Source organism: Rhizobium sp. PP-F2F-G48, assembly GCF_004342335.1.
GTDB lineage: Bacteria > Pseudomonadota > Alphaproteobacteria > Rhizobiales > Rhizobiaceae > Ferranicluibacter.
This window is the reverse complement of sequence record NZ_SLVH01000011.1, coordinates 114005-171675: the sequence shown is the minus strand read 5'-3', so window position 1 is coordinate 171675 and position 57671 is coordinate 114005. Positions and strand designations below refer to the sequence as shown.

Annotated in this window: 44 protein-coding genes and 1 pseudogene (2 of these 45 running past the window's edge); 13 read left to right on the top strand and 32 right to left on the bottom strand. The window is 63.5% G+C overall.

Annotated features, from left to right (window positions below):
• The 5 genes from C8J36_RS21315 to C8J36_RS21295 all read right to left on the bottom strand — a co-directional run.
• Window positions 1–38, bottom strand: partial view of an ABC transporter permease gene (locus tag C8J36_RS21315; protein WP_132537352.1) — the beginning only. It extends 841 nt beyond the left edge of the window; the window shows 38 of its 879 coding nt (coding positions 1–38); the start codon lies at window positions 36–38; the stop codon falls past the left edge of the window.
• The gene (locus tag C8J36_RS21310) at window positions 38–1123 is read right to left on the bottom strand and encodes an ABC transporter ATP-binding protein (protein WP_132537351.1); all 1086 of its coding nucleotides are present in this window, start codon (window positions 1121–1123) and stop codon (window positions 38–40) included. Before C8J36_RS21310 ends, C8J36_RS21315 begins: the two co-directional genes overlap by 1 nt.
• Window positions 1124–1125: 2 nt before the next feature.
• Window positions 1126–2208: an extracellular solute-binding protein gene (locus C8J36_RS21305; RefSeq protein ID WP_245506680.1), complete on the bottom strand. Its 1083-nt coding sequence runs from the start codon at window positions 2206–2208 to the stop codon at window positions 1126–1128.
• A gap of 138 nt (window positions 2209–2346) precedes the next feature.
• A complete protein-coding gene (locus tag C8J36_RS21300; RefSeq protein WP_132537350.1) occupies window positions 2347–3339 on the bottom strand; it encodes a LysR family transcriptional regulator in 993 nt (330 codons plus the stop codon).
• A gap of 411 nt (window positions 3340–3750) precedes the next feature.
• Window positions 3751–4428 carry a DJ-1/PfpI family protein gene (locus tag C8J36_RS21295; protein ID WP_132537349.1) on the bottom strand — a complete coding sequence of 226 codons (678 nt, stop codon included), beginning with the start codon at window positions 4426–4428 and terminating at the stop codon, window positions 3751–3753.
• A 74-nt stretch (window positions 4429–4502) separates the two neighbouring features.
• Here C8J36_RS21295 and C8J36_RS21290 point away from each other — a divergent pair, with 74 nt between their 5' ends.
• From C8J36_RS21290 to C8J36_RS21265, 5 genes are all read left to right on the top strand, one after another.
• Window positions 4503–5465 (top strand): helix-turn-helix domain-containing protein, encoded by a 963-nt coding sequence (locus tag C8J36_RS21290; protein WP_132537348.1) that lies wholly within the window; start codon window positions 4503–4505, stop codon window positions 5463–5465.
• 292 nt (window positions 5466–5757) lie between these two features.
• Complete coding sequence (locus C8J36_RS21285; protein ID WP_132537347.1) at window positions 5758–6825, top strand: substrate-binding domain-containing protein; 1068 nt, start codon at window positions 5758–5760, stop codon at window positions 6823–6825.
• Window positions 6826–6970: 145 nt separating this feature from the next.
• Window positions 6971–8056, top strand: a complete 1086-nt coding sequence (locus tag C8J36_RS21280) for an ABC transporter permease (RefSeq protein WP_132537346.1) — start codon at window positions 6971–6973, stop codon at window positions 8054–8056.
• Window positions 8053–8496, top strand: coding sequence for a hypothetical protein (locus C8J36_RS25465; protein ID WP_245506679.1), 444 nt, complete (start codon window positions 8053–8055; stop codon window positions 8494–8496). The genes C8J36_RS21280 and C8J36_RS25465 overlap by 4 nt, the downstream gene beginning before the upstream one ends.
• A 6-nt stretch (window positions 8497–8502) precedes the next feature.
• A complete protein-coding gene (locus tag C8J36_RS21265; RefSeq protein ID WP_132537344.1) occupies window positions 8503–10077 on the top strand; it encodes an FGGY-family carbohydrate kinase in 1575 nt (524 codons plus the stop codon).
• Between the two features lie 181 nt (window positions 10078–10258).
• On the opposite strand, the gene C8J36_RS21260 is transcribed toward C8J36_RS21265, so the two are convergent.
• The 12 genes from C8J36_RS21260 to C8J36_RS21205 all read right to left on the bottom strand — a co-directional run bounded on the left by C8J36_RS21260 (window position 10259) and on the right by C8J36_RS21205 (window position 22750).
• Window positions 10259–11482, bottom strand: coding sequence for an ROK family protein (locus C8J36_RS21260; RefSeq protein WP_132537343.1), 1224 nt, complete (start codon window positions 11480–11482; stop codon window positions 10259–10261).
• 429 nt (window positions 11483–11911) lie between these two features.
• Window positions 11912–13174 carry a Zn-dependent hydrolase gene (locus C8J36_RS21255; RefSeq protein WP_132537342.1) on the bottom strand — a complete coding sequence of 421 codons (1263 nt, stop codon included), beginning with the start codon at window positions 13172–13174 and terminating at the stop codon, window positions 11912–11914.
• Window positions 13171–14013 carry a BtpA/SgcQ family protein gene (locus tag C8J36_RS21250; RefSeq protein ID WP_062593984.1) on the bottom strand — a complete coding sequence of 281 codons (843 nt, stop codon included), beginning with the start codon at window positions 14011–14013 and terminating at the stop codon, window positions 13171–13173. The genes C8J36_RS21255 and C8J36_RS21250 overlap by 4 nt, the downstream gene beginning before the upstream one ends.
• A complete protein-coding gene (locus C8J36_RS21245; protein WP_132537341.1) occupies window positions 14010–14924 on the bottom strand; it encodes a ribokinase in 915 nt (304 codons plus the stop codon). The genes C8J36_RS21250 and C8J36_RS21245 overlap by 4 nt, the downstream gene beginning before the upstream one ends.
• Before the next feature lie 3 nt (window positions 14925–14927).
• A complete protein-coding gene (locus C8J36_RS21240) occupies window positions 14928–15704 on the bottom strand; it encodes a glutamine amidotransferase (RefSeq protein WP_132537340.1) in 777 nt (258 codons plus the stop codon).
• A 27-nt stretch (window positions 15705–15731) separates the two neighbouring features.
• The gene (locus C8J36_RS21235; RefSeq protein ID WP_132537370.1) at window positions 15732–16820 is read right to left on the bottom strand and encodes a phosphotriesterase; all 1089 of its coding nucleotides are present in this window, start codon (window positions 16818–16820) and stop codon (window positions 15732–15734) included.
• Between the two features lie 2 nt (window positions 16821–16822).
• Window positions 16823–17866, bottom strand: a complete 1044-nt coding sequence (locus C8J36_RS21230) for an ABC transporter permease (protein WP_132537339.1) — start codon at window positions 17864–17866, stop codon at window positions 16823–16825.
• A complete protein-coding gene (locus tag C8J36_RS21225) occupies window positions 17863–18642 on the bottom strand; it encodes an ATP-binding cassette domain-containing protein (protein ID WP_245506684.1) in 780 nt (259 codons plus the stop codon). Before C8J36_RS21225 ends, C8J36_RS21230 begins: the two co-directional genes overlap by 4 nt.
• Before the next feature lie 164 nt (window positions 18643–18806).
• Window positions 18807–19748, bottom strand: a complete 942-nt coding sequence (locus C8J36_RS21220) for a substrate-binding domain-containing protein (protein ID WP_062593974.1) — start codon at window positions 19746–19748, stop codon at window positions 18807–18809.
• A gap of 208 nt (window positions 19749–19956) precedes the next feature.
• A complete protein-coding gene (locus C8J36_RS21215; protein WP_082476999.1) occupies window positions 19957–20499 on the bottom strand; it encodes an XRE family transcriptional regulator in 543 nt (180 codons plus the stop codon).
• A 241-nt stretch (window positions 20500–20740) separates the two neighbouring features.
• On the bottom strand, window positions 20741–21979 hold the full coding sequence (gene serA, locus C8J36_RS21210) for a phosphoglycerate dehydrogenase (protein WP_132537337.1): 1239 nt from the start codon (window positions 21977–21979) through the stop codon (window positions 20741–20743).
• A 213-nt stretch (window positions 21980–22192) separates the two neighbouring features.
• On the bottom strand, window positions 22193–22750 hold the full coding sequence (locus tag C8J36_RS21205) for a hypothetical protein (protein ID WP_132537336.1): 558 nt from the start codon (window positions 22748–22750) through the stop codon (window positions 22193–22195).
• A gap of 365 nt (window positions 22751–23115) precedes the next feature.
• On the opposite strand from C8J36_RS21205, the gene C8J36_RS21200 reads away from it, so the two are divergent.
• Complete coding sequence (locus C8J36_RS21200) at window positions 23116–26661, top strand: PAS domain-containing protein (RefSeq protein ID WP_132537335.1); 3546 nt, start codon at window positions 23116–23118, stop codon at window positions 26659–26661.
• On the top strand, window positions 26661–27044 hold the full coding sequence (locus C8J36_RS21195) for a response regulator (protein WP_245506678.1): 384 nt from the start codon (window positions 26661–26663) through the stop codon (window positions 27042–27044). Before C8J36_RS21200 ends, C8J36_RS21195 begins: the two co-directional genes overlap by 1 nt.
• A gap of 571 nt (window positions 27045–27615) precedes the next feature.
• Here the strand turns inward: C8J36_RS21195 and C8J36_RS25735 are convergent.
• A pseudogene (locus C8J36_RS25735) lies at window positions 27616–27702 on the bottom strand (transcriptional regulator); the annotation flags it as partial.
• A gap of 195 nt (window positions 27703–27897) precedes the next feature.
• Between C8J36_RS25735 and C8J36_RS21185 the strand changes: the two are divergent.
• The 3 genes from C8J36_RS21185 (at window position 27898) to C8J36_RS21175 (ending at window position 32232) form a co-directional block, all read left to right on the top strand.
• Window positions 27898–28809, top strand: a complete 912-nt coding sequence (locus C8J36_RS21185) for an EamA family transporter (RefSeq protein ID WP_132537332.1) — start codon at window positions 27898–27900, stop codon at window positions 28807–28809.
• Between the two features lie 142 nt (window positions 28810–28951).
• Window positions 28952–30763, top strand: coding sequence for a methyl-accepting chemotaxis protein (locus C8J36_RS21180; protein ID WP_132537331.1), 1812 nt, complete (start codon window positions 28952–28954; stop codon window positions 30761–30763).
• 332 nt (window positions 30764–31095) lie between these two features.
• Window positions 31096–32232: a GGDEF domain-containing protein gene (locus tag C8J36_RS21175; protein WP_165915133.1), complete on the top strand. Its 1137-nt coding sequence runs from the start codon at window positions 31096–31098 to the stop codon at window positions 32230–32232.
• Window positions 32233–32288: 56 nt separating this feature from the next.
• Here the strand turns inward: C8J36_RS21175 and C8J36_RS21170 are convergent, their stop codons facing one another.
• Window positions 32289–33362: a PAS domain-containing protein gene (locus C8J36_RS21170; RefSeq protein ID WP_132537329.1), complete on the bottom strand. Its 1074-nt coding sequence runs from the start codon at window positions 33360–33362 to the stop codon at window positions 32289–32291.
• Between the two features lie 359 nt (window positions 33363–33721).
• Here C8J36_RS21170 and C8J36_RS21165 point away from each other — a divergent pair, with 359 nt between their 5' ends.
• Entirely contained in the window at window positions 33722–35665 is a 1944-nt protein-coding gene (locus tag C8J36_RS21165; RefSeq protein ID WP_132537328.1) for a methyl-accepting chemotaxis protein, read from the top strand.
• Between the two features lie 311 nt (window positions 35666–35976).
• Here C8J36_RS21165 and C8J36_RS21160 read toward each other — a convergent pair whose 3' ends face one another.
• The 7 genes from C8J36_RS21160 to C8J36_RS21130 form a co-directional block, all read right to left on the bottom strand.
• Complete coding sequence (locus C8J36_RS21160) at window positions 35977–37935, bottom strand: HAMP domain-containing methyl-accepting chemotaxis protein (protein ID WP_132537327.1); 1959 nt, start codon at window positions 37933–37935, stop codon at window positions 35977–35979.
• Window positions 37936–38335: 400 nt separating this feature from the next.
• Window positions 38336–40264 (bottom strand): methyl-accepting chemotaxis protein, encoded by a 1929-nt coding sequence (locus C8J36_RS21155; protein WP_132537326.1) that lies wholly within the window; start codon window positions 40262–40264, stop codon window positions 38336–38338.
• 449 nt (window positions 40265–40713) lie between these two features.
• Window positions 40714–40911 carry a hypothetical protein gene (locus C8J36_RS21150; protein ID WP_132537325.1) on the bottom strand — a complete coding sequence of 66 codons (198 nt, stop codon included), beginning with the start codon at window positions 40909–40911 and terminating at the stop codon, window positions 40714–40716.
• A gap of 256 nt (window positions 40912–41167) precedes the next feature.
• Window positions 41168–41575 carry a methylmalonyl-CoA epimerase gene (gene mce, locus C8J36_RS21145; RefSeq protein WP_132537324.1) on the bottom strand — a complete coding sequence of 136 codons (408 nt, stop codon included), beginning with the start codon at window positions 41573–41575 and terminating at the stop codon, window positions 41168–41170.
• An 8-nt stretch (window positions 41576–41583) separates the two neighbouring features.
• Complete coding sequence (scpA, locus tag C8J36_RS21140) at window positions 41584–43725, bottom strand: methylmalonyl-CoA mutase (RefSeq protein WP_132537323.1); 2142 nt, start codon at window positions 43723–43725, stop codon at window positions 41584–41586.
• Window positions 43725–45728, bottom strand: coding sequence for an acetyl/propionyl/methylcrotonyl-CoA carboxylase subunit alpha (locus C8J36_RS21135; RefSeq protein ID WP_132537322.1), 2004 nt, complete (start codon window positions 45726–45728; stop codon window positions 43725–43727). The genes scpA and C8J36_RS21135 overlap by 1 nt, the downstream gene beginning before the upstream one ends.
• Window positions 45729–45861: 133 nt before the next feature.
• On the bottom strand, window positions 45862–47394 hold the full coding sequence (locus C8J36_RS21130; protein WP_062593938.1) for an acyl-CoA carboxylase subunit beta: 1533 nt from the start codon (window positions 47392–47394) through the stop codon (window positions 45862–45864).
• Window positions 47395–47518: 124 nt separating this feature from the next.
• Between C8J36_RS21130 and C8J36_RS21125 the strand changes: the two genes are divergently transcribed.
• Window positions 47519–48937 (top strand): XRE family transcriptional regulator, encoded by a 1419-nt coding sequence (locus C8J36_RS21125; protein WP_132537321.1) that lies wholly within the window; start codon window positions 47519–47521, stop codon window positions 48935–48937.
• Window positions 48938–48991: 54 nt separating this feature from the next.
• Here C8J36_RS21125 and C8J36_RS21120 read toward each other — a convergent pair whose 3' ends face one another.
• From C8J36_RS21120 to C8J36_RS21100, 5 genes are all read right to left on the bottom strand, one after another.
• Window positions 48992–49921, bottom strand: coding sequence for an alpha/beta hydrolase (locus C8J36_RS21120; RefSeq protein WP_132537320.1), 930 nt, complete (start codon window positions 49919–49921; stop codon window positions 48992–48994).
• Between the two features lie 68 nt (window positions 49922–49989).
• Window positions 49990–51627, bottom strand: a complete 1638-nt coding sequence (locus C8J36_RS21115; RefSeq protein WP_132537319.1) for a GMC family oxidoreductase — start codon at window positions 51625–51627, stop codon at window positions 49990–49992.
• A gap of 153 nt (window positions 51628–51780) precedes the next feature.
• Complete coding sequence (locus C8J36_RS21110; RefSeq protein WP_132537318.1) at window positions 51781–53697, bottom strand: propionate--CoA ligase; 1917 nt, start codon at window positions 53695–53697, stop codon at window positions 51781–51783.
• An 83-nt stretch (window positions 53698–53780) separates the two neighbouring features.
• Entirely contained in the window at window positions 53781–54572 is a 792-nt protein-coding gene (locus tag C8J36_RS21105) for an SDR family oxidoreductase (RefSeq protein ID WP_132537317.1), read from the bottom strand.
• Window positions 54573–54616: 44 nt separating this feature from the next.
• On the bottom strand, window positions 54617–55603 hold the full coding sequence (locus C8J36_RS21100) for an MDR family oxidoreductase (RefSeq protein WP_132537316.1): 987 nt from the start codon (window positions 55601–55603) through the stop codon (window positions 54617–54619).
• A gap of 444 nt (window positions 55604–56047) precedes the next feature.
• Between C8J36_RS21100 and C8J36_RS21095 the strand changes: the two genes are divergently transcribed.
• Window positions 56048–56659, top strand: a complete 612-nt coding sequence (locus tag C8J36_RS21095; protein ID WP_245506677.1) for a TetR/AcrR family transcriptional regulator — start codon at window positions 56048–56050, stop codon at window positions 56657–56659.
• Window positions 56660–56694: 35 nt separating this feature from the next.
• Here C8J36_RS21095 and C8J36_RS21090 read toward each other — a convergent pair whose 3' ends face one another.
• Window positions 56695–57671, bottom strand: the 3' portion of a protein-coding gene (locus C8J36_RS21090) for an ROK family protein (RefSeq protein ID WP_132537315.1). Its footprint extends 178 nt past the window's final position; the window shows 977 of its 1155 coding nt (coding positions 179–1155); its start codon lies beyond the right edge, outside the window — the gene reads right to left on this strand; the stop codon is at window positions 56695–56697.

Sequence of the window (57671 nt, the reverse complement as noted above, 5' to 3'; positions counted from 1 at the left end):
GGGAGGGCAAGCTGTGCCCGATGAAAAACCGGAGCCATCAGCCGATCCTCGTGATGAAGGCGCGGTCTCTATCGACGATCAGCCCCACCGTCGTTCCGGGCGTCAGCGGGTTATCCGCGAGGAACTGCAGAATGAAGCCGTTGACCTCGGCCTCGACAAGGTAACGATCCCCCTTGAACACCACATGCCGGATCACCGCGCTCAGGCCGTCCGTGCCGATGCGGACGTGCTCCGGCCGGATGGCGAGAACCGCCCTGTCTCCTTTCGCCAATCCCTCCACCGCCGGGCACTCGACGATGCCGATGGCCGTGTCGATTGCAGCCGATCCGTTGGCCCCCTCGCCAGCGACGATGTCGCCCGGAAGGAGGGTCGCCGCTCCGATGAAGTCGGCAACGAAGGCGTTGGCAGGGCGGGCGTAGATTGTCAGCGGTGGTGCCTTCTGAACGATGCGTCCCTTGTTCATGACGACGACGATGTCGGAGAGCGCAAAGGCCTCCTCCTGATCGTGGGTGACATAGACGAAGGCGATACCGAGACGCCGCTGCAGATCCTTCAGCTCGATCTGCAGGTGTCCGCGCATCTTCTTGTCCAAGGCGGAAAGGGGTTCGTCCAACAGAAGAAGATGCGGTTCGGCGATGATCGCGCGCGCCACCGCGATCCGCTGCTGCTGGCCACCCGAGAGCTGGTGGGGATATCGGTCTCCGAACGCGGTCATGTGCACGGCATCCAGCGCTCGTTTGACGCGGGCTGCGACGTCGATATTGCTCTGGCGCCGCAGGGTCAGCGAGAAGGCGACATTGTCGAGCACCGTCAGATGCGGAAACAAGGCATAGCTCTGGAACACCGTATTTACCGGCCGGCGCTCCGGCGGAACCCCGGACAGCGACCGCCCGTCGAGCACGATCGACCCCGCGTCCGGCGTTTCGAAACCGGCAATCATTCGCAAGATGGTCGTCTTGCCGCAGCCGGAGGGACCAAGGAAGGTCGTGAACGCCCTTTCCGGAATATCGAGATCGATGCCATCGACCACGCATTGCCCGCCATAGGTCTTGGTTAAGCCGCGGGCGGACAGCAGCAATCCCGATCCGGCGTAATCTGGCGCCCGTTCAGGCGTGGCCACCATGATCAGCTTGCCTTGACTTCGTTCCAGATCTTCAACCACTCGGGATAATTCTCCGGGGCGACCGGCCACATGAACGACTTCATCACCTCCATGTCGTCGACGAAGATCGCTTCCTGCTGCTCCTTCGACAAATCGTCGCGGATGACCGAGGACGTGGTCGCGTAATTGCCGATCTTGGCGATCTGCGTGGCATATTCCGGCCCGAGCAGATAATCGATGAACTTGTAGCCGATCTCGCTCTTTTCGGCCGACAAGGTGGCCGGCATGGCAAAGCAGTCGCACCAGCCCATGATGCCGGCCTTCGGCTTGGCCATCCCCATCGGCAGTTTGTCTTTCAGCGTATCGTAGGGAACCCGCCACGAAAACGCGCAGGAAACCTCGCCTGTGGCAAACAGATTGGTGAGATCGCCGATCGTCTGCCAATAGGTGCGTAACAGCGGCTTCTGCGCGACCAGCAGCTTCTTGGCCTCCGCCAATTCCCTGGTTTCCATGAGAAAGACCTTGTCGCGCGGCACGCCGGCCACCAGACCTGCGATGGCGATGGATTCCAGCGCATAGTCGCGCATGGCAAGCTGGCCCTTGTAGGTCTCGTTGAACAAGGTCGTGTAGTCGGGCTCGCTTTCGAACTTGTCCTTGCGGTAGACGATCGGGTTCAGACCCCAGAGATAGGGAACCGCGAACGGCTTGCCGGAGGCGTCGAGAACCTTTGGCGTCGTCTTGAAGACATCGTACATCTTGGCGGCGTTGGGGATCTTCGCCATGTCGATTTCTTCGAGCAATCCAGCCTTGATGTAGCGCCAGCTTCCGTTCAGCGATGGGTTGATCATGTCCCAGTCGGAGGCCGAGCCGGTTTTCAGGGCCGCAAACTGCGCATCCTCACTGGAAAGAAAGGACAGCTTTACCTTGACGCCGGTCTGCGCCTCGAAAGCGGCGACGTATTCGGGGTGCCCGTTGGAGTCCCAGGTCGCCCAGACCATCTCGGAAACGGCAGCTCTCGCGCTGCCGAGAGAACCGAACATCCCTGCCGCCGCGCCGGCGGCGATCCCTGCAAGCACGTCATGTCGGCTAACTTGTGAACCTGTCATGATGCCCTCATATGGTTGCGAGTGAACTGCAGCCAATGTCGCCCGCCGTGACAGAAAAGCCTATAACGCGACCCAAATAGACTATATTGCACGGCGCAAAACCCGGGTCCGCTCGCGTCCGATCCCGCGTCACTGGCGTTAAACAAAGACGGGCGCTTCGGACCGCAGGAAGGTCATCGGCATCGATCCCGTCGGATCGAAGACGCGAACGCCGGCCGCAACCGACTTGATGGTTTGTCGCAGCCAGACGTGATCGGGCGACTGGTGCTTGCACTCGTGCCAGAGCATGTAGAACTGCATCTGACCGAGTTCGCGCGGTGCCTCCAGAACGACGAGCGGAAAGGATTGTGCGATCTGCTCGGCAAAAATTCGACCGGTGGTGAAGACGAGGTCCGATTGCGTCAGCACATAGGGCGTGATCGCATATTCCGGTACGGAGACGGCGATGTTGCGCTTGAGCCCGAGCTCGATCAGCCGTCCGTCGATCGGGCTGAGATGGGCGCGCTTGTCGGACGTCGGAGAAAGATGTTTTTCCTTCAGGAACTCGCCCATCGCCATCGGTTCGCGGAGACTTGCCAGTCGATGGCTCGGGCGAACGACGCAGACGATGTCGGTGCTCAACAAGGGCGACATCCGCAAATTTTCCGGCGGATGCGGCCAGTTTCCGATGACCGCATCGATGGACCCATCCGCGAGCTGGCTGATCAGATCGTCATAGCTCGGCATATGCGACGCATCGACACTGACATTGGGCGCCTTTTGTGCAATGTTTCCGACCAGCCGGGGCAGAAACACGGCTCCGAGGCAGTTGTCTGCGACGATGCGAAAGTTTCGTGTCGCAGTGTCGGGGTCGAAGGTGGCGTAAGGCGAAAGATGCGCGTCGATCGTGCCGAGAATATCGCGCAATGTATCCTTCAAAGCGAGACCGCGCTCTGTGGGCACCAGCGCGCCTCCGGACCGGACCAGAAGCGGATCGTCCAGCATTTCCCGCAGCCGTTTCAACGTCAGGCTAACCGTCGGCTGCGCTTGCCCCAAAATATCGGCTGTCTTCGAAACGCTGCATTCCGTCAGCAAGGTCAGAAGCGTCCGCATCAGACGCACATCCATCATCCCATTCGCCTGTCGCGTCATGACCAGCCTTCTCCTTTCGAACGCTGCACCAACGGTGGAGAAGAAGCATAATTCATGCCACCCCGTGAGACGACACGTCACGATGGGCGTCAGAGCTTTGCGGCTTGCTGGATGAGCTCTCCATGACAGAAGCGGGATGACAGCAGCGGGCGAACCCAGTGGCTTCACAATCCCGGGCGTCGCGCCGCTTTGACGGGTCGGTCCGATCGCGCATGGGTTCAACGATCTGTTGAATGACGGCGTTTTCCGCCGTGAGCCCGCTGCGTGAAAGCGAGAATGGAGAAGATCGGCACCACGGAAGAGGCTTTGCCAGCCAGAACCCGCGACGGATCCGCGGCCTCGACCAGTGACCTTATGAATCCGACGCTGCCAAAGCTTCGGAAAACGCCACCGAAAACCAAGCCACCGAACTCAACTGTCCGGGCCTATCGCGGACAGGAGCGCCTCTCGCTCCCGCCGCGCTCCCGCCATGCGGGCCTTGGCGGCTGCCAGCACGTTCGGCGAGGCAGTTTCGGGATGGCCTGCGCCGAAGGGAGGCTCGGGCGCGTATTCCAGCGCCAGCTGGATCGTTTCGGCTTCCTCTTGCCCGATAAGCTCTGCAACGACGGCAAGCCCGAAGTCGATGCCCGAGGTGACGCCGCCGGCCGTGATGAGCGATCCGTCCCGCACGACCCGCTCCTTGACGGGCACCGCACCGAAGCTCGCGAGGAAATCATGGGCGTTCCAGTGCGTGGTGGCACGGCGGCCCCGGAGAAGACCGGCGCGGCCAAGGACGAGCGAACCGGTGCAGACCGACGTCACGAAGCGCGCCTTGGCGGCCTTGTCCCGCACGAAGGCCAACGTCTCGTCGTCGGTGAGCAGCGCGTTGACGCCCGCGCCGCCGGGCACGCACAGGACGTCGAAATCCGGCGCGTCGGCAAAGCGCATGTCGGGCTGAAGCCAGAGACCGGTCGAGGCTCGCACAGGTTCGAGATCCTTCCAGACGAGATGGACCTTCGCGCCCGTGGCGGAGGCGAAGACCTCATAGGGCCCGGTCAGGTCCAGCTGCTGGACGGCGGGAAAGCAGAGAATTCCAAAGTGAAGCGTCATGAGCCCGTTCCCTTATTGACGGAGCGACCATACTGCAGCACAGATTGGCCTTTGCGCCAATCATCGCTCATATCATGCCAAATGACCCGCCGCATTCCATCGAGATCCTCGCCTTCGCGAACGCCCAGATTTTGGACGTGACGGGGCCGGCGCAGGTCTTCGCCACGGCGAACGACCTTACGCCGGCCGGGGCGCTCAAGCCCTATGCGATCGACATCGTCTCGGCCGATGGGGAGGTCGTGACCAGTTCCGGCATCGTCCTGCGATCCAAGGCGCTTCCGGACGAGGGCGGCGGGGGAACGCTGATCGTCTCCGGCGGCCACGGCGTGAACGCCGCATGCCGCGATGAAGCGCTTCTGACCTGGGTTCGACGACGCGCGGCCCGCGCATCGCGTACCGCATCCGTCTGCAGCGGTGCCTTTCTGCTCGCGGAGGCCGGACTTCTCGATGGCCGCAGGGCCGTGACGCATTGGGGCCGGTGCGCCGAGTTCGCCGCCCGCTTTCCCGCGGTTCGCCTGGATCCCGATCCGATCTTCGTGCGCGACGGATCGGTCTGGACTTCGGCCGGGGTGACGGCCGGCATCGATCTGGCCTTGGCCATGGTGGAGGCGGACCACGGCCGGCCGCTCGCGCTGGCCGTCGCGCGCCAGCTCGTCGTGTTCCTCAAGCGTCCGGGCGGGCAGGCGCAGTTCAGTGCCGCACTCGCCCTCCAGCAGTCGGACGGCACCTTCGAGCGTCTGCACGGCTGGATCGCCGGCCATCTCGAACATGATCTGTCGCTCGGCGTGCTGGCCGACCAGGCGGGCATGAGCCTTCGCACCTTCTCGAGGCGCTATCGTCAAAGCACCGGCCGCACACCCGCCGACGGCGTCGAAACCATCCGCTTCGAGCGCGCGCGCCAGCTTCTGGAGGAGGGCGCGAGCGTGACGCGAGCCGCGGCGCGCTGCGGCTTCGGATCGACCGAGACCCTACGGCGCGTTTTCCTCCAGCGGCTCGGTGTCGGCCCCAGTGCTTACAGGGCCCGATTTCATGGGTGATGGTGCCTTTTCCGTGGATCATCCCCGTTGCGGCAGCCGTATTGGCCGTCATCGCTCTGTTCATCTCGCTCGGCCTGTCGTCTATCCAAATCGCGGTTTTGAGAGCGCACCTGTCCCCTGCAGTGTTGCAATCGTCGGCCTCATTCCCTCTTTCTCCATCCGTTATGTTCAAATATATGCAAAAGCCAATATTGATAATGTTGACATCATCCATAATGGAGGTCATCACTGTCGATATCGGCTGATCAATCTTCGGAGGAGGCAAGACAGTCGATCTATCGGGAGGACTCATATGAAAAAATTTATCCGGTTCACGTCTGTGGACGGCGCTGCACTGACCGCACGCCTGACAGCAGCAGCGGCTCTTCTCAGCGCCGGCCTGGCATTTCTGCCGGCCAGCGCTCAGGCCGAGGACATTTTGATCGGCGTTATCACCAAGACGGAGGCCAATCCGTTTTTTGCGAAGATTCGTGAAGGGGCGACAAGCAAGGCAGCCGAAATTGGCGGTGTCAAAATCCAGAGCTTCGCTGGGAAGTTTGACGGAGACAACGACAGCCAAGTCGCCGCCATCGAAAATCTGATTTCGGCAGGGGCCAAAGGCATCCTGATCGTCGCGAGTGATACGAAGGCACTCGTTACAGCTGTCGAGCAGGCCCGCAAGGCCGGCATCCTGGTCATTGCGCTTGATACCCCCTTGGAGCCTGCCGACGCCGCCGATGCAACCTTCGCGACAGACAATTTCAAGGCGGGCGAGTTGATTGGAGCGTGGGCCGCAAAGACGGTCCCGGATCCCTCGAAGGCAAAAATCGCCTTTCTGGATGCGCTTGAAAATCAGCCCACCGTCGATGTGGCGCGTGATCAAGGCTTCATGAAGGGTTTCGGCTTGGATCCCAAGGACGTCACGCGTTACCTCGATGAAGAGGACGAGCGCATCGTCGGGCACCAATGGGGCCAGGGTTCTGAAGAAGGGGGGCGAACCGGGATGGAGACACTTCTCCAGAAGGACAACGATATCTCCGTCGTCTATACGATCAACGAACCGACGGCGGCAGGCGCTTACGAAGCGCTGAAGGCGGCTGGAAAAGAAGGCTCCGTGCTCATCACGTCTGTTGACGGAGGTTGCCCGGGCGTCAAGAACGTGAAGGCAGGCGTGATCGGCGCAACGTCGATGCAGTATCCGCTGAAAATGGCGTCACTCGGTGTGGAGGCCATTGTCGACTACATGAAGACCGGGACAAAACCTGTCGCCAGCCCTGGCCTGCCATTCTTCAACACCGGTGTGACTCTCGTAACCGACAAGCCGGTGGCCGGCGTCGAGTCGATCACGTCCGACGAGGCGTTGAAAGCGTGCTGGGGCTAACGTGCTCTGATCCGCCATTGACGGGCGTCTGTCGAAAAGACAACGCCAGTACAATGATACCCCAAGACGGGGACACGGTCCTGCGTCGCGAGATCGCGGCCGTGTCCTCGAATACCGATATGCACGACTGAGACAGGGCAACCCCATGAACAATCCGCGTGACGAGGCGCCGGTTCGCGCCACCGACTTTGAAGGCGGTTTGGCCCCTGCCGAAAGCTCGGTTGCTGTCTTCGAGACCCGCGAGGCGAGCCCGATCCGAAGGTTCCAGCGGTTCTTGCACGCCAATCCCACAATGGTTCCCTTCATCGTTCTCATTGCGAGCGTGGCCGTCTTTTCCATGATTGTAGGAGGCCGCTTTTTTCAGCCCTTCAACCTGTCCCTCATCCTGCAGCAAGTCACCATTATCGGCATTATCGGCATTGCCCAGACATTGGTCATCCTGACGGCCGGTATCGATCTGTCGGTTGGGGCGATCATGGTCCTCACATCGACTCTCATGGGACGCCTGGCAATCGCTGCTGGCCTTCCCGCTGAACTTGCGTTCGTGATCGGGATAGCCGCCGGGCTGGGATGCGGCCTGATCAACGGCTTCCTCGTTACCTATGTCCGTCTACCACCATTCATCGTGACGCTGGGCAGCTGGAGCGTCTTCGGTGCATTGAACCTATGGTACTCCGGGAGCCAGACAATCCGCGCCCAAGAGGTCGCGGAAGCTGCGCCTATCCTTCAGTGGATGGGGGCCGCACTGCAGTTCGGGGGCGCGCGCATCACGATGGGGACGCTGCTGATGCTCGCGCTGGGTATCGGCGTCTGGTACATGCTCAATCGGACGGCTTTCGGTCGCCATGTCTATGCGACGGGAGACGACCCGGACGCTGCAAGACTGGCAGGTATCGACACTCGCCGCGTTTTGCTTGCGATCTATGGATGCGCGGGGCTGATTTCGGCAATCGGTGCCTGGGCCCTGATCGGACGTGTCGGCGCCATCAGCCCGACGTCGGGCTCGACAGCCAATCTCGACTCCATCACCGCAACGGTCATCGGCGGGACATCCTTGTTTGGCGGACGCGGAACGATTGTCGGTACACTGATCGGAGCCGTCATCGTCGGCGTTTTCCGCAATGGTCTCGCCCTGGCCGGCCTTGATGCTCTCTGGCAGGAGTTTTCGGTTGGCATTCTGATCGTGGCTGCCGTCGGTATCGACCAGTGGATCCGGAGGGTCTCGGCATGAGCCAGCATGCGGCTCTGGAAGCCCGCGGGCTGACCAAACATTTCGGAAACGTCGTGGCACTGGAGGGTGCCGACTTCGAACTTCGCGCCGGTGAAATCCGGATGAAGGGAGGCAGACGTCACCATGCCCGACGCTGTCGCGATTATGACCGGGGCGACCACCGTCGCCGCCGTCGAACGTTCAGGACAATCAAGGAGCGGAAGGGTGCCGTAACGGGCACCGCCGGATTTCAGACGGAAGCCACATCTGGAAGGATTGATGCGAGCCGCCATACACGGGACACCAGCAATGCTGCAAACGCGAGATTTATCCCTTGGATCTGCAATGGCGAGCGCGATCCGCGCCTTGCCCATCGATGCGGTCCAGAAAGCCAATTCTCGACATCCTGGCATGCGACCGGCAGTCCAGCGGGTGATCGGATTCAGCGCCGCAAAGGCTGACGAAAAATGACGGACACTTTTCTGATTGGCTTGGACTACGGCTCGGAATCGGCCCGCGGCGTTCTCATCGACACGGCAAGCGGACAGCAGATCGGCAGTCATACCCATCGCTATCGCCATGGGATCATGACCCAGCAATTGCCGGGCGGCGGCGCTCTCCCCAGGGGCTGGGCATTGCAGAATGCAGCCGACTATCTCGAAGCCGCCCAGCACATTCTCTCCAAACTCGGGAGCGGGAGAAACATCGATAGTATCGGACTTGGCTTTACGGCCAGTTCTCCCCTGCCGACAACGTTGACCGGTCAGCCACTCTCCGAACTCTACCCAGACGATCCTCACGCCTATGTGAAATTATGGAAGCACGCCGCCGCGCAAAAATTTGCAGACGACATCAATGTGAGGGGTGGTTCCTACCTTGATAATTTCGGCGGTAAGGTCTCTGGCGAGTGGCTTCTTGCGAAGGCCGTTCAAATCGCCGATGAAGCGCCGAAGCTTTGGTCGGAGACGGCACGTTTCATCGAAGCTGGCGATTGGCTCGTCTGGCAATTGTCGGGTCAGGAACGGCGGAGCTTGGGCTTTGCCGCCTATAAGGCTCAATATTCCGAGTCCGATGGATACCCGAAAGGCATTACCGACGGCTTGGAACAGCGGCTCGCACCACCCCATCCCGTCGGCTCTCCGGCGGGAGATCTGACCAAGGCGTGGCGCATCGAGACGGGAATCCAAGGCAAGGCGACCGTTGCCGTTGCCGTCATTGACTCACATGTCGCTCTCCCGGCAACCGGCACTGTTCGGACGGGAAGCCTCGTTGGAGCCCTCGGGACCTCCGCCGCTTATCTGTTCCTGAGCGAGCGTTTCCACGCTCTGCCCAGGGGTATTGAGGGCGTCGCCTATAATGGCTCGATCCGGGGCCTCTGGTGCTATGAATCAGGACAGGCAAGTTTCGGAGATACGCTTGCCTGGTTCGTCAGAAATTTCCCACGGGCCGGCAGTGCGGACGAAAGCTTCAAGCTTTACAATTTCGAGGCCGCCATGCTCGCGCCGGGGGAAAATCGACTCGTCGCGCTCGACTGGTGGAATGGCAATCGTGTCCCACTCGCGGATTCGAGGCTCAGCGGAGTCCTGATGGGGCTCTCGATGGATACGACCTCGGTCGGAATCTATCGCGCGCTCATGGAATCGCTTTGTTTCGGCGCGAGGTCGATTTGCGACCTGTTTACCGCCGGCGACATCGCCGTCGAGCGTGTGCTGATGACCAGTGGCTTGGCTCAGAACAACCCGCTTCTTCTCCAGATCATGGCAGACGTCATGAACAGACCGATAGACGTGCCGGAAATCGGCAATCCCACGGCTGTCGGCGCAGCCATCCATGGCGCCTTCGCCGCCGGGGTCGTGTCGTCTTATGAGGAAGGGGCGGCGCGGTTCGGTGCAAAAAGCTACCGCCATTACAGTCCCGAACGACGGCATGTCAGGGTTTATGAGACCCTGTTTCAGCTCTACCGTGAAATGAGCAATTCTGTGCGCGCCCGTGCTGCGATGCATACTTTGAGCGGAATGCCGACAGCCGAAAACCCCGCTTGAAGGCTTTGTCGGCTTGGCGTCAGCACAGGGACAGGCAAGAGCGATGCTGCACTGCAAACGGCCGCAGAGACGCCGCGCCGCGCTGGGCATGACGCGCGTCGAGAAAGCCGATGCTGGAGCATGAAAAGCCAGCGACTGTCACCGTCTGATCGATCTCCGGTCCGCTAGAGAACAGCTCCGTTCAAACGACACGTGCCGTTTCGCTCCGCTTTACGAAACGCTCGATTAACGCGTCGACGTTTCCCCTGCTGAAGATGTCATCGAGGACGAGATGGGCAGCACCGAACAACGCGCTGTCGCGTTGAGGATCGGACAGAACAATCTGAAGCTCCCGGATGGCAAGCGGCAGGCAGCGTTGATAGACAAGTTCCCGGACGCCGGAGAGAAGATACTCCCCGGCTTTCGCGAGTGTACCGCCAATCACGATGAGACTTGGATTGAGGATGCTGACGACATCCGACGCCACTTCGCCAATCGTCTGTCCGGCCCGCCGAACCAACATGATGGCCTCCGGTCGATTGTTTTCAACGAACTGCACGACGTGGCGTGCGTTTTCGGCAGGGAATCCCCTGGCCGTCAAGTCGCGGGCGATCGCCCAGCCACCCGCTCGCGCTTCCACACAGCCCAGCTTTCCGCAACGGCACAAGGGCGGGTCGTCAGACGTAAATTGAATGTGACCGATGTCGCCGGCTGCACCTTGAGCGCCTCGAAATATCTTGCCGCCCGTGACGATTCCGCTGCCGATGCCTGTTCCCGCCTTGATGAAGAACATGTCTTCCACATGCGGAAAGTTTTGGCGGTGTTCACAGATCGTCATGAGGTTCACGTCGTTTTCGACGAAGACCGGCGCCTCATAGTGCCGTCCGAGCCAGCCTCGGATGTCAAACTCATCCCATTTCGGGAGAACAGACGGGCCGACGACACAGCCGCGTTTGTGATCGACGGGGGTCGGGAGGCTCAAGCTGATGGCGAAGAGCAACCGATCAGCAACGTCGGCTCGAGACAGTAAGTCCGAAAAAGCGTGGTGAATGCGCTCGAGCGTTCCGTCGGGATCGGCTTGCGATGAAACCTCGATCGTCAGCTGCGATACGATCGCGGGCTGCAGATCCATTGCGGCAATGTGAATATGGGTTTCACCAATGTTCGCAACCAGGATCACGCCGGCATTTTCTCCGATTGCCAGCACCCGCGTCGGTCGCCCGCCACTCGGCAGAGTTCGTTCGGTCTCTCTCACAAGGCCGGCCGCCAGAAGTGCGTTGAGACGCTGGGTGACCGTCACCCTCGACAACCCGGAAGCATCCAGCAGCGTCGCCCGTGACGAGGCAGCGCCCGTTGCAATCAGGGACAGGAGCTCTGCAGAATTGGCGAGCAAGGTGGCGTCAGACAGAATACTGGATTTCTTCATGAAATGCGCCTCCAGCCGCCGTTCTTAATCGCTATGCCGATGTTGATAAAGACAAATCTCGGCGGGACGGCGCAGCGTAATGTAAAAAACTATCCCTCTATGCCGATCTCTCCCAGCCGGCTTGCCTAGCCATCAGGACGTCTCGGACGCTGTCTCAGTCCTTTCCTACCCAAGCGAGCCCTCTCTGGTTCTGGCACCGAGACGGAAGCGTCGCTCGCACCAGCAATCGGACGACGAGCTTGTTCAAAGATCGGGAACAAAGGCGGCCGGGCGCTTGCGATGAAGGCCGATGCTTCACACAAGGACGATGTCGTTGCATCAACCTCGCATGGTGGATGCGTTCGACCTGCCTTGGATTGGTCCGGTGTAGAGGCCCTCATGGTCCGGGAGGGCGCCGGCCGGCGCGTCGGTGTGACGCCCGAGCGGACGTTACGTTTCTCCCGCACTCTCGTCGCACACGATGCCGCGCAACGTTTCGAACAGCATTCTCGCGCCTGCAATCGAGTGGGCCGGCTCGACATGTTCGGCTTCGTTATGGCTCAAGCCATCCCGGCAGGGCACGAAGATCATCGCGGCCGGCGCGACACGGGAGATGTAGAGGGCATCGTGGAAGGCGCCCGAGATCATATGCCGGAACGGCAGGCCAAGACGGTGCGCTGCCTGTTCGGATTGCCGGACGATGCTCTCGGAAAAGATCGTCGGCGGGACGTCGAACGGTCTGTGGGTCTCGAGCATGCAGCCGTTCATGTCCGATGCAGACTGGAAATGGGCGATGGTAAGGGCTTCGATCCGGGCGAGCCGTTCGGCATCGGGATGGCGAAGGTCGATCGTGAGGCTGAGCGCGCCGGGGATGGCGTTGACCGACCCGGGTTCGACCGAGAGGCGGCCGACGGTAAAGCGCGCCTCCGGGTCCTCCGGCATGATGCTGGCATAGAGTGCGCCGAGTGCCGTCGTCGTTGCGAGCAGGGGGTCGCGGCGATGTGCGAGAGGCGTGGTGCCCGCATGAGCCGCCTGGCCGGTCACCCGGATCTCCAGCCAGCGGGTGCCCTGGACACCCGTCACGATGCCGATCGGAATTCCCTCGCGCTCCAATGTCGGCGCCTGCTCGATATGCAGTTCGAGATAGCCGGAAACGGGCGTTCCCAGGGCCCGGGTTTCCGCCTGTGGCAATGCGGCAAGCGTCTCGGCGAGAGCGTCGCGAAGCGAGGTGCCTTCCGCGTCCTGGATCTCCCGCCATTCGTCAAGGATATGTCCGCGTGCAAAAGCCATGGAGCCCATGACGCCCGGCGTGAAGCGGCTGCCTTCCTCGTTCGTCCAGGCGACGACTTCGACCGGCCTGTCGGTCACGATGGCGTAGTCCTCCAGCGTTTCGAGAACCTCGAAGGCCGCGAGCGTGCCGAGCGCGCCGTCGAAGCGGCCGCCGGTCGGCTGGCTGTCGAGATGGCTTCCGATCAGAAACGGAGGCAGGTCGTCGCGCGTTCCGTCGCGGCGAATGAAGAGGTTTGCGAGCGAGTCCTGGTAGAGGCGGAACCCGCGCTTCATCGCGAGGTCCGCAAGCAGCGCCCGTGCCTGCCGATCCTCGACGCTCAACGCCTGCCGGTTGACACCGCCAGCCGGCGTTGCGCCAATGGCTGCGAAGTCGTCGAGCCGTCGCAGAAGACGCGCACCGTCTATGTCGATCGACCCTGTCATCCTTTCAGGCCGTCGATGAAGGCGGTGACGCGCGCTTTCTCGACGCGGTTCCACCAGACGCCGTCATATTTCAGCGAACTCGCGACGATGACGCCATCGACGATGTCGAGAATATCGCGCGCATTGTCCGGCGTGACCCCGCTGCCGACCAGTGTCGGAAGGCCGCCCGCTTCCTTGATCATCTTGATATAGCCGAGATCGGCCGCGTGACCGGTGCGCTGTCCGGTGGCGATGATGGCGTCGGCGTCGAAGAAGACGAGGTCCTTCACCTGCTCCTCGACGGGCCTGTCGGAAACAATGGCGTGCGCCCCATGCTTCACATGCGCATCGGCAAAGATGCGGATGCCCTGCGCCCTCAGCCTTGCGCGGTAGCGCATGGCCCGCGCTGCCTCGCCTTCGATGAAGCCTTCATTGGCGACATAGGCATTGGCCCATTGATTGACCCGCACGAAGCCGGCGCCCGCGGCACTCGCGATCGCAAGGGCTGGTATCGCGGCATTGGCAAGGACGTTGATGCCGATCGGGCGCCCCAGTTCGCGGCGGATGCGATCGGAGATCACCGACATGTATGCGGAGGTTTCCGGGCCGATATCGTCGGGCTTGGAGAAGGGAATGTCCCCGTGGTTCTCGATGATCACGCCGTCACAACCACCGTCCAGATAGGCGCGGGCATCGTCCAGGCCTTGCTGATAGACATCCTCGACAGCCTCGCCCTTGTAGCGCGGCGCACCGGGAAGCGCGGCGAGGTGGACGACGCCGATGACGGCCTTGCTCTTGCCGAACACAGCGGTGATCGCATCGCCGGTGCCCGGTCCAACGGGTTTCGCAACCTCTGTCATATCTCTTCCAATCCTGTTGTTTTCAGTCTGCCGGCAAGGTCGGCTGCCGAGGGGCAGGATGCCATCGTGCCTTGCCGGGTCACGGCGAATGCCGCGGCCTGCACCCCCATCCTCAGGGCAGCAAGCGGCGACAGGCCGATCGAGACGTAACCGGCAAACACGCCAGAGAGCACGTCTCCCGCGCCGCTCGAATCGACCACTTTGACCGCGGGTGCCGCCATGACGATCGGCTCGGACGGCCCCTGCGGAAGAAAAAGACATCCGCGAGCGCCGAGCGTGATGACGGCGGACCGCGCGCCACGTTCCCGCAGGACAGCGGCGGCCTCCTGCGCTGTCGCCTTGCCGGAGATCGACAGGGCTTCGCCCTCGTTGACGATGACGACATCGACGCAGGCAAGATCGACCGCGGCACCGACCGCAAGCGGGCTGGCGTTGAAAATCGTGTGGGCTCCAGCCGCCCGCGCCATGGCAAGACAGGCGTTCGTCGCATCGGGAGACAGATTGCCCTGCAGCACGACGACGTCGGACGGTCCGACCTCGGTTGCAAGCGCGGTCTGGCGGATGGGGTCGAACGCCTGCGCGCAGGCCACGCCGCTCAGGACGATGTTTTCGCCGGCCGCATCCACGGCAATCGTCGAGCAGTCGCTCGGACGATCGAACGTCGTCGCGCGAAGCGCGGCAATCTCGCCGGCCAGCATCTCGCTGATGCGGCGCCCGTCCCCGTCGCGTCCGATCGCGGTCCAGAGCGCGACATTTGCCCCGGTGCGCGCCGCCGCCACGGCCTGGTTCGCACCCTTGCCGCCGAGGCCCTGCGAATGGCTGCTCGCGTTCAGCGTCTCCCCGGCGACGGCAAATCGGGGGAGACGGAATGTCGTGTCGATACAGGCATTGCCGACGACATGCACGGTCATGGTTCAGGCCTTGGATGTCGCCCAGGACAGCATCTGTTCGAACAATGTCTTGTAGCCCGGCCAGGCGATGAAGGAAGACGGAAGCCAATGCGGGCCGACATCCGATGTCCAGGCGACGGTGCGCCCCTTGCCGTAGGTGCCGGTGACGAGCAGCGGCTGGGAACCGTAATCGGTCGAAACGGTGGCGAGAACCTCGGCTCCCTCCTTCACCGTCACTTCGTTGTATCCGAGCAGGATCGGCCAGTCGGACCCCAGACCTTTCAGGATCGGGTGGCCGGCATCGCCCGTCACGACCGGCGCGAAGCCCTCGGGAACCTCGACACGGTCGTCCACGGACAGGCAATCGACCGGCAATACCTCTTCCACGGGGGTCTTGCGATAGCGGGCGCCGCCATTGATGCCCTGGAAGCTGTAATAGCCGCCGAACATCAGCAGCGCGCCACCTTCGCGGACATAGTCGCGCAGCAGGCGCAGGCGGTTCGGCGTCGTCTTCGAGTGGATCCAGGTATCCGGATGCAGCAACAGCGTGTTCGCGCCGATATCCGACAGGATGATCGCGTCATAGGCCTGCAGCGCTTCCAGCGACTGCGGAAAATCCCGCTGCGCCTCGTGCGCCGGCATGAACTGCACGTCGAACGGGCCCTCTTTCAAGGCGGCGAGCAGCTCGTCGGCGCCGGTGTGATAGGTCACGGTCGGAAACTGGTCGAAGCCCTTGATATGGGTCGCGGTGGACACCCAGGATTCGCCTGCGAGAAGAACTTTGGACTTGGTGGTGGACATGGACACTCCTGAAAGTTGGGTGGACGCTCAGCGCGCGCTGGCGAAGACGGATCTGGGGTTGTCGATCAGCATACGGTCGATGGCGGCCTGTTCGACGCCGTGGCGCTTCAGCCGCGGCAGGAAGTGCTTGAGGATGAAGCCGTAGCCGAAGCCGCCATAGCGGGTCAGCATGATCTTGAGAAAGACATCCTGCGACAGGAGGATGCGGTCGGCGTGGCCCAGATCGATCAGCGACCGGATGGCGCGCGCGTTCTGCTCGTCGGAGGGCGACTGCGCATCCTGGTCGGCATAGTAGAAGTCCATGCCGATCATGTCGTATTCGAGAAAGGCGCCGCGTTCGGCCAGCGCCTTCTGGTAGGCAAGGTCCTCGTGGCTCGGGTTCATGTGGCACAGCACCGTGTGCCTGAGATCGGCCCCCTCGTCTTCCACGATGTCGAGAACCGCATGGGCAAGGCGCTCCCAGCCGGGCAGGTGGATGGAGAGCGGCACGCCGGTGATCTTCGAGGCCCGTGCTGCGCCGCGCAGCGACTTCCGCTCCTCCGGCGTGAAATCCTTGCTGACGCCGATCTCGCCGATGATGCCGGCCATGACGTCGGGCTGCGTCTCGCCACCGCCGACATCGTCGACGATGAAGCGGGCGACATCGTCCACATCCATGGCCTTCAGCCATTCGGGATGGCTGAACTCGAGGTAGAAACCGGTGCCCATGACGATCTTCAGGCCGGACATGCGGGCGATGCGCGCGAGCTTTGCCGGCTCCCGGCCGATGCCGATATTGGTGGTATCGACGACCGTGTGCCCCCCGAGCGCCTGGAAGCGCTTGAGTTCCGAGAGAGCGAGGTCGCTGTCGTCCAGCGAGACATTGTCGCGGTTCATGTAGGGGTTCATCCGCAGTTCGCCGATGATCTCCATGCTGACCGGCTGCGTGCCGATCGCCTGGGCTTCCGGATGGCACGGACAGCGCCAGGACTTCGCGCCGTCGAGCAGTATGTGCTCGTGCATCAGCGTGACGCCCATCTCGCTGACGGGGATCGGTCCGAGCACGGTCATCACCGTTCCCGAGGCGACGCCGATCTCCGCACGCTCGCGGGGTGCCGACGCGAACAGGTGGTCCATGGTCATCGCCCTTTCACCGCGCCGCGGAACAGGCGGAAATTGAGCCAGACGGCGATCAGGATGATGGTGCCGGTGACGATCGGCGTCAGGAACGGCGACATATGCGCCAGGATGAGGCCGTTGGCGATGACGGCGACGGTGAGCGCCCCGAGAACCGTTCCGATGATGGTACCGCGGCCACCGAAGAGGCTGGTACCGCCGAGCACGACCGCGGCGATGACCTCGAGTTCGAAGCCTTGTCCGGCATTGGACGAGCCGGAGCCGAGGCGGGCGGTGACGATGATGCCAGCCAGGGCTGCGGCACTGCTGGAGAGGATGTAGACGAACAGCGTCGTGAAGCGCGTGTCGATGCCCGCCCGGCGCACGGCTTCCGCGTTGGCGCCGATGCCGGTGACATAGCGGCCGAAAGGCGTGCGGTTGAAGACGACATAGGCGATGACGAGAACGACCAGCGCGATCAGAGCCGGCACGGGCACGCCGAGGAACCAGGCGCGGCCGATGAGGGTGAAGGTGCTGGCGGGATCGACGGGGATCGAGTAGCCGCCCGTGATCAGGAGAGCCAGCCCGCGAATGATCGACAGACCCGCCAGGGTGACGATGAACGACGGTATCTTCTCATAGGCGATGAAGAAGCCGTGGATCGCGCCGATCGCCGCGCCGAGCGCGAGCATCAGGACGATGACCACCGGCCAGGGCAGGCCCGCCTGCAAAGCCGTCGCCGAAAGGGTCGCCACCAGCGCCAGCACGGAGCCGACCGAAAGGTCGATGCCGCCGGTGGTGATCACGAAGGTCATCGCGGCGGCCACGATCAAAAGTGGCGCGCACTGCCGGATGATGTTCAGGATGTTCGGCGCCGAGAGGAACGCGCCGGTGATGACGGAGAAGACGACGCAGACGACGACGAAGAACAGGGCGATGGAGACGACGCTGCCGTTTTCGAGCAGCTTGTCCCAGAGACCGGATTTGCGATGGCGCGGGCCGGCGCCATGCGCACCGACAGGAGCGGAACCGGCCGAAGAGGAGGCGGGAGGAGGCGAGGGGGTCATGCGGAAGCTCCCGTTTCAGGTTCGCGATCGAGCCCATGCCGTGCCGAGCGCGCGGAGAACTTGCGGCCGACGATGAGGTTGACGACCTCCTCGATGCTGGTATCCTCGATCCGCCGCTCGGCCACGTTGCGGCCCTCGTACATGACCTGGATCCGGTCGCAGACGAGGAACAGATCCTGCAGGCGGTGGGTAATGAGGATGACGCTGACGCCGCGCGCGCTGACCGTGCGGATCAGTTCCAGCACCGCCTCGACCTCGGCCACGGCCAGGGCGGCCGTCGGTTCGTCCATGATGAGCACCTTCGGCTCGAAGGAGGCGGCGCGGCCGATGGCGATCGACTGGCGCTGGCCGCCCGAGAGGTTCTCGACCTTCAGGCGCGTGTCGGCGATGACGATGCCGAGGCGATCGAGCATGGCGCGGGTCTCAGCGTGCATGGTCCTGGTGTCGAGAAAGGGCACGCCAAGCACGCGGCGGCGCGGCTCGCGCCCGAGAAAGAGGTTGCCGGCCACATCGACCGTGTCGCAGAGCGAAAGGTCCTGATAGACCATTTCCACATGCGCGGCGCGCGCATCCGCCGGAGACGAGAAGGAGACGCGCTCGCCGTCGATTTCGATCGTCCCGCTGTCGGGGATGACCGCACCGGAGAGAACCTTGCTCAGCGTCGATTTTCCCGCTCCATTGTCACCGACGAGGCCGAGAACCTCGCCCGGCTTGAGTGTGAGCGTCACATTGTCGAGCGTCTGGATGGGATTGTAGCGTTTGGAAATGCCCGTCATCCGGACGCGGTAGGGGTGACCGTCGGTCATGATGGAATGTCCTTAAAGAGAGGGCGGGAACCGCAGCCGGCCTGGGAGACCTGCTGCGGCCGCGCACCCAAGCATCCAGGTATCCCGGCATCCGACGACGGGTCGGTGCACGGGCGCCCGGCGGAAACACTGCCTTACTTGAACATGTCCTTGAACTGAGCGACGTTGTCCTTGGTGACGATGGTCACGGGGACATTGATGACGGGCTCGATGGTCTCGCCCTTCTTCAGCTTGACCAGGGCCTCGACGGCGGCCTTGCCTTCGCCGGCCGGATCCTGCTGGACGACGGCGGTGACCCAGCCTTCCTCGATGCCCTTGACGGCCTGGGCGGTCAGGTCCCAACCGAAGACCTTGACGTCCTTCTGGCGGCCCTGGCTTTCCACGGCGGAAACGGCGCCGATCAGCTGGGGTTCGCCCGTGGCGTAGATCGCCGTCATGTCGGGATTGGCCGTCATCAGGTTTTCCGCGGCACCGAGCGCGACGTCCTGCTGGTTCTGCCCATCGACGGTGTCGAGGAAGGTCACGCCGTCTCCGCCTGCAACCGCCGCCTTCTTGAAGCCGTCCAGACGCTGGTTCTGGATGAAGGAATTGAGTGCGCCGACGATGCCGGTCTTGGCCGTTCCCGACATGTCGGACTTGACGTAGTCAGCGAAGAACTTGCCGATATCTTCGCCGGCCTTGGCATTGTCCACGCCGATGAAGGAGACGTTGTCGCCGCCGGGGATCTGCGCATCGATGGCGATGACCGGGATGCCGGCCGTCTTGGCGGCCGTGATGGCGGGCTTCACGCCGTTGACGTCGATCGCGACGAGGATGATGCCGTCGACCTTCTGCGTGATATAGGTCTCGATCGCGTCGTTCTGCGCGGCCGGCACGTTGTTGGCGTTGAAGATGACGAGGTCGGCACCGGCAGCCTTTGCCGCCTTCTGCGCGCCGTCATTGATCTGGTTGAAGAACAGGGCCTGCTGGTTGATGGTGACGAGAGCGAAGGTCTCCGCGCTGGCGGATGCCGTACCGAAGACGAATGTCAGTGCGATGGCCGCAGCGCTGCTGCTCAGAATTCTCGAAAGGCGCATTCGGGTTCCCCTTGTTTTCGGGAAGGCCCGATGGACCTCCCTCTCGTTAAGCGCACCCTTATAATTCAAGAGACTTGAATTTTTGTCAACAGACTTGAATGGAAATTTTCGAGCGGCGATTGTCCGGTGCGAGATCGGGACAAACTCTGGATCCTTTTTGGGTCGTTTGTCCATTCGGGAACCGGATTCCACGTCCCCCTGACAGCCTCTAGAACGTGGCGGGCGTGTTCACCCAGAAGATGCTCGCCCGTTCCGTGCCCGTGTTGCGGTAATGGTGCGGAAGCTCCGAGTTGAAGACGAACGCATCCCCGGCCGCGAGGCGAAAGCTTTTGCCGTCGACGATCAACTCGATCTCGCCGGCCAGAAGATACCCGACCTCTTCGCCCGCATGCTGAATGGGCCCGGCGCTTTCGCCGGCCTCTTCGATGTGGTGAATATTGCACTGGAGAAGGTGGCCGGCGGAGTAGGGAATGATCCTCTCCAGGGAAATTCCTTCCCCCCGGCGCAGGGGATCGAGGGCGATCATCGGACGCGTTCCCGCCCGGAAGATGATCCCTTCCTCGCCATCGGATTCTTCGAACATCCAGCCGATATTCGTGTCGAGCGCACCGACGAGGCGATGCAGCATCGGAAGCGACGGTGATGCCTTTCCGTTCTCGATCTTCGACAGCAGGCTCTCCGAGCAGTTCGCCGCCAGTGCCAGCGCCTTCAAGGTCATCCCGCGCGTCTGCCGCGACAGCCGCAACCGCATGCCCAGCCGGGAGGGGTTCGCAAGAGGCACGTCGGGGAGATCAGGCTTTGCGGCGGTCACATTCAATCCTTCGAGCAGATCAGGCAGGTTTGCAAAGTCTCAAAATCCACGGATCATCGTCCTTCGCTTCCAAGGTGTAACATCCAGCTTTAATCAGGATCAAGTTCCTTGAAAGCGCATCCGTCTCGCGCGCCGCACAGCGTCTGTCCGTCTTGACCACGATCCGCCCGTGCGGGATGGCTCAGTAGAGCAGCCGCGTCCTGATCGTTCCCGGTATCGCGCGCAGCACCTGAAGGATTTCGTCGGCGGCCTGGGTCAGGCTCTCGACTTCGATGACGACGTAACCGGTGTCGCCATGGGTCTGCAGGAATTCGGCGGTGATGTTCACACCGCGCGACGAGAAGATCTCGTTCAACCGGATGAGCATGCCGGGGCGGTTTTCGTGGACATGAATGAAGCGCGTGCCGTTCGGGCGCTCGGGCAGCTGGACCTGCGGAAAATTGACGGCGCCCATGGTCGAGCCGATGTCGGAATACTCGACCAGCTTTCTGGCGACTTCCCCGCCGATCCGCTCCTGGGCCTCTTCGGTCGAGCCGCCGACATGCGGTGTCAGAATGACATTGTCCAAGCCCTGCAGCGGGCTTTCGAAACGGTCGTTGTTGGAGGCCGGTTCCTTGGGAAACACATCGACCGCAGCGCCGGCCAGATGGCCGTCCTTCAGGACCTTTGCAAGCGCATCGATATCGACCACGGTCCCGCGGGAATTGTTGATGAAGATGGCGCCCTTCTTCATGCGGCGCAGTTCGGTTTCGGTGATCATATTGTGCGTCGATGCCGTTTCCGGAACGTGCATCGTCACGTAGTCCGAAATTTCGAGGAGCTCGCCGAGCGACGCCATCGATTCAGAGTTCCCGCGGCGCAGCCTGTCGGAGAGATCGAAATAGCGGACGACCATGCCCATGCTTTCGGCAAGGGCACTCAGCTGCGAGCCGATATTGCCGTAGCCGACGATGCCGAGGGTCTTGCCGCGGACTTCATGGCTGCCGACGGCGGATTTCTGCCATCCGCCCTGATGCGCGGAAACGGACCGCGGAAAGATCTGCCGGGTCAGCATGATGATCTCGCCGATCACCAGTTCGGCCACCGAGCGTGTGTTCGAATACGGCGCGTTGAAGACCGGAATGCCGCGGTGACGGGCCGCGTCCAGATCCACCTGGTTGGTGCCGACGGAGAAACAGCCGACGGCGATGAGCTTGCGGGCGGAATCGAAGATCTCTTCCCTCAGTTGCGTTCGAGACCGGATGCCGATGATATGGGCATCGGCGATATGGGCTTTGAGATCCTTGTCGTCGAGCGCCTTCGGCAGATGCACGAGGTTTGTGTATCCGCAGGACAGGAAGTAATCCACCGCGCTCTGGCTGATGCCTTCAAGCAGGAGCACGGAAATGCGGTCACGCGCGAGAGAGAGCTGAATAGGCATGGATGAACCTTCGTTTTCCGTAGGGGAACAGGTGATGTCGTTTGCCGGTCTTTGCGGCGCATTTCAACGATGCTTTGCGACCATCCGATAAAAACTGCAAGCAACAATAGGCTGCCGACGCGCATGGCCGGAGAGGGGCAGGCCGATCGGCAGTCTGGTCAGGCGGGCATGAGAGGCGCGGATTGACGGCCAGGATGCGAGCCTCCCCGACACCTACGGCGCCAGCGAGATCCAGACGTCGAGCGCGCACAAAGGGAGATAGAGCGCGGTGATGGCGGCATAATGGTTTCGCTTCCGCGAGAGAAACGCGAGAACGGGCAAGACGATCATCGGGATATCCGTGACAGCCCAAGCCGATTCGATCGGGCTCTGGAAACCAAAGACGTTCACGACGAGGCCGAACAGGAAAAATGCCGTCAACGACAGCAGCGCGAAACGACCGTCCTCCTCGAAATAGACGCGCAGCCCCCGCGCTTCGTCCTCACCGCGACTGGGCAGCAGAAGTGCGGCGGTGAGAAACAGCATCAGGGTCATCAGGACCAGGAAGAGGAATTCGCCGAACCGAAACGTCTGGCGAAGCGCCGACAACTGATTGATGGCCCACCAATACTGCAATTGCGTGAGAAACAGGATGCCGCTCCAGGCGAGGGGCACCCAGTCCAACTGCGATGACCTGCGGATGCGGAAAACGGTGACGAGCCCGGTCAGAAGCCGGGTGACGGACAGTCCGAGGACCATGGAGATGACGGTTGCGACAATCGGAAAGTTCATCGGCGTGCCATTCTGGGTATCAACCTGCCGAACCGGGACCGGCTCGGCGTGCTTATAGCATCCCTGTTCTGCGGACGCGGGTATATGGTTAGCTTATACGCACTAAATAAAACAGGGGCGCCTCCGCGCGGCACGGACATCCTTACGGAAACGGAGCCGAAAGCACCCGAGCCGATAAAAACACGCATCCCTGTCTGGACTGCTTGACAGCAATGTCGGAATGCTTTCAGCAAGGAGCAGAGGGGGGCTGATCCGTTTGTCTAAGCTTACGGTTAGATCGTCGAGGTATCGCTTTGCCTGAGAGCCAAGAACCTGAGGCGTGGTCCTCCGCATCGCTGTTTTCCGGTCCTGGAGACGTGCGGGCTTTGGGCCGCGTTCTCGACTGGGCTGCGACCCCGCTCGGGCCTGTTCAGGGCTGGTCGCAGAGCTTGCGATCGACGGTGCGCACGCTTCTATCGTCCCAATATCCGATGGTGCTCACCTGGGGCGAGGATTTCACCCAGATCTACAATGACGCCTATTCCAAGCTGATCGGCGATCGTCATCCGTCCGGTTTCGGGGGCGACATCCGCATCACGCTTGCCGAGGCGTGGGCAACGCTCGGACCGATGATCGCGCGGGTCATGGCCACGGGCATCGCCAACTGGACGCCGGCCCTGCCGCTGGAGATGCACCGCTCGGGCTATCGGGAAGAAGCCTATTTCTCGGTCAGCCATGCGCCGGCGGAGGACGATCGCGGCCGGATCGTCGGCATGCTCGCCGTCTGCTCGGAGGTCACGGACCAGATCGTCGGCGAGCGCCGCCTTCGCCTGCTCCGCGAACTCGCCGCCCGCGCCGGCGACGCCGAGGAAACCGCGCAGGCGGCAAGCGACCTCGTGGCGGCGCTTGCCGAAGATCGCCTCGACGTGCCCTTCGCCTGCCTCTATCTGCGCGATCAAGACGGTCACGCACTGGCGGCATCGCAGGGTCTGTCGTCGCCCGAGACGGCAGCGGATCTCGACTGGCGAACGGGGGATGCGGTCGACCCGTCTCCGCTCGACCGTGCCATGCAGGGCGAGACCTCGCTGGTCCACGCCGTCGATCGTCTGACGACAGCGCGTGGCGGCGCCTTCGACGATCCCGTAGAGACGGCGATATGCCTGCCGATCGTCGGCGCGCACGGCGCGGTGCTCGGCACGCTTGTTGCCGGCATCTCGCCCAACCGGGCGCTCGACGATGTCTATCGCTCCTTCTTCGAACTTCTGGCGACGCAGGTATCCGTTGCCGTCCGCAATGCGCGGGCGCGCGAGGACGAGCGCCGCCGGGCAGCCGATCTCGCGGAACTCGACCGGGCGAAAACGACGTTCTTCTCCAATGTCTCGCACGAGTTCCGCACGCCCCTGACGTTGCTGCTCGGTCCGCTCGAGCGGGCCGTCTCCGATCTGCCGGAGCGGCTGCCCGATCATCGCGACGAGCTCGACATCGCCTATCGTAACGGCTTGCGTCTCCTGCGGCTGGTCAACACCTTGCTCGACTTCTCCCGCGTCGAGGCGAAACGGGTGGAAGCGCATCTCGTGGCCTGCGACCTCGCCTGGCTGACGGCCGATCTCGCATCGATCTTCCGCTCGGCCATCGAGCGGGCAGGGCTGGAACTGCGCGTCGAGACAGAGCCTCTGCCGCAGCCGGTCCTTGTCGATCCGGACATGTACGAGAAGATCGTGCTCAATCTCCTGTCCAACGCGTTCAAGTTCACACTGGCCGGCACGATTACCGTGCGGCTTGAGGATCTTGGCGGAGCGGCGGTGTCTCTGAGCGTCGAGGATACCGGGGTCGGCATTCCCGCGGCCGAGCGGGATCGCGTCTTCGAGCGCTTTCACCGGGTCGAGGCGCAGGGCGCGCGAAGCCACGAAGGCTCGGGCATCGGCCTTGCCCTGGTCAAGCAGCTGGTGGAGCTTCACGCCGGGACGATCTCGGCGGAAAGCGAAGGGCCCGGCCGGGGAACGCGGTTCACGGTGATCCTTCCCTATGGCAGCGCGACGCCGGCCCAGGACGAAAACGGCGAAGATGCGCCGCGCGCCGCAAGGTCGCAGAGCCGCGCCTTCGTGGAGGAGGCGCTCCGCTGGTTGCCGGACGCGGAGGATGCGGATGTCGCCGAGCCTCGCTCCGGGGATCGGCGGCGCGTTCTCGTCGTGGACGACAACAGGGACATGCGCGCCTATATCCAGCGTCTCCTGCGCAACCAGTACAGCGTCTCCCTTGCCGCGAACGGCGAGGAGGCGCTGTCCGCCATCGGGACCTTTCGGCCCGATCTCGTTCTCTGCGACATCATGATGCCGAAGATGGACGGGTTCTCCCTGCTTCGCCACCTGCGGACGCAGGATGCGACCGCGGCCTTGCCGATCATCTTCCTCTCCGCGCGGGCCGGCGAGGAGGCGCGTGTGGAGAGCCTCAATGCCGGGGCCGACGACCATATCGTCAAGCCCTTCGGGTCGCAGGAATTGCTCGCCCGCATCGACGGCGCGCTGCGGCTTGCGGCCCTGCGCGGCGAAGCCGCGGCACGCCAACGCATTCTCGAAGCCGAGCTTGCGGCCGAACAGGCGGCCAGCGCGCTCGCGCGCAGCGAGCAGCACCTGCAGACGTTGACCGATGCGCTTCCGGTTCTCATTGCGCATGTCGGAAAGGATCTGCGCTACCGCTTCGTCAACCACACCTATGAGACATGGTTCGGGCAGGATCGGAGCGCTGTGATCGGCCGGCCGGTCATCGACGTGGTCGGGGAAACCGCCTTTGCCAAGATCCGGCCGAGGCTCGACGCCGTGCTTGCGGGCGAACGGCTGTGCTTTGAGGATACAGTTCATTATCCGGGGCTTGGAACGCGCCACGTGCGGGCCGATTACATCCCGGAACGGGGCGCAGACGGGCAGGTCGAAGGGTTTTACGGCCTCGTGCAGGATGTCACCGAGGCGCAGAGCCAGGCGCGGCGGCTGGCCGACAGCGAGCGGCGGATGCGCACCGTGCTCGATGCCGTGTCGGATGGCTTCTTCGCGGTCAATGTCGATGGGCAGGTGACCCTCTTCAATCGGGCCGCCGAGGAGGCCCTCGGCCTGTCGCGCGAGGCAGTGCTCGGGCAACCGCTGGCGCATGTGGTGCCCGAACTTCTCCAGCCACCCTACGACGCCTTTGTCGAGGCGGCGATGACGCAGCGCGTGACGTGCGTTTTCGAGCTGACGGACTTTCCGCATATCGATCAGGTGATCGAGATGCGCCTCGCCCCCAAGGAGGGCGGCGGCATCGCGGCCTCCTTCTCCGACATTACGGAGCGCAAGCTTTCCGAGCGACACCGCGAACTCCTCGTCAACGAGCTCAATCATCGGGTCAAGAATACGCTGGCTGTCGTCCAGTCGATCGCCATCCAGTCCTTCAAGGACGATCGCGTTCCCGCCGAGGCCAAAACGGCGTTTCAGGGGCGCCTGCTCGCTTTGTCGCAAGCCCACAATCTCCTGACCCGGGAAAGCTGGGAATCGGCGCCCTTGCGGCAGGTCATCGAGAATGCCGTTCAGCCCTTCGGCGGTCCTGGCCGCTTCCTCCTGCAGGGTCCCAACCTGCGGGTGGGGCCGAAGGCGGCCGTCAGCCTGTCGCTCGCCTTCCATGAGCTTTGCACCAATGCCGCAAAATATGGGGCGCTGCAGGGCGCGGAAGGTCGTGTGCGGATCAGCTGGTTCAAGGAGGGCGGGCATGAACCGACCTTCCGGCTCGTCTGGACGGAGGAGGGCGGGCCGCCGGTGACGGTGCCGAACCGCACAGGCTTCGGCTCGCGCCTCGTGGAGAGGGGCCTGGCGGCCGAACTGCGCGGAACGGTGGCGCTTCAATACCGCGCGGACGGTGTCGTCTGCGAGATCACGACCCCTCTTGCCAGTATACAAGGTCGCTGATGACGCTTGCCGGAAAACGCGTTCTCGTGGTCGAGGACGAAATGCTCGTTGCGATGACGCTCGAGGATACCTTGATCGATCTCGGCCTCGTGGTGGTCGGAGTTGCCATGCATCTGGAAGAAGCGCTGGAACGCGCATCGCACGAGCGGCTCGACGTCGCCGTGCTCGACATCAATCTCAACGGCGAACGGTCCTATCCCGTTGCGGACATGCTGCAGGCGCGGGGCATCCCCTTTATCTTCGCGTCCGGCTACGGACATACCGATCGGGGTACCGCCTTTCCCGACACGCCAACCCTTGCCAAGCCCTATCATCCGGACGAACTGGCCCAGGCCCTGACGCAGACCCTGGCGCAGACCGTGGCGCCGGACCGGCGCTCATAGCGGCGTGGTCCTGTTCCGTCCGGGGATGAGCGATGAGATCCGAGAAGCCCCGGTCGCCGGCAAGGGTGATCGTCAGCGTCCGGCTATTGGGCGTCCGCACCACCCAGCCGAGCGCGAGAGTGCGCGTGAGCAGCGCTGCGCCGAGCCGACCTGCAAGATGCGGCCGGCGCTCGCTCCAGTCGAGGCACATGCGGCAGAGCGGGCGTTTCGATCCGGCGATGCCGGCAAAGTCTATGCCGGCAAGGTCGATGCCGAAATCGCAGAGGAAGCGGTGACCCTCGTCCGAGACGACGCCGACGCCCTCCGACCGGTGCAGGAAGCCTCGCCGTTCGAAGGCGGCGGTCAATGCGACGGCAAGGCGGCCTGCCATATGGTCGTAGCATGTCCTTGCCTGCCGCATCGCCTCGTCGCGGGGGCCATGGCGCTTGGCCGGAGAGGCAGGCGCGACAGGCGAGAGCGCCATCATTGCCTCCATGGCCTGCGCGACGGCAGGAGAGCCGAGCCGGAAATAGCGGTGACGCCCCTGTCGCTCCGCGGCAATCAGGCGGCCGTCGAGAAGCTTTGCCAGATGGCCGCTTGCCGTCTGCGGCGTGATACCGGCCTGCGAGGCGAGTTCGCCCGCCGTCAAGGCTTCGCCGCCGAGGAGGGCGGCGAGCATGCTGGCGCGGGTGGGGTCGCCCATGAGATGGGCGGACTGCGCGATCATGTTGCCGGTGGGAAGGTCGATCATGCGGCGAAGACTACCCCGTCGAGGTCTGCCTGTCAGGCCCGAAAGCTTCGGCGAGGGCCGAAGCGTCTGCGGCGAAAAAGCTGTAAGGGTGCGCTTCATCGATAGCAACGATCCGGACCCCGCATGACCGAACAGCCGCCCCGCCTTGCCGTCAGCCTCCTGATGCTGCTGGCACTCGCAACGCTCTGGGGAGGCTCCTATAGCCTCATCAAGATCGGCGTTGCCACGATCCCGCCGATCACGCTGATTGCCGCGCGCACGATCATTGCCGGCAGCCTGCTGCTGGTCGTTCTTCGTCTGCGCGGGCTGAGGCTGCCGACGGATCGGCGCAATACCTGTCGCTTCATCATCCAGGCGGCTCTCAATTCCGTCCTGCCCTTCACGCTGATTGCCTGGGCGGAGCAGCATGTCGATGCGGGCCTCGCGGTCATTCTGAATTCGCTGACGCCGGTCTTTGCCTTTCTGATCAACGCGCTCATCACCCGTCATGAAGCCGTGACCGGAGCGAAACTGTTCGGCGTCGCCTTGGGCATCGTCGGCATCTGCCTCGTGGTCGGCCCCTCGGTTCTCGGCGGCTTCGGCAGCGGCGTCGTCGCGCAGCTCGCCATCATCCTTGCCGCGGTCGCCTATGGCGGTGCCGTGACCTTCGGCCGGACCTTTCGCGATCTCGACCCGATGATGCCGGCCGCGGGCTCGCTGATCTGGGGCGGCGCGATCCTGCTGCCCGTCAGCCTGCTGGTCGATCAGCCATGGACGCTTGCGCCCGCCATGTCCTCGATTACAGCCCTCCTCGTCTTGTCCGTCTTCTCGACGGCGCTTGCCTTCGTGCTCTATTTCACGCTGCTGCAAAGGCTGGGCTCGGTTGGCACCACGGCACAAGCTTACCTTCGCGTGCCCATCGGTGTCGGCATCGGCGTACTCTTTCTCGGGGAAACGCCGAGCCCGAACGCAGTGCTCGGCCTCGTTTTCGTGGTGGCAAGCGTTATCGCCATGACGCTGCCTGCACATTTTTTCTTCAGGAAAAGAAAGAGTTGACCCAAGGAGCTCTGTTGCTGCGAGGTCCGGAAGAAGTAACGGTACGGTTTTGGTAACGTTCGGGTGAGCGCTCACAAAGAACTCACGATTTCTCAATCATACGCTGTCATCCTCTCGTCAAAATGACTTTGGGGGACGGCACGTGAAGTATTTGAGAATGTCGACGCGACTCTATGCACTGGTTTTTGCAGCCGTCGTCCTGATGGCGGGAGCCATGACCTTTTCGCTGTTCCAGTCGCATGATGCGCTGATCGCCGAGAGAAAAGCGATGCTTGCGGCGATGGACGAGAACGCAGTCGCGATCTTCGCCTATTACAACAAGCTCGAGACCAGCGGGACGATGACGCGGGAAGCGGCGCAGGCCGCTTCGATCGATGCCGTCAAGGCCATGCGTTATCAGGGGACGGGCTATCTCTGGATCAACGATATGGCCCCGCGCATGATCATGCATCCGATCAAGCCGGAGCTGAACGGCAAGGACCTCTCGGGCAATACGGACCCGAACGGCAAGCATCTGTTTGTCGAATTCGTCAATGTCGTGAAGGCGCAAGGGCAGGGCTATGTCGATTACTACTGGCCGAAGCCCGGCGTGGACGAACCCGTTCTGAAGTATTCGCATGTTGCAGGCTTTGCGCCCTGGGGCTGGGTGGTGGGCACCGGCGTCTATGCCGACGATCTCGCAGCCCTTTTCCAGCAGGGCTTGATCAAGGTCGCCGCGACGACCGGCGTATCCGCGCTTCTGATCCTGGCGCTCGCGTTCAGCGTCGTGCGCAGCGTGGTCGGCCCGGTCGAGCGCCTGAAGGCGTCGATGCAGGCGATCTCCGAGGAAAACGTCTCGGAGCCCGTGCCGGAGATGGACCGCAAGGATGAAATCGGCGAGATGGCGGTGGTGCTCGATGTCCTGCGCGACAGCGTGGCCAACAGCGTTGCCGCGCGCATCCGCGAATCGGCGCAGCAGGAGCAGCTCGATCGCGAGCGGGATGTCGCAGGTGCGCGGGATCGCGCGCGAACCGATATGCAGACGGAGGCGATGGCAACGCTTGGCGTTGCGCTCGAGGCGCTGGCCCGCGGCGACCTGACGAAGGAGATCGTTGATATCGCACCGGAATATGCGAAACTTCAGGACGACTTCAATCAGGCGGTGGCCGCGCTCGGCGGCGTGATCCGCTCGATCGCCCTCTCCACCAACATCGTGCACGAGAATGCCGACCAGATCTGCGATGCGGCCAACAATCTCTCGCGACGGACCGAACAGCAGGCCGCGGCGCTCGAAGAAACGGCCGCAGCCCTCGACGAGATCACCTCGACCGTCCGCAACGCCTCCGACGGCGCTGTCGAGGCGCGCGACATGGTCAACGCCACCAAGACGAGCGCCGTGAAATCCGGCGACATCGTCCGCGACGCGGTGACCGCGATGGAGCGGATCGAGGCATCCTCGACCCAGATCGGCCAGATCATCGGTGTCATCGACGAGATCGCGTTCCAGACGAACCTTCTGGCTCTGAATGCCGGCGTCGAGGCCGCACGGGCCGGAGAGGCGGGACGCGGCTTTGCCGTCGTTGCGCAGGAAGTGCGCGAACTTGCCCAGCGCTCGGCAAAGGCTGCCAAGGAAATCAAGAGCCTGATCCACAGTTCCGCCAACGAGGTGGAGGCCGGCGTGTCGCTGGTCCGCTCGACGGGCCGGGCGCTGGGGGAGATCGAGACGCTGGTGAACAAGGTCAACGACCGCGTGGCCGCTATCGCCACGGCCGCGCGCGAGCAGGCGACCGGGCTTCAGGAGGTGAACACCGCCGTCAACAGCATGGACCAGATGACGCAGCAGAATGCGGCCATGGTCGAGGAAACGACGGCCGCGAGCCAGACGCTCGTGCAGGAAAGCCTCGCCCTGAAGACCCTGCTGCAGAACTTCCGGCTCGACAAGGAGCAGCAGCAGCGAACGCGCTTTGCGGCGTGAGGCACAGGCCGGCCCGTCCTCGCGGCGGGAGCGGGGCAGCATCAGGCGATGGCGCGAAGGCGCCGTCGCTTTTCCAGATGCGCGCTTAAGCTGTATTCCGGGCCGTATGCCGAGCGACGGATGCTGTCTGCCGTTCGGCATTGAGGCCTCCCGGATATGCGAAAAGCCCGGCGCGGTGCGGTCCAGCTCCTGCCGTTCAAAGGTTTGCGCTTAGAATACCTTAAGGTGTATATGTTAGAGTGACCTGGTGAAATGTTTGGCTGATGAAAAGTCCCATGCGAGAGAACGCTTCATTAGAAAGTCTCGATAACCACGTTATCCGGACTTGGCCGTTGGCGTTCCCAGCCGAGGCGGAGGTGCTGTTCAGGCGTCAGAACGTCGAGCAGCAGTACAAGCTCGTGTTCATCGGCTGGCTGATCGGCCTTTTTCTCTACGACCTCTTCATTATCAGCGACTATGTCCTGACGGGGGCCTATTTCCAAACTTATGTCGTCATCCGCCTGTTGTTCGTCACGCCGGTCTGTCTGGTCCTGCTCTGGGGCATCTGGCGGAAGAGCCCGTATTACGATCTCCTGGTCAGCCTGATCCCGGCGACGATGGTGGTCGGCCTGTCCACGGGCCTCATGCTGTCGGAGGGGGATTACCGGCCGCATTACGTCTTCGGCAACATCCTGCTGATGGTCTGCGGCTGCGTCGTCGGTCGGCCGCGCACCCAGTTCGTCGCCGTCATCGTTGCCCTTCAGTTCATCGGCTATCTCGCCGTGCTGCAGGTAACGGACATCTTTCCGGCGGAGAGCAAGCCGGTCAGCATCCTCTTCTACATCAGCGGCGCGGTCGTCTCGATCCTCACCGCCTATGCCGCGGAGAAATCCGTCCGCCAGTCTTTCCTGCTCGACCAGCGCATCAAATATCTGAACGCGGCGCTGAACATCCAGGCCTTGACGGACCCGCTGACGGGCCTGGCGAACCGGCGCTCCTTCGAACAGGCGACCGGCCGGCACTGGGCGAACAAGACGGCGGCACGCAAGCCGGTCGCGATCATTCTGCTCGACGTCGATCGGTTCAAGATCTTCAACGACAGCTACGGCCATTCGGCGGGCGATCTCTGCCTGAAGCGGATCGCGGGGCGGGTCGTCGCCGGGCTCGCCGGCACGGATGGGCTCGCCGTCCGCTTCGGAGGCGAGGAGATCCTGCTGTTCCTGCCGAATACCGATCTTGTCAGTGCGCGCTGCATCGCCGAGGCGATCCGCTGCGCGATTCTGGACGAGGCTGTCCCGCACCCGGCGCTCGGGCCGGATGCCGTGGTTTCCGCAAGCTTCGGCGTGGCCTCCGCGACGGTGGAAAGCTGCGAGGTTGCGGAGCTGATCATAGCGGCGGACGCGGCGCTTTATGCAGCCAAGGCAAACGGCCGCAACCAGGTCTGGCCGCAGCCGGGAGCAAGCGCATCCGTCGAGGCGAAAAGAGCCTGACCCGCGCCGCGTGACCGTCGAGGTCTCGTGCTCGCGAATGCGCGCAAACGCATGACTCACGCCTCGTTGTGATGAACGGTGATGGTCGTCGATGTCGTGTCGTTCGGCCCGAATTCGATGCCGTTGGCAAGCAGTGCGGTCGATATCGCGTGATACGTCGTCGATCGCATGGCGCGCTCACCCTCCTCGACCCGCCGGATCGAGGAGACGGAAATCCGCGCCTCGGTGGCCAGATCCTCGTGGGTCCATCCCAGCAGCAGCCGCGCTGCCCTGATCTGACGGCGCGTCAGGTTCAGGGGCGGCGTCGTGCGGTCCGCGCTGATGGTCACCGGTGCGGAAAGCGGGCGCACCATGCCGATCCATTCCGTCACCGTTCCATCCAGCTCGGCAATGGGGGCAGCGATCAGCTGGATCTCGGTCACCGTGCCGTCCGCGCAGAGCAGGGAGGTTTCGAGGTCGAAATTCGCCTGCTGGTCGAAAACCTCCTCCCAATGACGCTGTGCCGCAAGGCGGCCTTCGGGAGGGAGCCTGTCGAGCCAGCCCAGGCCCGAGGCATCGGCAACGCTTTGCCCTGAAAACTTCGACCAGGCCTGCCGAAACAGGAGACGACCGCTGAGATCGAGACCCCACTCGACGCCGCCGATCAGGGAGAGAAGTTTCTGATGCCGGGCCCAGCTTCGATCGACGATCCGTTTCAGTTCCCGGCGCTCCGTCACGTCCCGGAGAACCCCGATCGCGCGCATCGACGCGCCATGCTCGTCGAAGATCACCTCGGCGCGATGATTGATCCACCGGATCGTTCCGTCGGCGCGAATGATGCGAAAATCGATATCCATCGGATGACCGTGCATCAGGCCGGCCTCGACCAGATCATGCTGCTCGCGGTCCTCGGGATGGATCATGTGCAGGAGGTCGATCGGCATGCCGGCCTCCGCGCTCAGCATCCGATAGATACCGGCCGAGCAGGTCGTCGCACCCGTCGCAAAGTCCTTCGTCCAGAAGCCGACTTCGCCCTGGTCTTCGATCAGCTTCAGAAAATGGACGGAAGACACGCCCTGGAACTTGCGACGCTCAAGACGCTCGCCATTTGAAGTTGCACCGTGGAGATGCATGAGGCGCCTGGTCGGCATGTGTTTCCTTTCGTCGAGAGCCTACGACATCAGCATGTGACACCGGCTCCTCCAACGATGGCACCATCACCCTATAAAATGAGAGCCTTTGGGTCAATTCCGCGCCGTCAGTTCGCCCAGGGCTGACAGGTTTCGGCTCATTTCGCGCGCAGATGGCAAATTTTGCCATCTTTAATTTAGAAAACAGGAATTTATACACCTTAGCATCAGAGATCGTTGGAAGTCGGGCCCGCTTTCCCTCCCAGAAGATGCGGCTCGCTTCCGATAAAGGTCTGTTTCAGCCGGATGCGACGCGTTTCGCGGGAGCGTCTTATTGTCGCGGACCCATCGTCTTTTGCTAACCGATAGAAAGCTCCGATATGTCCTTCCTCACGAACGCCAGTATTCGCACCAAGATCCTTGCGCTTGTCATCCCGATCAGTTTTCTCGGTATCGCCAGCCTTGGGTTCGTCTCTTATCAGCTGAAGCAGACCGACACGACCTATTCGAATTTCATCGACAACGAGAGTTCTGCCGCGCTTTGGAGCGCAAGGTCTTCTTCCAGCTTCGGGGCAGCGATCGGCAATGCCTTCATGCTGCTGGCCTATGAAACCGGCGCGCCGCGCGGAGCGGAGCTCAAGAAAGCCTATCGGAACTACATCGACATCACGATCAAGCGCTTCGATACCGCTGTTGTCAAGAACCCGGAACTGGCCGACGGCATCAAAGGCTTTCGCGAGCGCTTCACCGATATCATCGCGAAGGCCGACCGTATGATCGCCCTTCACGATGAAGGACAGATCGATCAGGCGAGAACCGTGCTCGATGACGTCGGGCCACTGGCATCCGCCTGGCAATCCGACATCAAGGAATGGATCGACGCGAATGTGCATGAGCTGGGCAACGAGAGCAATGCGCTGTCAGCCGACACGAATTTCACCATCCTCGCATCCCTGCTCACGATCGGCATCACGTTCACCCTGGCGATCCTTCTCGCTCTGTTGGTCTCGACGCGGGGGATCACGACACCCATCGCGATCCTGCGCGAACGCATGAAGTCACTGGCAGCCGGCAATACCGAGGATCGCATCGAAGGCCTCGACCGGAAGGACGAAATCGGCGCCATGGGCGCGGCCGTGCAGGTCTTCCGCGACAATGCCATCGCCCGGATCCGCCTCGAACAGGAGACGGAAGCCAACCGGACCCTGTCGGAGAAGGAGCGGATCGAGCGGGAGCTCGAAAGGACGAGAGAGGCGGAGGAGGTCCGGTTTGCCGTCGAGAACCTTGCGGCCGGCCTTGCGAAACTTGCCGAGGGCGACGTGTCCTATCGCATCCAGCATCCGTTCAACGCCGCTCTCGACAGCGTTCGCGGCGACTTCAACGGCTCGGCCGAAATGCTGCATTCGGCGCTGACCAAGGTCTCGGACAATGCACGCGGCATCGATGCCGGCGCCAATGAGATCAAGTCGGCCGCCGACGAACTCGCCAAGCGGACGGAGCAGCAGGCGGCAGCGGTCGAGGAAACCGCGGCGGCGCTCGAGGAGATCACGACCGTGGTCAAGGATTCGACCCGGCGTGCCCAGGAGGCCGGCACGCTCGTCAGCCGCACGAAAGCGGGAGCCGAGCAATCCGGCAATGTGGTGCGCCGCGCCGTCCACGCCATGGAGGAAATCGCCAAATCGGCGGGCGAGATCTCCAACATCATCGGTGTGATCGACGAGATCGCGTTCCAGACCAATCTGCTGGCGCTGAACGCCGGCGTCGAAGCGGCCCGCGCCGGAGACGCAGGCAAGGGCTTTGCGGTCGTCGCACAGGAGGTGCGCGAACTGGCGCAGCGTTCGGCAACGGCGGCAAAGGAGATCAAGGCCCTGATCCACACGTCGAACGAACAGGTCCATGAAGGCGTCCAGCTGGTCGGGGATACCGGCAAGGCTCTGGAGACGATCGTCTCGGAGGTGCAGGAGATCAACCGGCACGTTTCCGCGATCGTGGACAGCGCCCAGGAACAGTCCTCCGGGCTCCAGCAGATCAACACGGCGGTGAACCTCATGGATCAGGACACGCAGAAGAACGCAGCGATGGTCGAGGAGACAACGGCGGCGAGCCATGGTCTCGCCCGCGAGGTCGCCTCGTTGAACGCGATGCTCGGGCAGTTCAGGCTTTCCCCGTCGCACGCGCGGGCACACGTCACGGCACCGCGTGAGATCGACGACCGGGACGTCTCCCACGGGTCGCCCGTGAAGGCGCTGGGCCGCAAGATCGCCTCCGCCTTCTCCGGCAATGCCGCGGTCGATATCTCGAAGGGGGCCTGGCAGGACTTTTAAACGTCGGCCCGGCTGCCTCCGTCGGGACCTCGCGTGACCTGCTTTTCGCAGCGATCGCAGCGACCGACGGAGGGCAAGCCATCGACGTGATGGTGGCCGCAAGCGTCTTCGACATGACAAAGAAAAACCTGGGATCCCGCTGCGCGGCGTCCCAGGTTCTTTTGGCTTCAAACGTCCCGACGTCGACGGTTCTGGCGACGAACGGACACTTTAGATTTCAGGCGTCTAAGCGGGCTAGACCCTCGTGCGGCGTCAGGCGCCTTCGTCAAGACGGGGCCTGACGTTACGGGGCCCGGTCGCTCCCGGCGCGGTCAGAACTCCTCCCAGCTGTCGTTGACGGCGGCATTTCCGACAAAGGCCGCGGCTGTCCTGGGTGCCGGTCGGGGTGCCGCCTTGCGGACAGGGGAGGTCGCCGTCCGGTGGACCGGGGAACCACCCATCGCGGCGGCCGTCTGGCGCAGGATCGCGGCGTTAGAAGGCGCGCCGCCCAGGGTAAACTGCCCGATCAGCTGGCGCAGCTTGCCGCTTTCATTGGCAAGCGTCGCGCCGGCCGCACTGGTCTCCTCGACCATGGCGGCGTTCTGCTGGGTCACCTGATCCATTTGGTTGACGGCGGTGTTGACCTCGCCGAGGCCGACGGACTGCTCGCGCGCCGAGGTGGCGATGGCGTCCATGTGCTGGTTGACGGTGACGATGTAGCCTTCGATCGTTCTCAAGGCGGTTCCCGTCTCGCTCACCAGCTTGACGCCGTTCTGGACCTCGATCGATGAGTTGCGGATCAGTTCCTTGATCTCCTTGGCGGCCTTTGCCGAGCGTTGCGCCAGTTCGCGGACTTCCTGGGCGACGACGGCGAAGCCCTTGCCGGCTTCCCCGGCCCGCGCGGCTTCCACGCCGGCATTCAGCGCGAGAAGATTGGTCTGGAAGGCGATCTCGTCGATGACGCCGATGATGTTGGAGACCTCGTTCGAGGAGGCCTCGATCTTGCCCATGGCCTCCACGGCTTTCGAAACGACCTTGCCGGACTCGCTCGCGCTGGCATTGGCCTGCACGGCGACGCTGCGGGCTTCATCGGCACGCTTGGACGAGTTCGAGACGTTGGCCGTGATCTGGTCGAGCGCGGCGGCGGTTTCCTCGAGCGACGCCGCCTGCTGTTCCGTGCGCTTCGACAGATCGTCCGCGCCGCGGCTGATTTCCTGGCTGCCGCTGTCGATCGAACCCGTCGCCTGGGCGACGGCCTGAAGCGTTTCGGCCAGCTGCGCCACCGCACCGTTCAGATCATGGCGCAGCGCTTCGAAATCGGGTGCGAAGGGTTCGCTCAATGTGAAGGAGAGGTCACCGGCAGCAAGCTGCTTCAGGCCGGCTGCCAGCCCCGCCGTCGCCGCGTTGAGGCGAAGCTGGGCGGCGGCCTCCGCTTCCGCCGTCAGGCGGACGCGGTCTCGTTCCGCCTGCAGCCGGTTCTCCTCGGCATCGGCTTCGAGCTGTTTGTTGGCGATGGCAGCCTGCCGGAAGATATCCACGGCGCCCGCCATCGCGCCGATCTCGTCGGTCCGGTCCGCGAAAGGGACCTCGCTTTTCGTGTCGCCATCCGCAAGACGTCGCATCGCGCCGGTAATGCGCGCGATCGGCTTGGCGATCCCGGCGATGACGAAGGCGATGGCGCACACCCCGAAGATCACGCCGAGCGCGGCGAGAATATACGCAAGATTGATGGAGTCTTCGATCAGATGCTGGTTCTCGACCCCGTCGGCTGCCGCCCCAGTCTCGTTCGTCGCCACGACCTTGTCGATCACGGTGTCTATGCCGAGCGCTGCACCCTTCATCGCGGGCGAGGCGATCAGCAGCTTTGCGTCTTCATCCTTGTTGGCGCGGGAGAGGGCGACGAGTTGCGTGCCGGACGTGATGTATGTTTCCAGACTGCCCTTGAGGGCAGCGAGATCGGCGATTTCGCTCGGCTCTTTCACGAGGAGCGCGTAGCTTTCGATCGCCTTCTGCACGCTGTCGAGCGAAGAGGCGATCTTCTGTTCGGCCGCGCTCTGCTCGTCGTCACTGGTCGCGAGAACGTGGTCGCGATAGGCGATGCGGAGATCGCCCAAGGCGATATCGATGTCTTTCGAACGGGAGACGCTGGGCATCCAGTCATCGACGATGGCATCGTTATTGCCGTCGATGGAGGTCATCGAATGAATGGATGTTCCCGCAAGGATCGCGGTCATGGCAAACAGCCCGATGACCGTGCCGATGAGAGCTGTACTCAGTTTTGGACGTTTCATGGGACGCATTTCTCACGTTAGAATGTTGCCAAGAGAGCGGCCCGTGAGCTGGCGCAGCACCTTCCCACGGCCGGTAAGAGGCCGGGAACATTCTGACCACAAGTTGCGTTAAAAATGCGTGATACACGATACTTGCATGCAAGCGACCGGCGTCAGCTTCGGCGATGCGGAAGGCGTGCGGCTCCGGCCATTTCCTCCCGCATCGTTCTGGCGTTTCTCCGATTGCGGAAACGCTCTACGCCGTTGAATTCATACACGTCCAGATGCGCAATCGATCGGCATTTTGCCGGACGTGCACGGAAAGCGCGTCGGGAGCGTCTGCGGCGCTCCCGAACGTTTCAGCGCTTTTTTCTGTGTTTTTTATGATCGCAGGTCCGGCGAACACATCTCTGTGATCGTCTTAAAACTCCTCCCAGCTTTCCTTCACCGCGGCATTGCCGACGAAGGCCTTGGCGACTTTCCCCGACAGTTTTCTGGCCGGCGAGGCGATGGGTTGGTGGGACGGGGTGGCAGTCATGACGGATGCGGTCTGGCGGAGCGCGCCGGCAAGCCGGAACTGCGAGATGAGCTGACGCAGGCGCGAACTTTCGGTCGCCAGCGTCGCGCCGGCCGCGCTGGTCTCCTCGACCATGGCCGCGTTCTGCTGGGTCACCTGGTCCATCTGGTTGACGGCCGTGTTGACCTCGGCAAGGCCGACGGACTGCTCGCGGGCGGAGGTCGCGATCGAGTCCATGTGCTGGTTGACGGTGACGATATAGCCTTCGATGGTCTTCAGCGCGTCGCCGGTTTCGCTGACCAGCCGGACGCCGTTCTGCACCTCGACGGAGGAATTGCGGATCAGTTCCTTGATGTCCTTGGCGGCCTTGGCCGAGCGCTGGGCGAGTTCGCGCACCTCCTGTGCGACGACGGCAAAGCCCTTGCCGGCTTCCCCGGCGCGCGCGGCCTCGACGCCGGCATTCAGCGCCAGAAGGTTGGTCTGGAAGGCGATCTCGTCGATCACCCCGATGATGGACGAGATCTGGTTGGAGGATTCCTCGATCTTCTGCATGGCATCCACCGCATGCGCGACGACGCGGCCGGACTGCGCGGCACTATCATTGGCGATCGCGGCGACCTTGCGGGCCTCGTCCGCGCGCTTAGAAGAGTTGCTGACATTGACGGTGATCTGGTCGAGGGCGGCGGCCGTTTCTTCCAGGGCTGCGGCCTGCTGCTCGGTGCGCTTCGACAGGTCGTCGGCGCCGGCACTCACCTCGCGGCTGCCATTGTCGATCGCGCCAGTGGCATCGGTGATCGCACGCAGGGTTTCGGACAACTGGCTGACGGCGCCGTTGAAATCGGTACGAAGCGTCTCGAAATCCGTGGCAAAGGGCTCGGCGAGGTGAAAGGTCAGATCTCCGGACGCCAGATGCTTCAAGCCTTCGGCCAGGCCATTGGTGGCCTGCGCCATGTCCCGGGAGCGCAGGAGATCCGCCTGTGCCTGGCGCTGCCGCTCGTCTTCCGACAGGTTCCGGTTCGCAGCCGCTTCGGCTTCGAGCCGGATGCGGTCGATGGCATTCTGACGAAACACTGCCACGGCATCCGCCATCTGGCCGACCTCGTCCCGTCGACCGAGACCCGCGACGGCTTCCTCCGTCTGACCGTCGGCAAGCGACAGCATGCGGGAGCGAAGCCTGTCGATCGGGCCGGTGATACCCCGGCCGGTGACGAAGAGAGCGGCCATGATCATGGCTGCAAACAGAGCGGACAACGACACCAGGAAGAGTGTGATGGTGGTGTGCGTGTTCTCGGTCATCTTCGCCGTCTGCTCGCTCACATGAGCCACCATCTTCGCAACGGTGGCGCGGGCGCTCTCGCGAAATTCGTTCATCACGGGATCGGCCTTCGCCAGGATCGCGCGCGCTTCGTCGTTGCGGTTGGCTTTGCCGAGTTCCATGGCCTGACCCGTCAGCGCGAGAATGACGCGCGCATTGCTTTCGAAACGCGCCGTTTCCGCTGCCATCTCCGGCATCAGCGTCTTGATCGACTGCAGGCGTGCGTTGACCCGCTCCGTGTTCTCGTCATAGCCCTTGGTAACGCTCGCCAGATACGGATCGGCGGCATCGTAGGCCATCGACTGATAGGCGGCATAGACAGCCCCCAGCATTCCGGTGTTCAGGCGGGAGAGTTCGATCGCGGCGACGCCATCCTTGGAGATGAAGGCGTTATAGTCCTCGTCGGCCTTGTTGTAGCTTGACGAGATGGCGAGAACGCTCACGATACCCGCAGCACAGATCGGCACGATCAGCGACAGGATCTTGGTTCTGATTTTGGCATTTTTCAAGAAAGACATGAAAAGTCCTCGGAGATAGGGGTGAAGGCCGGTTTACGTACGGTTGCATGCGGTATGCGACAAAGAGAGGCTCAGGGTCTCTCCGGCGGGGGTGCCGGCTTTCTGCGGCAGAAGGTTTCAAGGTCGGAGCGAGACGCGTCATCCTCATCATCCGGGAGCCGGGTCCGGCGATCTGGCGTCGAACGTGTCATTCCAAAATCTCGACATGACTCTCTTCGCGGGGACGCGTCATTCGCGTCCGTCCGCTGGGTGATATCCGGGAGCAAAGTCATTTTGCCTGAGGCTGGGAATGGGACACGGAGATCATCTCCGTCGGTTGCCAGACGCTGAAAGGCCCTTTGCGGCCGCCGGCCGGCATCCTGCACGTCAGCGTCGATCCAAGGCCCGCCATCGGACGGGCACTTCGTTCTGAAATCGATTTCATCAAGAGAAACAATACGGGTTGCTCTCTAGACGTCTGTTGAAGGTCGCTTTGCAGCATCCGAGATCGTCTGGAACGACTTCGTATAGTCGAGGATGACGCCGAGTTTTGCTTCGAGCTCGCTGAGGAGGTCCGGCAAGTCGGAATTCTGAATGAGCGTTGCCAGTTCATCCATCGGGTCTTGCGGATTGCGCTGCGGAATGGGCAGAAACACAACTTTGTTCATGACGATGCCTCCGATTGAATGGGCGTGTCCAACGGAGATCAGGGTGGAGGCCACCGCGACGTTTTCCGCTGCTATGCCTCATCATCGGATCATTTCATTGCCTTTTCGATAAGCAAACTCTTAAGGAGCAAGCCCGAATTGATCTGGCGGAACGAAAGTCGTTCATTTGCAAAGACAAGTTGTGCGGGTGTGGAAATAGGGAACGTCAATCGTTCATTCCAAGGGGCAGAACCCCGACTGAGGCTGAGAGGCGGCCTCAGGGCTTGGCGAGTTCCAGCTCGACCAGGGTTCCGAACATGTCCCTGGGGTGGAGGAACAGGACCGGGAGACCATGGGCGCCGATGGTGGGCTCGCCGGTCCCGAGCACGCGGATGCCGTTTTCGATCACCCTGTCCCGTGCCTCGCCGATGTCGGGGACTTCGAAGCAGAGATGATGGATGCCGCCTGCGGGGTTCTTCGCAAGAAACGCCGCGATGGGCGAATTCTCGCCTAGGGGATGGAGAAGCTCGATCTTGGTATTGGGAAGCTGGATGAACACGACGGTCACGCCGTGTTCGGGAAGTGCCTGCGGTGCGGAGATGGTCGCGCCGAGCTTTTCATAAACGGCGATGGCCGCCGTCAGATCCGGCACGGCGATGGCGACGTGGTTTAGAGAGCCCAGCATGTTCGACCTCACTGATTGCGCAATTTGCCCTGCATGAGATCGATCACGGCGCGGGCCGCTTCGAGCACGTTCGTGCCGGGACCGAACACGGCGGAGACGCCGTTTTCAAGCAGGAAGTCGTAGTCCTGGCGGGGAATGACGCCGCCGACGACGACGATGACGTTGGCCGCGCCGCGCGCCTTGAGGGCCGCGACGAGCTGCGGCGCAAGCGTCTTGTGGCCGGCCGCAAGCGACGACATGCCGACGACGTGGACCTTGTGTCGGACGGCCATCTCGGCGGCTTCGTCCGGCGTCTGGAACAAAGGTGCGGCGAGAACGTCGAAACCGATATCGCCGAAGGCCGAGGCGATGATCTTGGCGCCGCGATCGTGACCGTCCTGTCCGAGTTTCGCCACCATGATCTTCGGCTTGACGCTCAGCGTCTGCGCCAGTTCGCCGAGCCGGCCGACGAGTGTCGCATATTCCGGATCGTTCTCGTAGGCCGCGCCGTAGACGTCGGTCACCACCTCGGGAACGACCGTATGGTCTCCGAAGACGACCCGCATGGCATCGGTGATCTCGCCGATCGTCGCGCGGGCCCGTGCGGCGTCCACGGCCGCGGCCAGCAGGTTTCCCTCGCCGCTGCGGGCGATGCCTGTCAGGACCGCGAGCGCCGCGGCCACCGCCTCCGAATTGCGCCGGCGCTTCGTATCCTCGATGCGCCGGACCTGGGCCGCGCGAACGGCGGCATTGTCGATGTCCAGAATGTCGATCGGATCCTCATTTTCGAGCCGGTATTTGTTGACGCCGACGATGACGGTCTCGCCGCGATCGACGGTCGCCTGCCGGCGCGTCGCGGCCTCCTCGATCCGTCTCTTCGGCATGCCGGTTGCAACGGCCTTCGTCATGCCGCCCAGGGCCTCGACCTCTTCCATCAGGGCCCAGGCCTTGTCTGCGAGTTCCTTGGTCAGGCTTTCCACGTAATAGGAGCCGGCGAGGGGATCGACTACGTTCGTCACGCCCGTCTCGTGCTGCAGGATGAGCTGGGTGTTGCGTGCGATGCGCGCGGCAAACTCCGTCGGCAGGGCGATCGCCTCGTCCAGCGCATTGGTGTGCAGGGACTGCGTGCCGCCAAGGACGGCCGACATCGCCTCGTAGGCCGTGCGGATGATGTTGTTGTACGGGTCCTGCTCCTGCAGGGACACGCCGGACGTCTGGCAATGCGTCCGCAGCATCAGGGACGATTGCTTCTTCGGATGGAAGTCGGCCATGACGCGCGACCACAGGAGACGCGCGGCGCGGAGCTTGGCGGCCTCCATGAAGAAGTTCATCCCGATCGCGAAGAAGAACGACAGGCGGCCGGCGAAGTCGTCGACCGCGAGGCCCTTGGCGATCGCCGCCCGGACATATTCGCGACCGTCCGCCAGCGTGAAGGCCAGTTCCTGCACCAGCGTCGATCCGGCCTCCTGGATGTGGTAGCCGGAGATCGAGATCGAATTGAAGCGCGGCATTTCCTTGGCCGTATATTCGATGATGTCGGCGATGATCCGCATCGAGGGTTCCGGCGGATAGATATAGGTGTTGCGGACCATGAACTCCTTCAGAATATCGTTCTGAATGGTCCCCGACAATTGCGCGCGCGGCACGCCCTGCTCCTCGCCCGCGACGATGAAATTCGCAAGGATCGGGATGACGGCGCCGTTCATGGTCATGGAGACGGACATCTCGTCGAGCGGGATGCCGTCGAACAGGATCTTCATGTCCTCGACGCTGTCGATCGCCACCCCGGCCTTGCCGACATCGCCTTCGACCCGCGGATGATCGCTGTCATAGCCGCGATGCGTGGCAAGATCGAAAGCGACGGACAGGCCCTTCTGACCCGCCGCCAGATTGCGCTTGTAGAACGCATTCGACGCTTCGGCCGTGGAGAAGCCGGCATATTGCCGGATCGTCCAGGGGCGACCCGCATACATCGTGGCGCGGGGGCCGCGCGTAAACGGCGCAAATCCCGGCAGCGAACCCAGATGGTCGGCGCCGTCGAGATCCGACGGGGTGTAGAGCGGCTTGACGTCGATCCCTTCGGGCGTGTGCCAGACGAGCGTCTCGGCCGGCGCCTTCACCTCGCGTTCGGCCAGAGCCTCCCAGTCCGCAACGGTCTTATCCCTAGACATCACGCGAACTCCATGATCAGCTCGTCGACGGCAAGGCTCTGCCCGGCCGCCGCGGCGATGCGTTTCACCGTGCCGCGTTTTTCCGCCCGCAGCGTGTTCTCCATCTTCATCGCCTCGACGGTCGCAAGCGCCTGTCCGGCCTCGATCTCCTCGCCCTCCTGCACCGCAAGGAAGGTGAGGATGCCGGGCATGGGGCAGAGCAGCATCTTGGACGTGTCCGCGGGCGCCTTCACCGGCATCAACCGGGCGAGCTCCGCCACGCGCGGCTCGCGCACATGGGCGACCACATCCATGCCGCGCCAGCGCAGGCGCAGGCCGGTGCCCGATTTCGCGATCTTCACGCCGATCTCTTCGCCGTCGATCACGAAGCGATCATGGCTCTTGCCCGGAAGCCAGGCGCTCGCGACCGCGACGGGCGGTCCGTCGGCAAAGGTGACCGTCGCCCCCTCCGCCGTCGGGGACAGCTCCAGATCGAAGGCGTGGCCAGCGAGAACCGCCACCCATTTTCGGCCGACGATCCTCTGATGGTTGCCGATCGTTCCCGAGATCTGCACGGCGCGGCTCTGGATGGCATGGTTGGCGAAGGCGGCGACCACGGCGAGTTTTCGCGCGGCATCCGCATCCGGGGCGACGCCGTGGAACCCGTCGGGAAACTCCTCGGCGATGAAGGCCGTGGTGATCTTGCCGGAGCGGAACCGGGGATGCTGCATGACGGCGGACAGGAACGGCAGATTGTGGCCGATCCCTTCCACGTCGAAATGATCGAGCGCATCGCTCATCGCGTCGATGGCCCGGAGACGATCCGGCGCCCAGGTGCAGAGCTTGGCAACCATCGGATCGTAATACATCGAGATCTCGCCGCCCTCGAAGACGCCGGTGTCGTTGCGAACGATCGTTCCGTCGGCCTTCACGCCTTCGAGCGGCGGGCGGTAGCGCGACAGGCGGCCGATGGAGGGCAGGAAGTTGCGGTAGGGATCTTCCGCATAGAGACGGCTTTCGATGGCCCAGCCGTTCAGCGTGATATCGTCCTGCGCGAGGCTCAGCTTCTCGCCGCCCGCAACCCGGATCATCTGCTCGACGAGATCGATCCCCGTCACCAGCTCGGTGACCGGGTGCTCGACCTGAAGCCGGGTGTTCATCTCGAGGAAGTAGAAATTGCGGTCGCCATCGACGATGAATTCCACCGTCCCCGCAGAGTGGTAGCCGACAGCCTGGCAGAGGGCGACCGCCTGCTCGCCCATCGAGCGTCGCGTCGCTTCGTCGATGAAGGGGGAGGGGGCTTCCTCGATGACCTTCTGGTTGCGGCGCTGGATGGAGCATTCGCGTTCGCCGAGATAGAGCACGGTGCCGTGCGTGTCGCCAAGCACCTGGATCTCGATATGGCGCGGCTGGGTCACGAACTTCTCGATGAAGATCCGGTCGTCGCCGAAGGAGGCCTTCGCCTCGTTCTTCGAGGATTGAAAACCTTCGCGCGCCTCGTCGTCGTTCCAGGCGATCCGCATCCCCTTGCCGCCGCCGCCGGCCGAGGCCTTGATCATCACGGGATAGCCGATCGATGCGGAGATCGTGACCGCCTCGGCCGCGTCCGCGATCAGCCCCATGTGACCGGGCACCGTGGACACGCCGGCTTCGGCGGCAAGCTTCTTGGAGGTGATCTTGTCGCCCATCGCCAGGATGGCCTTGACCGGCGGCCCGATGAAGGTGACGCCTGCCTTCTCCAGGGCTTCGGCGAACGCCGCATTCTCCGACAGGAAACCATAGCCGGGATGCACGGCATCGGCGCCCGTCTGGCGGATGGCGTCGAGGATGTTGTCGATGACGATATAGGACTGGCTGGAGGGGGACGGGCCGATATGCACGGCCTCGTCCGCCATCTTCACATGCAGCGCGTCCGCATCCGCATCCGAATAGACGGCGACGGTGGCAATGCCGAGCTTCCGCGCGGATTTGATGATCCGGCAGGCAATTTCACCGCGGTTTGCGATCAGAATTTTTCTAAACATCGGGCATCCCGCGCGTGAAGGTGTCTGGCGTTCGAGCGGTCCGATCCAAGGTGATGGAAACGCCGCCAATGGTTATACTCTCAGAGTTCGGCGGAAACACATCCCGCACGGTCAGGGCTCCGGTCATGCCGCCTCACAAGGGTATGGTGTCATGCTTGCGCCATCGCACGTCGCTGCGCTTGTTGCGCAACGAGGCAAAGGCGCGGGCAATGCGCCGGCGGGAGGAATGGGGCATGATCACCTCGTCGATGAAGCCCCGTTCGGCGGCGACGAAGGGATTGGCGAAGCGTTCCTCATACTCCTTCGTCCGCGCGGCGATTTTTTCAGCGTCGCCAAGCTCCGAGCGATAGAGGATTTCGGTCGCGCCCTTGGCGCCCATGACCGCGATCTCCGCCGTCGGCCAGGCATAGTTGACGTCGGCGCCGATATGCTTCGACGCCATGACGTCGTAGGCGCCGCCATAGGCCTTGCGGGTGATCAGGGTCACCATCGGCACGGTCGCCTGGCTATAGGCAAACAGCAGCTTCGCGCCGTGCTTGATGACGCCGGCATATTCCTGCGAGGTGCCGGGAAGGAAGCCGGGAACATCGACGAGCGTCAGGATGGGAATGTTGAAGGCGTCGCAGAAGCGGACGAAACGGGCCGCCTTGCGCGAAGCATCGATATCCAGGCACCCGGCCAGCACCATCGGCTGATTGGCGACGACGCCGACCGACTGGCCTTCGATCCGCAGGAAGCCTGTGATGATGTTCCTGGCGAAAGCTTCCTGGATCTCGAAGAAATCGGCTTCGTCTGCGAGCGCGAGGATCAGCTCCCGCATATCGTAGGGCTTGTTCGAGGAATCCGGAACCAGCGTGTCGAGGCGATGCTCCAGGCGCGCCGGATCGTCGTAGAACGGCCGGATCGGGGCCTGCTGGCGATTGTTGAGCGGCAGGAAATCAAACAGCAGGCGGACCTGTTCGAGCGCTTCGACATCGTTCTCGAAGGCGCCGTCCGCCACGGACGACTTGGTGGTGTGGGTCCGCGCGCCCCCCAGCTCTTCTGCCGTCACGATCTCGTTCGTGACGGTTTTCACGACGTCCGGACCCGTGACGAACATATAGGAGCTGTCGCGCACCATGAAGATGAAGTCGGTCATGGCCGGCGAGTAGACGGCGCCGCCCGCGCACGGCCCCATGATGACGGAGATCTGCGGAACGACGCCGGAGGCCTCGACATTGCGCTTGAAGACGTCGGCATAGCCGGCAAGCGATGCGACGCCTTCCTGGATGCGGGCGCCGCCCGAATCGTTGAGTCCGATCACCGGTGCGCCGTTGTTCAGGGCCATGTCCATGATCTTGCAGATCTTCTGGGCATGGGTCTCCGAGAGCGATCCGCCGAGGACGGTGAAATCCTGCGAGAAGATATAGACCTGCCGCCCGTTGATCGTGCCCCAGCCGGTCACCACGCCATCGCCGGCGATCTTCTGGCTGGCCATTCCGAAATCGACGGCCCGGTGTGTCACGTACATGTCGTATTCCTCGAACGAGCCTTCGTCCAAAAGAACCTCGATGCGTTCGCGCGCGGTCAGCTTGCCCTTGGCGTGCTGGGCATCGATCCGCTTCTGGCCGCCACCGAGTCTGGCTTCCGCACGTCGCGATTCAAGCTGTTCGAGCACCGTTCTCATGTTCTCTTCCCGCGTCCCATTCGATAGCCTCGTTCTAGCGCAGATCCGTGTTTCACAAAACACTTGAACGGGCGCGCATGTATAAATTATAAAGATGCAAACATAACTTTGCAAAGTTGCGAACATGAGCGTCGGCAAGCTGTTCATCGGACGAAAGGTCCGCGAGTTGCGGGAAGCGAACAAGGCCACGCAGGCCCAGTTCGCCGAGCGGATCGGTATCTCCACGAGCTACCTCAACCAGATCGAAAACAACCAGCGGCCGGTGTCCGCGACGGTGCTGGTGGCGCTCGCCGAGAAATTCCAGATCAATATGAGCGAGCTGTCGTCGGGCGAGGGCGACCGGCTGCTGTCGGCGCTCTCGGAAGCACTGAACGATCCCGTCTTCGAAAATCTCGCGCCCACCGCGCAGGAAATGAAACTCGTCACCCAGGGGGCGCCGAACTTCGCCCGCGCCTTTATCCGCGTCCACCAGGGCTTTCGGCGCAACAGCGAGCAGCTCGCCAGCCTCAGCGACAGTCTGGGGAGATCCGCGTCGCTGGCGGAAACGACGTCCTACGAGGAAGTCCGGGACTTCTTTCATTTCCTCGACAACTATATTCACGCGCTGGATATCGAGGCGGAACGCCTGGCGGCCGAGATCGGGCTGGGCGAGGCCGACAGCTACTCGGCTCTCACGCGGTATCTCAAGACCAGGTTCCAGATCGAGGTGCGCTGGGCTCCGTCCGAAAACGATGCGCTGCGCCGGTTCGACCGCTCGGCAGGCATCCTCTCCATCAACCGCTATGCGCCGCCGGCCACGCGCGATTTCCAGATCGCCCTGCAGATCGCCCAGCTTCATGCCCGCCAGCTTATCGATCTGATCGCGCGCGATGCCAATTTCCGGACGGTGGAGGCGGCCGAGATCTGCAAGATCGGGCTGCAGAACTATTTCGCCGGCGCGCTGCTTCTGCCCTATGGCGCATTTCTCTCGGTGGCCAAGACCCTGCGCCATGATCTCGATCTTCTCGCCGCCTGGTTCGGCGCGAGCCTGGAGCAGGTCTGCCATCGTCTGAGCACGCTCCAGCGCCCGGGCAACAAGGGCATTCCGGTCTTTTTCGCCCGGATCGATCGCGCCGGCAACATCACCAAAAGACATAGCGCGACCAAGCTTCAGTTCGCGCGGTTCGGCGCCGCCTGTCCGCTTTGGAACGTTCATGAAGCCTTCGAGGCGCAGGGGCGGATCATCCGCCAGTTGGCGGAAACGCCCGACGGCGCGCGCTATCTCTGTCTGGCAACGCAGGTCACCAAGTCCGGCGCCGGGTTTCACAGCCCGCAGCCGCGCTATGCCATCGCGTTCGGCTGCGAGATTTCCTATGCCCACGCCTTCGTCTATGCGGACGACCTGGAGACGTCGGGACGGACCGGTTTCGCGCCGATCGGTATTTCCTGCCGGATCTGCGAGCGTCTGACATGCCCGCAGCGCGCGGTACCGCCGCTCATGCGGAAACTTCATGTCGATCACGACCGGAGAGACGTGCTGCCCTACACCATCGAAGAGGCGTGAGCGTCTCGTCGCCGCGCAGAACGTGCCGCGCGACGACGACGTGTCTCGTTTCCCTTACGCCGCCTTCGGCTTGATCGGCAGGGTGGCGCGCAGCCATTTGGCGATGTGGGCGATGGCGGCATCGCTTTCGGGAACGCGGCCGGCGGCCCAGACATAGGAATGCTGCCCGCCGGCGACCGGGAGGACCTCGGTGCGCACACCGGCGGCCTTCAGGCGTTCGGCAAAGATCTCGTCCTCGCCGGCAAGCACCTCGTAGGTTCCCCAGGAGACCAGCGTCGGTGGCAGGCCGGCGAGATCGGCCTTGTTGAGGTTGATCCGGACATCGTCAAACGCGACATCGGTCCCGCCGACCCAGGCATCGCGGAAGAATTCGAGGATCTGACGGCTCAGAAGCTTGTCGGTGCCGGCATTGGCCTCGATCGCTGGGTTGGCGATCTCCAGGTCGCACCAGGGCGAGATCGAGACCACGGCGCCCGGCAGCGACTTGCCGGCATCCCGCCGGCGCAGCGCGACGGCCGCCGACAGGAAGCCGCCGATCGAATGGCCGATGGTGATGATGTTCTCGGCGGCAAAGCCCTGCGACAGCAGCCACTCGAAGGCGGCATCGACGTCGTCGACCTGGGCCGGGTATTTGTGTTCCGGCGCGCGGCGATAGTCGAGCACCAGCGCCGGCACGCCGACGGCCGTCGCGATATGGCCGGCCAGCTTGCGATCGACCGCGGCCGATGTCGTCACGCTGCCGCCCGCATGGGCGTGGAGAAGCACGAAGCTGTTATCGGCCGTTTTCGGCTGCGCCCAGATGGCCGGCACGCCATTGGCATCGACTTCGCGATAGGTCACGCCTTCCGGTTCGCTTGCCGCGAGATGAAGCCGTTCGGCGCCGAGCCGGATGGCGTCGATCTGGCCCGGCGGCGTACCGCCGGCAGCGAGCAATTGTTCGAAGGCCAGCGCCTGGGGGCTGAGGGTTACGGTTCTGTCCGTCATCGATGTTCTCCTTGTCGTGATGGTTTCGAGGATGTGGGTCCGGCGCGCCTGTCGGCGCCGTCTCCGGTTCAGCCGGCCGGCTGCAGATGCAGGGGTCCGGTCTGCGCGTCGTCGGCAACGGCTGCGGGGATCTTCGACATGGCGTATTCGGCAAGCGCTGTGATCGTCAGCGCCGGGTTGACGCCCGGATTGGCCGGCATCGCTGAGGCATCGCAGACGAGCATGTTGCGATAGCCGAAGACCTTGAGGTCCGCGTCGATCACGCCGCTCTCCGCATTCGCCCCGATCGCCGCGCCGCCGAGGAGGTGGCCCGTGTTCGGGATGCCGAGGACGGCGTCGAAGACGGTGGTTTGGGCAATGCCGCCGGTGCGCTCGGCCAGCCAGCGGATGACCTTGTCGCCGATCTCGATATAGTTCGGCGCCGGGCGCTGCGGATCGGCCTCGCTGACGAGGCGAAAGCCCTTGCCGAAGCGGCGCTTCTTTGCCCGAAGGCGGATGCCGTTGTCCCGCGTCTGCATCACCAGCATCAGCATGGTACGCGCGCCCCAGCCCTCCTTGCGGAGCGAGTGCACCCAGGCGCGGGGGTGGCGCAGCACCTGTCCGAGCCATTTGACGACGCGGCGCCCGGATGGTGCGCCGCCCGGCATGAAGGTCCAGATCGGCCTTTGTGCGCCCGCCTTCGGCCCGAGCGTCAGGAGTTCGATCTGCGTGTCGCCGTCGAGCAGCACCCGGCTGCTGGCCGTCACATCGCGCCAGGAACCGATATCCTCCGGAAACTGAACGGAATAGATCACCTCGCTGTTGGTGCGCACGAGATCGCCGAGGCGGTCGCTGATGCGCGGCAGCAAGCCGCCATGCTTGCACTGCGCGAGGAGTTCGTTGGTCCCGACGGCGCCGCCCGCGAAGATGACGCCGCGGGCCGTATAGGATGTCCGCGTGTCCCGTGCCGCCGCGTCATGGTGCGTCGTGACGATCCGGTAGCCGTCGCCGCCGTCCGCCGCGCCGATCGGCGTGACCTCGACCACCTCCTGTTCGGGAAGAACCTGCACGCCCTTCTTCTCGGCAAACCAGAGGTAGTTCTTGGTCAGCCGGTTTGCGGCCCCGGCCCGACAGCCGCCCATGCATTCGCCGCAGCGCATGCAGCCGGTGCGCGCCGGTCCCTCGCCGCCGAAATAGGGGTCTGCGACCGTCTTGCCCGGTTCCCCGAAGAACACGCCGGTCGGGGACAGTGCGAAGCTGTCCTTCGTGCCGAACTCTTGCGCCACCTCCCGCATCAGGCCCATGGCGACCGAGTCCCATTGCGGCAGGCTGACGCCCAGCATGCGCTCCGCCTCGGCGTAATGCGGCTTCAGCGTCTGCTCCCAGCTCTGGATGCCGCGCCATTGCGGATCGTCGTAAAAGCCCGTCTGCGCGCGAAACAGCACGCCGCCATACATCAGGCTTCCCCCGCCGACGCCGGTCTGCGCGCCCGTCAGGATATGGCGAAACAGCACGGATTGCATGATGCCGTAGAGCTTGTGGGCCGGGTCCCAGACAAAGCGCTGCTTGTCCAGATCGGATGTCGGCAGGTCCTTGTCCTCGTAGCGTTTGCCTTTTTCGATGACGGCGACCCGATATCCCTTTTCGGCCAGTCGCAGCGCCGAGACGCTGCCGCCGAAGCCGGAGCCGATGATCACCCAGTCATAGTCGAGCGCATGCGTTGCCATGGTGTCCTCCTCCTTCATCCCGTTGATCCAAGCCGCAAAGACCAGGCGTTCTCCACGCCAGAGCGTTTCCGCGTTTCCTCGAACCGCAGACCGTCGCTCTGTCTATGTTTTCATTGCAGATCCGGACGAAAAACTGTTTTCGCCGGATTCGTTCTATTGCCGCTGCAGCGCGGCGGCCGGCCTGACGACCTCCGCGACCGCATCGAGGACGCCGGGGTCCTCGATGGTCGTGATATTGCCGGGGTCGCGCCCCTCGCAGATCGCCTGGATCGTCCGTCGCAGGAGCTTCCCCGATCGCGTCTTCGGCAGGGCCGAGACGAAATGGACCGCGGCCGGTCGTGCGATCGCACCGAGCGATTGCTCGACCCGTTTCAGGATCTCCTGCCGTTGCCGTGTCGCATCCTCGGCGCAGGCAATGGCTTGCCTGTCCTTGACCGTGACGAAGGCGACCGCGACCTGGCCCTTCAAGGCATCGCTGACGCCGACGACCGCCACTTCGGCAACGTTCGAGTGACCGGAGACGCTCTCCTCGATCTCGCGCGTGCCCAGCCTGTGTCCGGCGACGTTGATGACGTCATCGACACGCCCGAGGACGAAGTAGTAGCCGTCCTCGTCGCGCACGCCCCAGTCGAAGGTCGAGTAGACGTAGCGTCCGGCGAACTTCGACCAGTAGGTCGAGACGAACCGCGCATCGTCGTCGGCAACGGTCTGGATGCAGCCGGGGGGAAGCGGGCCTTCGATCACGATCAGGCCCTTGCGGTTGGCGACGGTGATGTCCTCGCCGTTCTCCTCGTCGAGCAGCCGCACGCGATAGCCGTACATCGGTACGCCCGGGGAGCCGAACCGGGTCTCGGATGTTTCCACGGCGTTCGCCAGCGCCAGGATCGGCCATCCGGATTCGGTCTGCCAGTAATTGTCGATGATCGGCGTGCCCAGAGCGTCGTTGATCCATTTCGCCGTGGGTGCGTCGAGCGGTTCGCCGGCCAGAAACAGGTTCTGCAGGCTCGAAAGGTCGGAGGCGAAGATCGGCTCGTGTGCGTATTGCTTCATCACCCGGATGGCCGTCGGCGAGCTGAACATGCCGGTGATCTTGTATTTCTCGACCAGCCGCCACCAGATGCCGGTATCCGGTTTCGTCGGCAGGCCTTCGTAAAGGATCGTCGTCATGCCTGTGATCAGCGGGGCGTAGACGATGTAGCTGTGGCCGACGACCCAGCCGATATCGCTGGTGCAGAAGAAGGTCTGGCCGGGCGCGCCGCGGAAGATGTGCTTCATGCTCGCCGCCAGCGCCACGGCGTAGCCGCCGGTATCGCGCTGCACCGCCTTCGGCGTGCCCGTCGTGCCGCTGGTGTAGAGCGTGTAGCTCGGCGCGCGCGAGTCCAGCCAGACGCAGGGGATCGTCGCACCCGCGAAGGCGGACCGGAGCGTGGCGTAGGATGCGTCGCGGCCGTCGCGCAAGGGTGCCTCGGCCAGGCCGCGATCGACGATCAGCACCGGCGGCTGCGGGATCGTGACGAGGTCCAGCGCCCTGTCGAGGAGCGGCTTGTAGGGAATGATCTTGCCGCCGCGCGATCCCGCGTCGGCGCTGATGATGAGCGCAGGCTTGGCGTCGTCGATCCGGCTGGCAAGGCTCGGGCTCGCAAACCCGCCGAAGACGACGGAATGGACCGCGCCGATCCGGGCGCAGGCGAGCATGGCGAAAACCGCCTGCGGGATCATGGGCATGTAGATCAGCACCCGGTCGCCCGTTTTCACGCCCAGCGACCGGATGATCGCCGCCATGGTCTGCACCTCGGCATGCAGATCGCGATAGGTGAACGTCGTCTCGTCGCCGGTCTCGGTGGAGACGGCCACGAGCGCCGGCTGGTCGGCGCGATCCTTGAGATGGCGGTCGACGGCATTGTGACAGAGATTGGTTTTGCCCCCCACGAACCAGTCGGCGAAGGGCGGCCGGTCATAGTCGCAGACCCGCTCGAACGGCTGCTGCCAGTCGATCAGCCCGGCCTGTTCGGTCCAGAACGCATCGGGTTCCTCGATCGAACGGCGATAGAATTCCTTGTAGGTCGTCATCCCGATACCTCCTCCCGGAAGGCGCCGTGCAGCCGCTCTGGCCGCGACGCCGCGCTTCCGTCGTCTCAAAATTGCCGGCGCCCTTACGCCGCCTGCTCTTGGCCAAGGGCCGGATCGATGCGTCCGGCCGGCGCGCCGATCAGGCCGCCATCCACCACCAGCTCGGCCGCGTGGATGGTTCTGGACTGGTCGGAGGCCAGGAACAGCGCAACCTGCGCCACCTCTTCGGTGGTGTTCAGCCGGCCCATCGGAACGGTGGTGGCGATGCCATCCATCATCTGCCGCGCCTCTCCGGGCGATGCCGCGAGGCCGTTCCAGATCGCCGATTCCGTCGGGCCGGCGATGATCGTGTTGACGCGGATGCCCTTGGGCGTCAGTTCGCAGGCCATGGCATGCGCCATGCCGACCATCGCGGCCTTGGTCGCCGCATAGATCGAAAGCCCGGCCGGCCCGAGCGAGCCCATGACCGACCCCATGAGGATGACCGAGGCGCCCGGCCGGAAATAGGGCAGCGCGGCCTGTACCGTATGAAACGGGCCGGAGAGGTTGATCGACAGGAGCCGATCGACCGTCTGCGCCGTCGTTGCCCCAAGCGGGGTCGGCGAGGCGATGCCGGCGGCCGGCAGGAGAATATCGACATGGCCGAACCGCGCTCCGACCTGCGTCAGCGCCGCCGTCAGCGTGTCCGGCACCGTCACATCGGCCTCGATCGCCAGCACCTCGGCGCCGAGAAGCGCGCTGGCCGCGTCGAGCGTCTTCCGATTGTTGCTGATGATCGCGACGCGCGCGCCTTCCGCGAGAAACAGCCTGGCGGAGGCCAGCCCGATCCCGCTATCGCCGCCCGTGATGACGGCCACCTTGTTCTGCAGTCGCATCGTGCTCTCCTCCCACACGTTGTCGTTTCTCGTCTCAAAGGGTCTCAGGCGTTCACATCGACCACCGTGCGTCCCCGGATCTTTCCCTGCAGCACGTCGGCGGCAACGCCGGCGACATCGGCAAGCGTCACCACCGTTTCCGTCCGCGTCAGTTTTTCGAGATCGAGGTCGGTCGCAAGCCGCGACCAGGCCCGAAGCCGCTCGGCCTGCGGCGCGTTGACGGAATCGATGCCGGCAAGCGTGACGTTGCGCAGGATGAAGGGCAGAACGGTGCCCGGAAGGTCCAGTCCCTGGGCCAGACCGCAGGCCGTCACGATCCCGCGATATTTCGTCTGCGCCAGAGCGTTCACCAGCGTATAGCTGCCGACCGAATCGACGACGCCGGCCCAGCGTTCGCTGGAGATCGGCGCGCCCGGTTCCGACAGCGTCCGGCGGTCGATCACCTCGGCGGCACCCAGCGCACGGAGATAGTCGGTCTCCTCCAGACGGCCCGTCGAGGCCACAACGCGGTAGCCGAGATCCGACAGGATCGAGATGGCGATCGACCCGACGCCGCCGCTGGCGCCGGTCACGAGAATGTCGCCGCGATCTGGCCTGATGCCGCCATGTTCCAGCGCCAGTACGCTGAGCATGGCGGTGTAACCGGCCGTGCCGATCGCCATGGCATTCCTCGTGGAGAGTGCGTCGGGCAGTTTGACGAGCCAGTCGCCGCTCAGCCGCGCCTTCTGCGCGTAGCCGCCATGATGCGTCTGGCTGAGACCCCAGCTGTTGGCGACGACGCGGTCGCCGACCGCGATCCCGGGATAGGTCGAGGCCTCGACCGTGCCGGCAAGGTCGATGCCCGCGATCAGGGGATAGGTCTGGATGATGTTGTGGTCGCCGCCGAGCGCCAGCGCGTCCTTGAAGTTGACGGTCGAGTAATCGACGGCCACAGTCACGTCGCCCGGCATCAGGTTCGCCTCGTCGAAGGTCACCACATCAGTCGAGATCGTGTCGCCAGGCTTGGTCGCGAGCAGTGCCTTGAAGGCCATGGGTTTTCCCTTGTTGTCTCTGTTGCCGGGGATTGCCGTTGCCGGCCGATCTCGGGCAGCAATCGGTCGTCACCGGGTGAACGCTGTCGTTCAGGATGTTTTCGAGGCGGCGCGCAGACGGAATTCGCGGTGATCGACACGGTGCCGTGCGGGATGTGAGGGGCAACGAGGGAGGTGGTTTCTTTCCCCCCGAAGCCCACCAGCCGCCATGTCCTGCTCCCCGGGCCGCTCCATAGGCCCCCCATGGGTCACAATGGGCCGACACAGCAAACACCGATCTTCCCGGCATATTCCGTTCTGGACGATCCTCCCTTCCGGCGTCGAAGCATCGACGCGAGCCCGTACAGCCTCCTACTTCTGTACCGGCGAATACATTATGAGAGCGGGACATTGCCTCCGTCAAGCGGATTGTGTACTGTGAGGTAAATTAATATGGAGCCGAGCTTGGCGGACGTTATCGAGATGCAAAAGAAGCGCGGCCGGCCGCGATTGTTCGATGTCGATACGGCCCTCGACAGCGCCGTCGATGTGTTCTGGGAAAAGGGCTACGACGGCACCGATATCGACGCGCTGACGGAGGCCATGGGCATCAACCGCCCGAGCCTCTACGCCGCCTATGGCAACAAGCGCGCCTTGTTCTTCAAGGCGGTGGGCCGCTATTACGAGCAGATCGCCATGCGCGGCCTGCCCCGGGCAAATGCTGAAGACCTCGAGCAGCCCTCTCTTCGCGACGTCATCGTCGGCTTTCTCTACGATCACGAGCAGCCCCGCGGCTGCCTGATCGCCTGCGTGCTCGCGGCCGAGGCGAATGCCAGCGACGATGCGAAGGCCGTCCTTCGGGATCTGGTCGATCGCGAACAGCGGCGCATCGAGACCTGGGCCAGCGAACGCATCGCGTCCGATCCGGGCGGCGCCAAGGCCCGCTGCTATGCCAATCTCATGATCGCAACCCTTCATTCCGTCGGCGTCAAGGCGAGCGCCGGCTTCCCGCGCGAACGGGTCGAAGCCGAAATCGATGACACGATGCGGGTTCTGGACGGGATCCTGAAAGGGTAGGGCGATCTCCCGATCGTCGCTCCGGCGGCCGTTGTCTAACCGCTGGATACGCTTTCGAAATCGAACACGGCCTGCGTTGCCAGGGCCGCGGCGCCGCGTGCCCAGGAGTTCGGGACCCAATCGGGCACGAGCTTGGGATTGGAGAAGAAGGTGCGCGCCTCCATCTCGCAGCGGATGGGGCCGAGGAGCGCCTCGCCGAAGGCGACGGCTTCTCCGCCGACGACGATCACTTCGGGATCGAACAGGTTGACCATGTCGGCGAGATGGCGGCCGATGCGCTTTCCGGCGTCCGCCACGATCGAAAGCCCCTTGTCGTCGCCGGCCTGGACGGCTTCCACGAAGGGTTCCCACGCGATCGCCTGTCCGGTGAGGCGGGTCCATTCGTCCAGCATGAACGGCTCGGCGGCGTGCGCCATGAGACAGCCGTGGCGGCCGCATTCGCATAGGCGCCCGTTCGGCACGGAGATGGTGTGCCCGAGCTTGCCGGCCGCGCTCCGGCTTCCGTGATAGATCTTGCCGTCGATGACGAGCGAGCAGCCGATCCCGGCGCCGATGGCAAGGGCTGCAAAGTTGCGATGCGTCCGGCCGGCGCCGAACAGGCGCTGCGCGACGGCAAAGGCGTTGACGTCGTCATCGATCCAGACGGGTGCATGAACCCGTTCGGCCAGCATCTCGGCGAAGGGAAGATCGCGCCAGCCGAAGCGCGGGCTTTGCAGGCAGATGCCGGTTGCCGGGTTGATCTCGCCGGGAATGGAGACGCCGATCCCCACCACCGCGTCGCTCGCTCGTCCGGCCCGCTGCAACAGGTGGGGGATGGTCGCGGCGATCGTCTCGATGATGGCAGCCGGCGCCGGGTCGCAGATGTCGACGTCGGAGGCGATCAGCGGGGTCGTGGCAAGGTCTGTCAACACGCACTCGATGTGGTGGCGATGCAGCTTGAAGCCGACCGTCAGATGCGCCTCGTAGTTGATATCGATCGGGGTCGGCCGGCGTCCCGTCGCGCCGACGACGG

What these genes read in the sequence shown, in the direction of transcription:
- C8J36_RS21310 (WP_132537351.1), bottom strand. Translation starts at nt 1,123, where the DNA reads ATGGTGGCCACGCCTGAACGGGCGCCAGATTACGCCGGATCGGGATTG.
- C8J36_RS21305 (WP_245506680.1), bottom strand. Translation starts at nt 2,208, where the DNA reads ATGACAGGTTCACAAGTTAGCCGACATGACGTGCTTGCAGGGATCGCC.
- C8J36_RS21300 (WP_132537350.1), bottom strand. Translation starts at nt 3,339, where the DNA reads ATGACGCGACAGGCGAATGGGATGATGGATGTGCGTCTGATGCGGACG.
- C8J36_RS21295 (WP_132537349.1), bottom strand. Translation starts at nt 4,428, where the DNA reads ATGACGCTTCACTTTGGAATTCTCTGCTTTCCCGCCGTCCAGCAGCTG.
- C8J36_RS21290 (WP_132537348.1), top strand. Translation starts at nt 4,503, where the DNA reads ATGCCAAATGACCCGCCGCATTCCATCGAGATCCTCGCCTTCGCGAAC.
- C8J36_RS21285 (WP_132537347.1), top strand. Translation starts at nt 5,758, where the DNA reads ATGAAAAAATTTATCCGGTTCACGTCTGTGGACGGCGCTGCACTGACC.
- C8J36_RS21280 (WP_132537346.1), top strand. Translation starts at nt 6,971, where the DNA reads ATGAACAATCCGCGTGACGAGGCGCCGGTTCGCGCCACCGACTTTGAA.
- C8J36_RS25465 (WP_245506679.1), top strand. Translation starts at nt 8,053, where the DNA reads ATGAGCCAGCATGCGGCTCTGGAAGCCCGCGGGCTGACCAAACATTTC.
- C8J36_RS21265 (WP_132537344.1), top strand. Translation starts at nt 8,503, where the DNA reads ATGACGGACACTTTTCTGATTGGCTTGGACTACGGCTCGGAATCGGCC.
- C8J36_RS21260 (WP_132537343.1), bottom strand. Translation starts at nt 11,482, where the DNA reads ATGAAGAAATCCAGTATTCTGTCTGACGCCACCTTGCTCGCCAATTCT.
- C8J36_RS21255 (WP_132537342.1), bottom strand. Translation starts at nt 13,174, where the DNA reads ATGACAGGGTCGATCGACATAGACGGTGCGCGTCTTCTGCGACGGCTC.
- C8J36_RS21250 (WP_062593984.1), bottom strand. Translation starts at nt 14,013, where the DNA reads ATGACAGAGGTTGCGAAACCCGTTGGACCGGGCACCGGCGATGCGATC.
- C8J36_RS21245 (WP_132537341.1), bottom strand. Translation starts at nt 14,924, where the DNA reads ATGACCGTGCATGTCGTCGGCAATGCCTGTATCGACACGACATTCCGT.
- C8J36_RS21240 (WP_132537340.1), bottom strand. Translation starts at nt 15,704, where the DNA reads ATGTCCACCACCAAGTCCAAAGTTCTTCTCGCAGGCGAATCCTGGGTG.
- C8J36_RS21235 (WP_132537370.1), bottom strand. Translation starts at nt 16,820, where the DNA reads ATGGACCACCTGTTCGCGTCGGCACCCCGCGAGCGTGCGGAGATCGGC.
- C8J36_RS21230 (WP_132537339.1), bottom strand. Translation starts at nt 17,866, where the DNA reads ATGACCCCCTCGCCTCCTCCCGCCTCCTCTTCGGCCGGTTCCGCTCCT.
- C8J36_RS21225 (WP_245506684.1), bottom strand. Translation starts at nt 18,642, where the DNA reads ATGACGGGCATTTCCAAACGCTACAATCCCATCCAGACGCTCGACAAT.
- C8J36_RS21220 (WP_062593974.1), bottom strand. Translation starts at nt 19,748, where the DNA reads ATGCGCCTTTCGAGAATTCTGAGCAGCAGCGCTGCGGCCATCGCACTG.
- C8J36_RS21215 (WP_082476999.1), bottom strand. Translation starts at nt 20,499, where the DNA reads ATGCGGTTGCGGCTGTCGCGGCAGACGCGCGGGATGACCTTGAAGGCG.
- serA (WP_132537337.1), bottom strand. Translation starts at nt 21,979, where the DNA reads ATGCCTATTCAGCTCTCTCTCGCGCGTGACCGCATTTCCGTGCTCCTG.
- C8J36_RS21205 (WP_132537336.1), bottom strand. Translation starts at nt 22,750, where the DNA reads ATGAACTTTCCGATTGTCGCAACCGTCATCTCCATGGTCCTCGGACTG.
- C8J36_RS21195 (WP_245506678.1), top strand. Translation starts at nt 26,661, where the DNA reads ATGACGCTTGCCGGAAAACGCGTTCTCGTGGTCGAGGACGAAATGCTC.
- C8J36_RS21185 (WP_132537332.1), top strand. Translation starts at nt 27,898, where the DNA reads ATGACCGAACAGCCGCCCCGCCTTGCCGTCAGCCTCCTGATGCTGCTG.
- C8J36_RS21170 (WP_132537329.1), bottom strand. Translation starts at nt 33,362, where the DNA reads ATGCCGACCAGGCGCCTCATGCATCTCCACGGTGCAACTTCAAATGGC.
- C8J36_RS21165 (WP_132537328.1), top strand. Translation starts at nt 33,722, where the DNA reads ATGTCCTTCCTCACGAACGCCAGTATTCGCACCAAGATCCTTGCGCTT.
- C8J36_RS21160 (WP_132537327.1), bottom strand. Translation starts at nt 37,935, where the DNA reads ATGAAACGTCCAAAACTGAGTACAGCTCTCATCGGCACGGTCATCGGG.
- C8J36_RS21155 (WP_132537326.1), bottom strand. Translation starts at nt 40,264, where the DNA reads ATGTCTTTCTTGAAAAATGCCAAAATCAGAACCAAGATCCTGTCGCTG.
- C8J36_RS21150 (WP_132537325.1), bottom strand. Translation starts at nt 40,911, where the DNA reads ATGAACAAAGTTGTGTTTCTGCCCATTCCGCAGCGCAATCCGCAAGAC.
- mce (WP_132537324.1), bottom strand. Translation starts at nt 41,575, where the DNA reads ATGCTGGGCTCTCTAAACCACGTCGCCATCGCCGTGCCGGATCTGACG.
- scpA (WP_132537323.1), bottom strand. Translation starts at nt 43,725, where the DNA reads ATGTCTAGGGATAAGACCGTTGCGGACTGGGAGGCTCTGGCCGAACGC.
- C8J36_RS21135 (WP_132537322.1), bottom strand. Translation starts at nt 45,728, where the DNA reads ATGTTTAGAAAAATTCTGATCGCAAACCGCGGTGAAATTGCCTGCCGG.
- C8J36_RS21130 (WP_062593938.1), bottom strand. Translation starts at nt 47,394, where the DNA reads ATGAGAACGGTGCTCGAACAGCTTGAATCGCGACGTGCGGAAGCCAGA.
- C8J36_RS21125 (WP_132537321.1), top strand. Translation starts at nt 47,519, where the DNA reads ATGAGCGTCGGCAAGCTGTTCATCGGACGAAAGGTCCGCGAGTTGCGG.
- C8J36_RS21120 (WP_132537320.1), bottom strand. Translation starts at nt 49,921, where the DNA reads ATGACGGACAGAACCGTAACCCTCAGCCCCCAGGCGCTGGCCTTCGAA.
- C8J36_RS21115 (WP_132537319.1), bottom strand. Translation starts at nt 51,627, where the DNA reads ATGGCAACGCATGCGCTCGACTATGACTGGGTGATCATCGGCTCCGGC.
- C8J36_RS21110 (WP_132537318.1), bottom strand. Translation starts at nt 53,697, where the DNA reads ATGACGACCTACAAGGAATTCTATCGCCGTTCGATCGAGGAACCCGAT.
- C8J36_RS21105 (WP_132537317.1), bottom strand. Translation starts at nt 54,572, where the DNA reads ATGCGACTGCAGAACAAGGTGGCCGTCATCACGGGCGGCGATAGCGGG.
- C8J36_RS21100 (WP_132537316.1), bottom strand. Translation starts at nt 55,603, where the DNA reads ATGGCCTTCAAGGCACTGCTCGCGACCAAGCCTGGCGACACGATCTCG.